Genomic DNA, 57,671 nt, shown 5'->3' with positions numbered 1-57,671 from the left:
ATACACATTATAAGATTCAGCATTTTCATGTTCATCCCAGTGAATGGTCATTGTGTTGCCGGTGATTTCTCCGAACGTGACGATACGGTTATGGAGTGTATCAATGTATTCGTATGTCTGTGGTGCTCTCGACTGCAGTTTATCACGCTCTTCCCCGCCCAGGTAATACATCGCAAACACTTCTGCAAAGTATTCACTCGGGACATCAAAATACTCCGACACCTGATGATCTCCGAACAATGCATTTTTCTCACTTGCCATCAGCCCATTGAACTCTGATGTTGAACTGAATGTGAAGCCTGCTGTATAGGAGTCCACTGCATGGGCATATTCATGCAGTTCCAGGTTGATGGTCGAATGACCGTTGCCAGGGTCGCTGTACCCTATTCTTGCAGCTGTTGTAAATCCGCCGGCTCCAGGTACATTATCCCATGTGCTTCCGCTCTGTTCCCAGCCTCTCGGCACAGTGCCGGAGAGATGTTGGAATTCAGGCAGTTCAGTCAAAGGCACGTCCATCAAAATAATACTTACTCCAGAGCGGTTGGTTTCATATAGAATTCTTGAATCTACATTATTTAACCTCTCTATCATCTTCTCAGCTTCAGCATTATTAGAACTATCTGTTGTCCGCACTTCAATCATATCATCCAGGTTTTGATCCTGGGCTGAAATATTTTGATTCAAACCGATGAAAATTAATAATCCGGCAATGATACCAATCATTAATTTCCCTGCATATTTGTGCATGGAACAACCTCCCCTCTGAAGTAAATTATTTATATATATTAATATCTGAGTATAGAACATTCCAAAGTGACTTTCAAAGAATAGCATGTAAACGTAAAATAAAAAGTCTATATTTGGCCGTTATATTTTTATTCCCTTAGAAGACGGTCTGTAACCTAAAAGTTTACATATCACAATAAAAATCTAATAAATATTAATTTATTTTTTTAATAGTGATATAATCTATGCTAAATAAACAAGGGGGACCAAAATATGGATGGTGAAGTGAATTCCTTGATTTCACCGGATCAGACGTGGATTTTATGGGCCTTTCTGGTCGGCTGGGCCGCTGTAAGTATCGTGCTCGAGCAAAAATATTCATGGGCTTCAAAATTATCAGGGGCGATTATTGCACTCGTCGGGGCGATGCTTCTGGCCAACCTGCAGATTATACCTGTGGAATCGCCGGTTTATGACGCTGTATGGAGCTACGTTGTACCTTTATCCATTCCACTTCTTTTATTTCAGTCGAACATCGTGAAAATATGGAAGGAAAGCGGACGTCTGCTCTTCATATTTTTAATCAGTTCAATCGGTACCGTAGCAGGTGTTATTGCAGGTTTTTACATTTTCAGGTCATTCATACCGCAGATCGACATGGTCGGGGCGATGCTGACCGGCTCATATACGGGAGGGAGCGTCAATTTTGCTGCCATGTCTGCACGCTTTGATGTGCCCGAAGGTCTTATATCTTCCACCGTCGTTGCAGATAATTTATTGATGGCATTATACTTTTTAGTTTTGATCTCAATTCCAACCATCAGTTTCTTCAGAAATAAATTCGCCACACCATATATCGATGAACTTGATAAGAATACTGATACGGGTAATCAGGCTGCATCGTATTGGCAGAGAAAAGAAATTTCCCTGAGTGATATCGCACTGGCAGTCGGTACATCATTTGCAATTGTAGCCGTATCTTTCACATTGGCAGAATTTTTTACAAATCTTATCCCTGAAGACTCCAATGTTTTCTTATCGATTTTAAGAGCCATCATCGGTGATAACTACTTGATGCTGACAACATTGACTTTACTGCTTGTCACAGCTGTACCGAAGTATTTTGAAAGCATTAACGGCGCACAGGAAATCGGTACTTTCCTAATCTATATATTCTTTGTAGTCATTGGTGTGCCTGCATCGATTCCATTGATTATACAAAATGCACCGATCATTCTCGTTTTTGCCGCAATCATGGTACTCGTCAACATGATTATTTCTTTCAGTGACGGCAGACTGTTTAAATTTAACCTGGAAGAAATCATACTCGCCAGTAATGCGAATATCGGCGGTCCGACAACAGCCGCAGCGATGGCCATCTCAAGAGGATGGGTGAAACTCGTCGGGCCGATATTGATTATCGGTACACTCGGATATATCATCGGCAACTATTTGGGCACGATGATTGGTCTGTGGCTCGGCAGCATGCTTTAAATATAGAGAAAGCCTGAAGGCGCAGAAAAAATCTGCATCTTCAGGCTTTTATTTATCAAAAACTATTCCTCCATGTTTGCAACAAGACGGCCGGTCACTTTGTTATCTTCAAGCATCTGGATGCCTTCCGGTATTTCATCGAAAGTAATCTCCGTGATTTTCGGACTGACTTTACCTTCAGCCATCAGCGCGTACATATCTTCTATATCCTCTTTCGTACCGCCGTTACTGCCGACGAGTGTCTCCTGCTTCGTTTTCATCGAAGTGACGTTGACTGTCGTTTCAAGTTTACCCATCCCGACAAGCACAACCTTACCTTGGAAAGCTACAGACTCAAGTGCTTCACGGGTTGTAATATCGAAACCTGCATAGTCAATGATTACTTGGGGTTCAAATTCTGCAATTTCCTTAACATTTTCATAGACGCCTGCAGCTCCAAGTTCCTTGGCGAGCTCTCTGGCTTGAGGGTTTGTGTCGATTGCATACACTTCAATATCCTGTCCAATTGCCGCTTCAAGTGCAATCTGTCCAAGACCGCCGATACCGATCATACCGACTTTCATTCCTTTTTTAATGCCGCCTTTGTTGAAAGCTGCATGGTAGGATGTCATGCCTGCGTCCGTTCCTGCTGCAGCAGCTGCAAATGACACACCGTCAGGAATTCTCACTAGGTCTTCAGCCGGTGCGAGTACTTTCGTGCCGAAACCTCCAACGTATGCATAACCCGGTGCAGTGCCGCTTGGCCTTGTCGGACATACAGCAACCTTATCGCCGACTTTATAATCTGTAACACCTTCGCCCACTTCACTGATGACACCTGCGACTTCGTGGCCCATAATGACAGGCAGTTCGCCGAGTAAAGCCTTCCAGCCCTCGTCTCTTAAAACCCCCACGTCCGAGTGGCAGAGCCCCGCAACTTTCATATCAATAACAACTTTTCCAGCTTCAGCCTTAGGATCTTCTTTTTCAACGAGCTCCAACGGTTTATTTGTATCAACAAATTGCCAACCTTTCATTGATACCCCTCCATATTATGTTATTTATTTCACATATTTATTACATCAATAAAACCAGTGGATAACCAATGTTTTGTTTATGCTCAAAATAAATAGGACACTGAAAATCAGTGTCCTATTTACGAAATTATAGACTCTCCAATTTTGTTTTGAACGCTTCTGCAATTTCCGAGTCTTCACCTTTAACAGGAAATTCAAACTTCTCTCCGTTAATGAATACTGTCGGTACAACTTTGACGCCGCGTTCGGCCGCTTCAGATAATATTTCCCTTGTACGGCTGCTCTGCCCTTCTTGTTCAACAAGATCCAATACTTCCAGTTTCATAAGCGTTTCTTCAAAACTGCCAGTCCATTCAGGTCTTGTTTCGAGCAGCTTCTTCATGTCTTTATATGCTTTTTCAGGCTCATCATAATTTAAATAAGTGGCTGCCACCGTACCTTTCAGCAATGCTCCATTCGTACGGTCCACATGTTTGATGACATGTTTGATCTTACCCGATTCGATATACGGTGCATAAATTTCATCGATGACTTTTATATAAGTCGAACAGAACGGACACCCTATATTGATATAGGATTCTATCGTCGTTTCAGCTTCATCCGAACCTAAAACCAAGTGTTTTACTTCATTTGACATAATCAATTCCTCCTCATTAATTCAAATTCTACCTATATACAAGGAATTATTGAAATTAAATGCTTGCCGTCTACATTTCATCGATCATTTTAGTCACTCTTAAAAACTCATCCACATCATCTGCATTATGAATATGAACGGGAGAGACTCTGACCAGTGATTTAAGACCCACGGCTTCCAAAATACGCTTTGAATAATGGCTCGATGCTTCTCTCGCAAACACCTGGATATTATTCTCTTTATATATTTCTACTGCTCTCTTGTTCGAAAGATTACTGAATGTCATCGCCAAAATCAGATCCTGATTGACCCCGTTTGCATCTTCAAAATGAATCGTCACATTGTTCAGTTCTTTCGTCCCTTTTATTGATTCAGAACCATTCAAAAGCTGGTTCAATATCGCCTGCTCCTGTAAGGTAATTCTTGTCATGCCTTCTTCAATCAAAGTTCTTCTGTCAGAACTTTCATTAAAATAAAAACCGATTTCACATATATAGTCGATGATTTTAGTAAACGACGCATAATGTGCCGGAGTCGCACTGCCGAGATCCCAATTCGTCTCATCAGTTGCAAGCAGTCTATGGTGCGGCAGACGGGCAAGCCTGTCCGATAACCAGGCAAAACCCACACCTCTTAATCCGAACATTTTATAAGGTGCGAGATTGATGCCGTCAACATGGCACCTGTCCAGATCAATCAATTCATGAGGCGCACCCTGTACAGCATCCACTATGATGATTGCTTCACTGTTTTTCTCATGAATCGCTTTTGTGTACTTTTCTAAATCATGCATGGCACCTGTGATATTCGATGTCAGTATTAAAGAGACAATCCTTGTATCATCATCAATATGTGACAGCAATTCCTCTAAAAATACACTGCCTGTACTGTGATCCGCTTCAGCCACTCTTAACTCATGGCCGTACTGCTGCGATGAAAATTCACATGCATCGTAAGAAGATGGATGTTCTATCGCAGTCGTCACGATATTGCCCTTTGGTAAATCCATCGCTGCCACTGTAATCATTTCAAAAATGATTTTTGAAGCGGTCAAAGAGATTGCGATTTCTCCACCTTCTGCGTTCAGCAGTAAACGGATATCCTCCTTGCCGTCAGTGATATCCTGATTGATCTTCTGGGCAATATCATAATCTCTGACAGGAGAATCCGGTATCATTGATATCTCTCCGTATTTTTCCAGTGTGGATTTTAACCTTAACGCACCACCCGCATTTTCAAAAAATATTCTTCTGTTTCCATTTATATCATCATTTAAATAATAGAACTGCGCTCTTAATTTATTCTGCAGCTCATCCGGGAAAAATTCGGTGTTTCTCTTCTTCATCATTCCATCCCCTAGCATTTTAATATTTATAATCTGCTCTTTATAAAAATTTTATCAATCTGTCCAAATATAGTAAAAGTCGGATATTAAATATTTATTATTAACAAAATTGATATTATAATTGAATTTCTAAATTGGTTCCCTCATCGTTCAACTGGATTTTATTTTCAGTCAAACTTTTGTAGTTCAATATATCTTTATGAATGTTTCCTGCATTTTCATTATTTTGATCATAGATCATATAACAGATTCTATACGGTTTATCCTGACTGAATCTAATGATTTGCAGATTACTTTCCTTAGTAAACTGCTTTGCCATCGAGACAGGAATGATTGCCCAATATTCCTCTGATTTTAAAAATTCATTAATCAGTATACCTGTGTGGGTTTCTACACCCAACGTTCCGCCGTATCCGAAATGCTTTTCATGCCATAAGGTAAATACGTGCCCCCAATTTATATACAGTTCTTTTGTTGTATCGAGAGAATCCAAAGTAACTGACGTTCTGCTCCCCAGCTTTCTATTTAAAACCAATACCAGTTCTTCTCTGAAAAACTCTTCTTTTATTATTGATTCAGACACTCTTTCCTGAAGAATAAAACCCATATCTACAGTATTATCTTCCACTAATGTATAAATTTCATTGGACTGGTGAGTTCTGAAAAAATAGCTGATTGATGGATGATCACCGACCATACTGCGAAATACATCGTTCAAGACAAAATTGTTGATACTATCCACTCCGGCAATAGAAATACTTTGATTATATTCTTTTTGTTTCAGCATTTTTGAATCAGTCATCAATTGCTCCCATTTCAAAGCAATCTTATAAAAATTTTCTCCTTCGTTAGTTAAGTTGATCGAAGTGATGCCTTTTGATCTTTCGATAAGTCTGACTTCAAGTTTTGTTTCCAGAGCTTTTATTCTCTGACTGATTGTAGACTGTGATATAAATAAATTTTTAGATGCTTTTGAGATATTTCCAGATCTGACGACAGCCAGAAAAGCTTCAATTTCAGATGTATTCATTCTACCTCTCCAAATAACGTGTTTTATAATAATTAATTCCATTATATCGTATTTTACATTATATAAACGGTAATGCTACTCTAGTTGTAATAACCACGAAATTATTATTAAGGAGCGTGTCACATGTCTTCAGTAGAGGATCTATTTGATAAACTGAATGCCGATTTAGCACCGGGACAGGAAAAGCGTTTGAATTTTGATGATATTGAACTTAAGGGGGGAAAACTGCCGGGTGAGCCTGTCGATTTTTCACACGGCGATGTGGATGCCTTTGAACCCGTGCCGGGCGCCCTCGAAAACTTCAACTACGGTTTCAAAGAGATCGGTGGGACTCAAGCCTACACGGTTTACCGCGGCCGTGAAGATATTCTGGAAGATGTCGCTGCAAAGCTGGCTGATTACTCTTCAACTTCAATTGACGCTGAAAATGAACTGATCATCACACCGGGCACCCAGGGCGCACTATTCCTTGCGGTCGGTGCGACAATCACCCGTGGGGACAAAGTCGCAATAATAGAACCGGATTATTATGCAAACAGAAAACTCGTTCATTTTTTCCAGGGAGAACTCTATCCTGTCCAGCTGGACTACCTGAACCAACAGGAAAAAGCAGGAATCAACCTTGAAGAACTGGAAAACAGTTTCAAAGACGGTGTATCGACTTTTATTTTCTCAAATCCGAATAATCCGAGCGGAGTCGTATACAGTAGAGAAGAGATCACGAAAATCGGCGAACTCGTTCGTGAATATGATGTGAATGTCATCGTCGATGAATTATATTCCAGACAGCTTTTTGACAACAAAACTTATACACACCTTGCAAGTCTGGATATCGTACCCAAAGAAAATATCGTGACAATCATCGGCCCTTCCAAAACAGAATCACTGAGCGGTTTCAGGCTGGGAGTCGCCTACGGTTCGAAAGCCATCATCGACAGGATGGAACAGCTGCAGGCCATCGTTTCACTGAGAGCTTCCGGCTACAGCCAGATTGTACTGAAGAACTGGTTCAGCGAGCCTGATGGCTGGATGGCAGAGCGAATCAAGGCGCATCAGGATATCAGAGATACCTTACTCACCTTGTTCAGGGATGCAGGCTTTGAAGTGAGAACAACCGAAGCAGGCAGTTATATATTCCCGAAAATCACAGATCTCTCCATCGATTGTGATAACTTCGTTAAAGTTTTAAAGAAACAGGCAAAAGTGACTGTCACTCCGGGCACGCAATTCGGCCCCCAGTTCACAGACTGCATCAGATTAAATTTTTCACAGGATAAGGAAAAAGCGGTTGATGCGGTGAAGAGAATCATTAAAGTTGCGGGGTATTATAAAAATGGAAAATAAAGTGACGCCAAACGGTAATTATAAACTGGCGACAAGATATGCAGACAAAGTCTATACATCAGGCATTACACCAAAAATTAACGGCCAGCTTGTGAAGACGGGCAAACTTGATAATCAGACAGATTTGAGTGAGTATGAATCAGTGACACAGCAGGCGATTAAAAATGCGATACAGGTCATCGACCAGGAAATATCCGACACGGAAGCAATAGACAGGATTATCATGATGACTGTCTATGTCAATGCATCTGAGGATTTTGAATCTCATTCCAAAATTGCAGATTTCGCTTCCGATTATCTGGTTGACCAGTTTGGAGAAACTATTATCGGGTCAAGGGCGGCGGTCGGTGTAAGCTCACTGCCGGACAACGCACCGCTGGAAATCTCTTTAATTGCAAATATTAAATAGAAAGTTGACCTGGGTCAATTTTTAAATTCCAATTCTCCTGTAATCTAAAGATAAGATAATTATCATATGGGAGAGGACGTAAATAAATGACAAATATAACTTTTAAAAATGTCGTGGCAGAGAATTTTCCAACGCTTAAAAAAATGACGCCTATCGTAGCACGGGTCCATGGAGCGGGACATCCGGAGCTCGCGGAAGTCAGAGATATCTTTCAGAACATAAACAAAAAAGTGCAGACTTCTGAAGCTCCGGATTTGAAAATGGATTTCGAACAGTTGAGAACCGTCACGGATAACTATGAAGTTCCTGCAGACGGCTGCGAGGCATATACTACAACTTATGAATTGCTGGAAGAAGCGGACAAGGTATATCATACTTCATAAAAAAATGACAGGATCCCCCCATATCCTGTCGTTTTCTTGATTCTATTAAATTGCCCCGACATCGTTTTCGCACCCTGTCGGGAGAGCGTCCGGATCCTACAAAAACTTATACATATCTCTTCTTCTGCTTTTAAAGATCGGGATATCTTCTCTGACCTGGGCAATGTAATCTAGGTCTATATTTGTTTCCACAACTTCCTCTTGATCTGCACTGCCCTGGCCAAGCACTTCACCGAATGGGTTGATGATGATACTGTTGCCTGCGAATGTCGTGCCGTTCGGCTGGGTGCCGAATGTGTTGGAGCCTACGATATAACACTGGTTTTCAATCGCTCTTGCCTTCAAAAGTGTCAGCCAGTGCTCCGTACGTTCTGCCGGCCATTCTGCAACGACAAAAATGACTTTCGCATCATCCAATGCAAGATCCCTGAACAGTTCCGGGAACCTGAGGTCATAGCATATGACGAGACCGGCCTTGTTGCCTAACAGTTCAAATGTGTCGGCAGATGCACCGCCGCCAGTTAAGTACTCCGGTTCATTAAGCATCGGCACCAGGTGGATTTTCGAGTACTCGTACACCAGTCCCCCGTTTTTATCCACTACAAAGGCCGTATTCAAAACATCGCTCCCTTTTTTGATATTCGGGACCGATCCTGCAACAATATTGACTTTATATTCTACAGCAAGCTTCGCCATCTCCTCTTTAACGCCGCCGAGGTTATGGAACGCCAACGCCTCAATATTTTCCAGATCATATCCACTGGTCCACATTTCAGGCAGGACGACTATGCTGTCCTCTTCCAATGTATGCTTCTGAAATAAGTGCTTTACTTTGTTCAAGTTCTTTTCATAATCGCCTTCCGTCACTTCAAACTGAAATATAACGGTCTTCATTTCATCATCTCCTGAATTTAATTCATGCAGCTCTTACTGAACATTCTCATTATACCAAACGTAATATGCATATCAAAACCGTACAACATATGCACTTTACATTTGACACCGCTTACAATCAAAGCTAAGATAATTGCAAATAAGTGAATGAAACAGGGAGGTGCCTTTATTGATATCATTGAATCTGACCGCCGAAACGAATATTTCATTGAATAACTATATACTCAATTCAATCAGTTTGTTCAAGTATACTCCTAAGGAACTCCACAAGTATGTCATCGATAAATGTAATGAAAATCCTTTGATATACATTAAAGACGACCATCCCCTCCCCGATCATTCAGCAGTCTATGCGGGCAGTGATGTTATTGACGAAATCATCGCACATTTCAATTACACTTTAAAAAACAATGATAAAAAAATAATGGATGTCATCATCGGCTCTCTGTCACCGAAAGGTTTTCTGGATGCATCTCCCGGTGAGATCGTATCAATCACAAATGCGCCGGCCTCCAGAGTAATGCAGTTAATAGATGAATTAAAAGACTATGATTCACAAGGCATCGGATGTACGGATGCGGTGGATTTTATAAAGTTCCAGCTGATGACCAATGATACATATAACGAAACTATGTTCAGCGCTTTTAAAGATAACTTACACAATATACAATCCGGGAGCCTTAAATTTCTGACTGCACTGGACATCGATCCCGATGACTTCAGTTCCTATATCGAAAATGAGATTAAACAATGCAGCATTTATCCATTGGACGGCGATGAGCAGATCGACATACTGCCCGAAGGTTCCATTTCAGTAAATCAAGGCAGACTGCAGATTCAAATTGAGGACTACCTGGCTCACGATATCGTCTTTGAACCGCTTTACCTCACCGGTAGTGAAACTGACTTTCCCGATCAGATCAAGGCCTACCGGGAAGAGTATTCAGAACTGGTCTCGATGCTGAAAGCACGTAAAGTGTATCTTTTAAAAATTTTGAATGTGATTTGTGATATTCAGAAAGACTACATGACCGGGGATGCTGATTACCTGAATTCACTGGATCAGAGCAGACTTGCAGAACTTACAGAACTTAGTCCGGCCACGGTCAGCCGTCTGATTTCAAATAAGTATATCTCAACACCACGGGGTATTCTGCCGATACAAAGTTTTTTATCCAAAGAATGCTGCAAAGGCTTCTCGGTCAGCCAGGTGAAGTACGTTATCGGAAACATTGATGGTTACGACACACTTTCCGATAATAAAATCTCAATGATGCTGAATGAACTCGGCATTAAAATATCAAGACGCACCGTCAATAAATATAAAAATCAGATGCTGAAGCATAATTAAAGACCGGCCGTACGGCCGGTCTTATTGTCAGTCCAACTTTTCCATCAGGCTTTTCAGTTTTTCGGTTTCTTCATCCGTCAGACCGAGTCTCGGCTTTCTTGAAGGTCCCCCGTTCAGGCCTTTGAGGTCCATCGCCTTCTTGACGATCTGGACATACTTGCCGGAATCCTCAAGGAACTCACAAAGAGGCAGAAGATCTTTATTCAGAGTTCTTGCTTCTTCATATTTGCCCTCTTTCATCAGTGCATAAAGTTTTGAAGCACTTTTTGGTGCGATGTTTGCGGCAACCGATACCCAGCCGGTCGCACCCACTGCAAATGATTCGTAAGCAAGGTCGTCCGATCCGCAGAACATAACAAGGTCCGAGTTTTCTACAAGCGTTCTGACCTTTCTGATATCGCCTGTCGATTCTTTGATGTATTGTACTTTATCCAGTTCTTTGTCGATTTTATAAATCGTTTCATTTTCAAGGTCCACATTGGCAGTGAATGGGTTGTTGTACATCATGATCGGTTTTGTCACGACATCATTCACATCTTTGAACTGGTGGAATGCTTCCTCTTCTGTCGGTGTCTGATAAAATGAGTTGATCAGAAGGTGGCCGTCCGCCCCTTTTTCTTCAACGAACTTCGCATACTCGATGATTTTGTCGGTTCTTTCATCTGCGATACCGACAAGCAGCTTAGTTTCACTGCCTTTCACCTGCTCACTCACCTGCGTGATGATTTTTTCTTTCTCCTCATCATCAAGAGATGCAAACTCTCCGGTACTTCCGACGATGATGATACCTGCGACTTTCAAGTCTAGATAATACTGTACGTTTTCTTTTAATCCTTCATAATTTACGCTGTAATCCTCATTCATCGGTGTGATTAATACTGGGTATACCCCTTCAAATTTGTTCATTTTAATTTCTCCTTTAATTTTTATTTATTCATTATTTCTGGTAACCATGTAGCTAAAATAGGGAATAATATAATTAAAGTAACCGCTATTAGTTGAATAATTATAAATGGTAGTGTAGCTTTATATATTTTCCCTATACTAACTTTGTTTCCAACTGCACTTTTTAAATAAAATATTGCAAATCCAAACGGTGGAGTTAAGAATGCCATCTGTAAGACAACCATGAATAGGATTGCCCACCATAAAGGATCAAAACCAGCCTCTACAATTATTGGAGTAATGATAGGAGAGACCAACATTATTAAAGCCATTGTTTCTAAAAACATACCTAAAATAACCACGAAAATAATTGCAAAGAATAAGACCCCCCACTCACCTCCCGGGGCGTTAGATGCTAGCTCTGAAACCATTTGGTTTCCTCCAATACCGGAAAACACTGCACTAAAAACTGCCGCTCCAATTAATATCCAAGCAACCATACCTGTCATTTTACCGGTTTCTTTAATAGCTTCTGTAGCTTTAATCCAACTTAATCTTTTAGTAACAACAGTGATTAGTATAGTCCCCACAACACCTACAGCAGCTCCCTCTGTTGGTGTTGCAATACCTGTAAATATTGAACCCAAAACAAAGAAAATCAGAAGCATAGGCAAGATTATAGCCTTTAAAGAACTGAATTTTTCTTTAACTGACACTCTCTCCTCTTTTAGTAAAGCCGGCGCATTATGGGGGTTTTTATAAGCCATGAACAATATATAAATAATAAATAAGCCTATCAAAAGTAAACCTGCACTGATGCCTCCGGCAAATAAACTAGACACGGACAGCCCCGTGATCGCTCCATAAACTACCATGTTTAAACTCGGAGGTATTAGTTGTCCCAAAGTCCCTCCGGCCATAACCGTACCCAGACTTAATTTTTCATCATATTTATATCGCATCATGTGTGGAAGTGCAATCAAACCAAGTCCAATAACTCCAGCTGCAACTACTCCAGAAATTGCTCCTATTATTGCTCCCACAATGATAACAGTTATAGCCAAACCACCTCGTAATGCACCTGACCATTTGTATACCGTATCAAATAGGTCAGAAATAATATTAGACTTCTCAAGTAACATGGACATAAATATAAATAAAGGAATAGCAATGAGCGTGTAGTTATTCATTATGTTCCAAGCACCACTTGTCAATAGAGCAGTACTGTCAAATCCCCAAAGTAACAAAGCAAAGATAACTCCTGTACCTGCAAGTGAGAAAGCTATTGGAACTCCCAAGAACAATAGTATTAAAAGTACTACAAACATCCATAGCGGGGCATAGTCAAATATTAATTCCATTGTTTCCCCTCCCTGCCGATTACCTTGTAAAGTTCAACCAAAGCTTGTAATAATAATAACAATCCAGCAAGAGGTATAAACCACTTAAACCACCATATTGGAGGGTTAAAGGATGTTTGGTGAGCAGATCGTTCTTGAATCATTGTCGATTCTAAAGATAGATCAATACCTTTCCACATCAATAACACAGCAATCACAATTATTAAACCAGTGATGAATACATTCAATACTTGAGCAGGTTTTCCCTTAATGTACTGTTGTATTATGTCAACTGAAATATGTCCTTTAGTTCTCAAGGTATCCGCGCCGCTAAGTAAAATCATAATACCGAATAAGAAAATTGTACTTTCAAATCCCCAGTCAGGATAATTTCCGAAAAACCTTCTCATTATGATGGTATAAAATACAATGAGGGTTAGAGGGATTATTAGATAATAAGCTAATTTTCCTGCAAACTCAGACATTAACTCTATTGCTTTAATGATTTTATTCATCATATCTCTTCCCACCTCACTCTGTATAACCGAGTTTTTCGGCTTCTTCTGCATAACCTAGTTCATTTAATACTTTTGCATATTCTTCTATGTACTCTTTACTTAATTCACTTTCCTCTTTTTGCTCTAACAAGTATTCAAATCCAATTTCTCTCATTTCCTCAACGTCTTCTTCTGGTAACTGAATAAATTCGATGTCAGGATTATTTCTCCACTCAGTCTCTTGTCTTTTACTTTCTACCCCATAAGCAATTGCGGATTCATATCTTACCTTGTCTCTCGCAACGTATACTGCTGCCTTTATTTCTTCAGGCAATTCCTCCCAGGCACTTTCATTAACAATTAATTCTTTATCAGTACTTGGACCAACGTGTATTGCAGGCTCTATTACATAATTGGTAACTTCATCCAGACCCATCTCACCATTGACTAAATAATCATTAAATTCTGCAGCATCAACTGTCCCTAACTGAAGACCTGTATATATTTCTGGAGCTGAAAGTGAGATTGACGATGCCCCTAATTTACTATAGAAGCTGGAAGCAACACCTGCTGATCGTATATTTTTACCTTCAAAATCCTCAATTCCCTCGATAGGAACTCTAGACATTAGCATTTCTTCCGGTGCATAGTCAAAAGCCCCAAGATTTGTGATTCCAAATTGTTCATATGCTTTGGTTGTAATTGGTTCCAACCTTTCCGATCTATAGAAATGCTCCTCAAAACCATTTAACGGATCGCCTGGTATTGTCCCCCCTGCTAAGTTGAACACTGGATCCTTTCCTGTCCAAAACCCTGTATATATAGCTGCCATTTCAACAACACCATTTTGTACCATTTCGAACGTATCATTATTTGGAAATAGTGTGTCAGCTCCGTATGGTTCAATAATTAGTTGTCCATTTGTTGTTTCCTCAACTGCCTCGACAAAAGGCTTAATAGTGCCATCATACCTTGACGTTCCTTCTATTTGATGAGTGACAATTCGCCATTCATAAACTTTTTTCTCCCCTTCTGGTACGGTCTGTACAGGAGCACAGCCTGCAATGATTATTACGATGATTAATGAACAACTTAAAAAGAATCTTTTCATACTTTTACCCCCTTGTTTAGTTTATTATTGAATCTTCTGACATCTCAACTATATTTCACTATGAGTGAAAAGTCAATAAAATTTTCACTCACAGTGAAATATAGCCGACTTCTTTGAAAGTCGGCTAAGCTATTAAATACTTATGAGAATCTGTATATTTTTTTATATTATCGACTGTAATCCTCATTCATCGGTGTGATTAATACTGGGTATACCCCTTCAAATTTGTTCTGCATGTTCTTTATCCCTCTCAATTTCATATTTGTCTTTCTTCATAATAAATAATCCTGCATAACTATAAATAATATTGATAATAATAACTAAAAATCCGTACCAGAAAAATGGCAGATATGCGAGTGTCGCCACGCCGAGTGTTGCAGCCATAAACACACCGCCGTCAGACCATGGCACCATCGGTGTTGTGACGGTGCCGCCCGCTTCTACGTTACGTGATAATAAAGTCCGGCTGACATTTTTACGATCATAGTTTTCTTCTGTGATTTTCGTCCCTGTCAGCAATGAAACGTATGCCGCACCGCCGAAGAATACACCGAAGAATGATGCAAGCATTGTAGTCACAGTCATATTACCTGTGTTAGTCGCCAATTTGGCAAACATATCTCCAATGACTCTGAAAGCACCGATTGACTGTAATAACCCGCCGACGCCAAGTGCCAGAATGATGAGTAATATCACTTCAAGCATAAAGGTAATACCGCCGCGGTCCAGCAGGGTATCGATAAATGAGATGCCTGTCGAGATGCCACTGCCGGAATACATGGTCTGAATCGCTTCTATAAAGCCGTAACCCTGGAAAAATGTGGCCCACAAACTGCCCAGCAATGCACCGAAAACTATTACAGGTACGGAAGGCATCTTTAAAGCCAGCAGTACAATGACAATAGCCGCCGGTATCAGCATTACCCAGGAAATATTGAACGTTTCTTCCAGACTGGTCATCGTCTCCTGTGCAATCGTCAAATCTCCGCTGCCGCTCTGCAGCGATGCACCGACAATCCAGTAAAGAATTGCAGCAATGACAAATGCCGGTATGGACACGAATGACATAGATTTAATATGTCTGAAAAGGTCAACTTTTGATAAGTACGCCGTCATTACCGTCGTGTCTGATAAAGGTGACATCTTATCACCAACATAACAACCGGAAATCACTGCACCTGCCACTAAATATACAGGCAGGCCAAAACTTTCACCGATTCCCATCATCGCAATGCCTGCTGTCCCCGCTGAACCGAATGAAGTACCTGTTGCCAGCGAAGTGATTGCACAGATGATCATTGCAGCCATTAGAAATATGCTCGGACTGATAATATTCAATCCATAGTAAATCATCGTCGGAACAACGCCGCCTGCAATCCATGAACCGATCAGTGCACCCACTGCGATTAAAATGAGCGTGGCGCCCATACCTTCATGGATACCTTTCAGCAAGCCTTTTTCCATTTCATGATAAGTATATTTCAAATAAACACCGAACCCAATAATGACAAACCATACGGTCAGAAGTGCCAGCTGAATCGGCAATTCCAAAATGACTATGAAACTGAACATTATTATTACAAATAAAACCAGGATCGCTATCAGCATCGGTACACTTGGTAATTTCCCCTTACTTTTCATATACTGTCCCCCATCTTCATTTAATTATAAAACCCTTTGAGTAAATATCTGAGCCTTCGATGTAAAACTGTGAATTGGATATCAGATAATGTTCGAATGAGTATTGGCCGCTGACGATTTCCACTTCTGCAGTATTCAATGCAATGATTTTTTCCTTCTTATAAATACAGTTCAAGACAGAAACCACTTCACTGACCGGATAGGCAAGAACCACCTTTTCTTCATTGACAGTGATATGTCCGTCGCCGTTCATCAGCACGAGATACCCCTTAAAAACCTTATAAGCATCTATATAGTTTTTTATCTCCGTAATATTTTCAATGGTCAGTTCAAAGTCCACCGCTTCAACCAATACATTCTTACCGTTTACAACATACACACCGTCCACACCTTCGACTTCATAAATCTTTTCAGTTCCAAGATTTTCATGCGTGTAAGTGTATGTATCTTCCTTTTCTTTAATTACATAACTGTCATCTTGGTTGATGGTGCCGCGTTCAAGCAGCGAACGTATGAAACTTTTCAACAGAATGTCTTTATTGTCCAAAACCGAGTTCGAATAAATTTCAACATCAATTACTGACTTCTCAGCCTTATATATAATCAGATTGACATACTTGCTGCCTCTCGGCTCATTCAGCAGCAGGTCAATATTATTAAACCCTTCCACACTGCCTGCGAGCTCATCTTTTTGTACGATTCTGAGCTGCTGGCCTTCCACATGGAGGTCATGGCTGTTGATCACTTTTCTTATCACCTGCCCACCTCCTTATATTTCGGGTATCAGCAGATACCCCTCATTGAGCGGATCATCCTCATTAAAATAAAAATCATGACGCCCCATGATCCATGCGGAACCTGTAAGAGAAATCCTGTTGTATGATATGCCTTCCTCTTCACGTGTACTGAGGAGACGCGCCTTGAACTGCGAACCGGTAATACTTTCATGGATGAACTCTTCATTCAGACCAAGCGCCCCTTCTTTATGCAGCGTCGAGACTTTTGCACATGTCCCCGTGCCGCACGGTGACCGGTCGATGCCGCCCGGCGGTACAATGACGGCATTTTTAGTGACATCTCCAGGCGTATAAATCTCCATATGCGTCAATTTATTGATGAACGGGAACTCCGGGTGCTGAATTTCATGCTGAGCGTTGATTGAATCCCGGATCTCCATCGCTGTCGCAACGATTTTTTCAGAATCACTGACGTCAAGCGCGAGGCCGAGGTCTTCCGCTTTAATGATGCCGTAAAAATTACCGCCGTATGCGATATCACATTTGATATTTTTCTTATCTTTGTAATCGACATGCACCGTTTTTAAATGAAAGGCATCCGTACTGACGAATGTCACTTCCTCAACTTTGCCGTCAGTCACTTTACATTTTGCTTCAACCACGCCGGCCGGAGTATCCAATACGACCGTCGTGTAAGGCTCAACCGTTTCCACATAGCCGAGTTCGACAAGAGCCGTGCATGTGCCTATGGTGTCATGCCCGCACATTGGCAGATAACCGCCGGTTTCTGCGAAAATTACGCTGAAATCCGCTTCATCCTTCAATGGCGGTAGCACAATCGTGCTGCTCATCACATCATGCCCTCTCGGCGGATAGACAAGGAATTTCCTGATATGATCATGATTTTCTTTCATATCCAGCATCTTTTCCTGTATCGTCTCCCCGTTCAGCTCCGGCATGCCTGTCAGCACTGTTCTGGTCGGGTTGCCGCCCGTATGTGTGTCAATCGTCAAAAATTGTCTCGTATTTATGTTCATACAGCCGCCTCCTTAAACCTCGATAAACTGAGCGGGGTGATGTCATCAATGAGTGAATCGGTGATCATTTCACTCATCCACTTGCCTGTAATGGCACAAAGTCCGATGCCGTCACCTTCGTGGCCTGCCGCAACATAATAATTTTTAATCCCGGTATCGGAGATGATTGGCAGATGGTCCGGCGTCCATGGCCTGAGCCCCGCATAGGACCGTATAATATTCAAATCCTTCATCTTTGGAAAATACTCTATCGCCCGTTCTGCAATAAGGCGGATGATACCTGCATCCACCTTCGTATCGAAACCGGTAAACTCCCGGCTGCTGCCCATAAGGAAGTTCTGGCTTTCAGTCGCTTCATGGACCAGTGCGATGCCGTAATCATTCATCGCCTTAGGAGCAATTCGTTCTTTGCCGAACTTCGTCATCAAATATCCGAACTCCTGAATTTTACGTGTGCCCATCAGTTCCGTACGGGATGCGACGAGTATGTGTCCTTTACGCGGATGGATCGGCAGATCAATCTCCAGCATTCTGCTGATTTCCGGTGCATATATGCCGCCGGCGTTAATCACTTTATTCGCCGTAAAGGTACTTCCACAGGAATATACTTTAAATGTTTCCGCATCCGTTTTTTTAATATCATCCACAGGTGAATGTTCATATAAGGTGAAGTCGTACTTCTTCGCTTCATTAATCAGCGAAAAGGTCAGCATATACGGATTGACGGTCGAATCATTCGTACATTCAAGACCCCCGGTCAGATGATCGGAAAAATATTTCGAATCATTTTTCAAATCTTCCTTTGTCAGTTTTTTAAAGAACCGGTCATCCCCGTTTGCTTCATTATGACGGTCGACCCAGACATATGCCTGTTCCAGTTCCTCATCATTTGCGCAAAGAAATATACTGCCCGGATGCCTGAACTCAAACGGTATTTCAAGTTCAGCGGATAACTCTTTAATCAGTGCCTGGCTTTTAATCGCCATCCGGCTGTCGAAGCCGGGCTCTTTATCTATCAGCAGGACATTGCCGTCGCACTTTGAAGTCGTTCCCGATGCGACTGTATTCTTTTCAATCAGTCCCACATTCAAACCTTTTTTCGACGAGTAGTAGGCAATGCTCGCGCCTATAATTCCACCGCCTATGATCATTACATCAAAGTGATTACTCAATAATCTCTCACCCTCCTCTCTTACTTACACATAAGAAATAAATGTGCCAGCTCTACTGCCCGGAATCATATTATTGTTTGTAATAAAGTGTAAAGAAAAATATAATGATTATATAAAAGTTTACAAAAGGAGATATTATGATTGAGAAAAAGTTAATTGAAATACTGATCAATTTTTATAATCACTCTTTTACGATTATCGACAAAAATGAGAAAGTCATCTATTGGAGCAAGCGTGCGTCAGAAATATTCAATTTGAAAAATGAAGAGGTAGTTGGAAAAGACATCAAAGATATTTTTTCGGAAGGTCAGCTGCTCATCCTCGATTCCCTCCGAAAAAATCAATCATTTGAAAAGAAGCGTCATCAGGCGACGCCGGATATTTATGTGGATATCAAAGCGGAACCGATCCATTATGATGGGAAAGTGCTCGGGGCCGTCGTTTCAGAAATCGATGTGACCGCTCAGATCAAAAGGGAAAAAGAACTGGAAGACCTTAAAAATAAAGTGAGCATTTTGAGTGACAACGTCAAACACCTGTATAATGATAATCATTTTAAAAATATCATTTACAAAAGTTCCATCATGGAGAATTTAAAAAATCAGGTTGAAAAAGCTGCAAAAACGAATGCCAATATTTTAATTACCGGTGAGACCGGTGTCGGCAAAGAACTGTTCGCCCAGGCCATCCATAATATAAACAAACCCGATGGTGACTTCATCCCGCTCAACTGCGCTGCCATCCCGAACGAGTTATTCGAGTCGGAATTGTTCGGTTATGACGGCGGTGCTTTTACCGGTGCGAACAAGGAAGGCAATCAGGGAAAGATTGAACTTGCGGAAAACGGGACTTTATTCCTCGATGAAATCGGAGAGATGCCGCTTGAGATGCAGGTCAAATTTTTACGCATTCTGCAGGAAAGAAAATACTTTAAATTGGGTGGGAAAAAGGAGCAGACGACAAACTTCAGGCTCGTTTCCGCTACGAATAAAGTCATTACCGAACTGCTGACATCGGATGATTTCCGTTCGGATCTGCTGTACCGGATCAATGTCATCAATATACATATCCCGCCCCTTCGCGAGCGTCCGGATGATATTGAATCATTGTTCTACTACTACCTGTTCCAGCTGTCAAAAAAGTATCAGACCGACCTGTTGTATGCCGACCAGCAGCTCCTCCGGCAGATCAGGCAGTACGAGTGGCCGGGCAATGCGCGGGAGCTCATCAACGTGGTTGAGCGACTCGTTATTTTCTCAAGCGGCAGCAGTCTCGACAATAATATCTTCCATCAATATTTGGAGGAAGTCGGACAAAGCCAGAACTTCAGCAATTATAATCTTCCGCCGAATGATCTGGAATTAAAGGATTACGTTGACCAGATAGAAGCCGATTATATCCGCCAGGTGATCGAATCCAATGACAACAACATCGAAAAATCCAGCCAGATTCTCGGCATCAGCCGCCCGACTCTGTATGCGAAGATTAAAAAATTCAATTTGTAATTGGCACAGTTATTTCTTATCTCAAGTTAGGATAATTATTTGGGGTGATCATTATGATGAACAGCGAAGATTTTACGGTATGCAGATGTGAAAACGTCACATACTCGGAAATACTGAAAGAGATTGACAAAGGCGTTAATAATTCAAGGGAAATGAAATTAAAAACAAGAGCAGGCATGGGATTCTGCAACGGCAGAACATGCGGGCATCTGATCAATAAAATTACAGAGGATACCGAGAATGAGTCACCGGTCTTTATTCACCTGAGGGCCCAGCCCCCGATACGCACAGTTTCATTTGAAGAACTTTCAGGAGGGCTGCTTGATGACGAGAAGAATATTAAACCATAAAGTGCTCGGTCCGAAGAAACATCATATTGTGCCGTTTGTATGGAACGGCGAGACTTACTACGGCGTTGAAGGAGAAAGCATAACGGCCGCACTGCTTGCGAATGATATACGGACACTCCGCTACCATGAAAGTGACGGCGCACCGAGAGGGCTCTACTGTAATATCGGCCACTGCTCTGAATGCCGGGTGACCGTCGACGGCAGGCAGAATGTCCGTGCATGTCTGACACCGCTTCAAAAGAATATGCATGTAGACAGACAGAGCGCTCTGCCTCATCTCGTGAAAGGAGGCGACGGAAATGACCCAATATGATGTAATCATTATCGGTGCAGGCCCTGCAGGGCTGAGTGCCGCCAATATATTGAAAGACGAGAAAAATGTTCTGATTGTCGATGAGTATTATCATTATGGCGGCAGACTGCTCGGCCAGCTGTATGAAGAATCGAAAGACAGCTGGTGGAACGGCATGGATGTCGCCCGCCGGCTCCATGATGAACTGGATGAAAAAATAACACTGCAGCTTGAGACGTCGGTATATAATACTGACAAGGAAGATGAGATATTTACTGTCTATACGAATAAAGGGAATTTTACATCTGATTACCTGATCGTTGCGACAGGCGCGAAGGAAAACTCTTATCCGCTTCCGGGCTGGGAGCTGCCTGGCGTCATGACCGTCGGTGCCGCCCAGGTGCTGACCAACTTCCAGCGAGTTGCTCCGGGGGAAGCTGGTGTCATTATCGGAATCAATCCACTATCGATGGTCATCGGCATGGAACTCGGCTATGCGGATATAGAAGTGAGGAAAATTTGTTTACCGGCAGAGAATAAATTTAATCTGATCACGCCGAAAGATGCACTTGGGACACTGATGGGGCTGGGTCAGTCCGCACCGTCAAAACTCTTATCCATTTCGGCAGCTTTAGGCAGCAGAATGTCAATGCTGCACGGACTCGCTCTGAAACTCTTTCCCTCGAAAGGTGTCAAAGCACTCGGCCTGCCAATTTCTTTCAAGGAAAGAGTCGTCAGTATTAATGGGACAGATAAGGTTGAATCGGTCACGATTGCGAAAACAAGAGCTGACGGCAGTGTCATCAAAGGATCGGAACAGGACATAAAATGCGATTTCGTCTGTATTTCAGACGGGCTTTCGCCGGTCAGTGAGATCACATCATTATTTAATTTGAAACACGTCTATCTCGAATCCCTCGGCGGATACGTCCCCGTTCACAGTGAGCAGATGGAAACCGATGTCGACAAACTGTATGTTGCGGGTAATATCACCGGCATTGAAAATGCCAAAGTTGCCATACTCCAGGGCGAAATGGCTGCACATCATCTGCTTGGAAATGAAAAAGACATCAAAAATACTTTGAAGCACATCAAAGAAGAACGTGAAAATGCCACAGTAAAATTCCATAAAGACCTTGACCAGGGCCGGGACAAGCTTCAGCTGTACTGGCTCGCAAAATAAACCGCACTGCATATGCAGTGCGGTTTTTTTAATGGATTCCCTGATTTCATTTTGTGCCATGACGGGATAAATATTATTTCAGCAAAAAGACCGAAGACACAATTAAATGTCATCGGTCTGAATGTTTCATCTCATTTTAAACAGAGTTGGATGATACGAGCAGTATTTTTGTCGGTTCTTCAGTATCATTATACCATTCATGTTCCACTTTTGAGTCAATATGAATGGACTCGCCGGTTACAAATGTTTTTTGTTCACCGCTTATGATGACCTCCAATGAACCGGAAAGAACATAGATGAATTCCTGTCCTCTGTGAGTATACGGTGAGTGCTGCGTCTCCCCTGCTTTTAGTTCTACAACTGCCGGGGCGAATATTGGATTTTCAATATCCCCGGATAGATCTTTATACGAAAAATTGCCATTCAGTGAAGACGCATCGACCGGGGCAGTCTCATTATCATCAAAGAAGAAGTTCACATTCACATCCAGTGCTTCAGAAATCTTTTTCAACGAAGTGAACGTCAATGTTTTCAAATCACGTTCAATCTGTGAAATGAAACTGATGGATAAGCCGCTTTTTTCACTCAGCTCTTTCAATGTCATTTTTTTATCTTTACGTAATTTTTTTAATTCTTCACCCAGCATCCCGCTCATATCATTACCCGCTCTCTTATGATCTGTCCATGTTAACGAACACACTCTTCACTTCGATATAGTTTGCAATACCGTAGTCTCCCCCCATATCGCGACCGATGCCGGATTGTTTATATCCGCCGAACGGCATTGTTTCGAGTTCAAGACCGAAGTCGTTGATCCATACCGTGCCCGCTTCAAGTTTAGATGCGATATAATGACCGTCTTTAATATTCTCAGTCCACACACTGGCAGCAAGACCGTAGTTGCTGTCATTCGCTCTCCCGATCACTTCTTCAATATCGTCAAACGGCAGAACGGACATTACCGGACCGAAAATCTCTTCTCTTGCAATCGTCATATCATCCGTAACATCGGTGAAGATTGTCGGCTCAACGAAAAATCCTTTGTCGCCGATACGCTTTCCGCCTGTAATCAGTTTCGCACCTTCTTCTTTGCCTTTCTCGATATAGCCGAGGACGGTGTCCAGCTGTTTCCTGGATACTAATGGTCCGATATCCGTTTTTTCATCCAAACCGTCACCAACAGTGATTTCCTCGGCTTTCTTCTTCAGTGCATCAACCACTTCATCATAGATGTTTCTCTGGACGTAAACCCTTGTCGTCGCACTGCAGTTCTGGCCTGAGTTATACATTGTTCCATCTAAAATGCCTTCTAGTCCTGCATCAAGATCCGCATCTTTCAATACGACAGCCGGTGATTTTCCGCCGAGCTCCAAAGTGATTGATTTGATATCTTCAGCAGCTTCTTTCATAATGTTGCGGCCTGTATTTGTTGAACCGGTGAAAGCAATTTTCGCGACGTCTTTATGAGTGACAAGTGCATGACCCGCTTTATCACCAAAGCCCGGCACAAAGTTGACCACGCCGTCAGGAAAACCTGCTTCTTTGAACAGTTTGGCAGTATACAGTATTGATAGCGGCGTATCTTCCGCTGGCTTCAGTACGATTGTACAGCCTGCCGCAAGCGCTGCCCCCATTTTCCAGGCCGCCATAAGAAGCGGATAGTTCCACGGAACGATTTGAGCCACAACACCCATCGGCTCATGCACAGTGTAAGTGACGTAATTCGGATCTATGTTTGTTGTCTTGCCGAAAATCTTTGTTGCCCACCCTGCATAATATCTGAAATGCTCTACTGTACCATCGACATCGTCTTCGAGTGCCTGCTGATACTTTTTACCGTTATCCAGTGCTTCAAGCTGGGCCAGTTCTTCACGGTTCTCTTCCAGCAATTCTGCAAATTTGTAAATCAGACGGGCACGCGTCGCGGCATCCATCTTCGTCCACTCTCCATTATCGAAAGCCTCTTTTGCTGCTGCGACTGCTTTATCGACATCTTTTTCTGATGCTTCACTGACTTTCGCAATAACCTCTTCCGTCGATGGGTTCTTCACTTCAAACGTCTTGCCGCTTTCAGAAGGCACATACTCCCCATCAATATATAGGCCTTTGTCCCCTTCTAAAAATTCCTTAACTTTTGGTTTCAATTCAATTGATGACATCCAATCCCACTCCCCATTATTTTATGTGAAATATTCATGTCTAAATATTCCGTTAACTGAATTATATGTGATAATAAATAAAAAATCAATCAAAATTTCACTGTCAGTAAAATTTTGATTGATTGAATATCAACTGTTATTCACTTTGAAGTCTGGAAAGTACGACTTCTCCCAGTACTTTTGCACTGATCAATAATGACTTTTCATTAATATCAAATTTCGGGTGATGGTTAATATAAGCATTTTCCACGCTTTCGGGTTTCGCACCGACATTGATGAAGGTACCCGGTGTTTTCTGTAAATAATATGAGAAATCCTCCGAGCCGCTTGAAGGGTCATGATGAGCGATATTTGTAATATAGCCGCCTTCACTTTCGGATAATATTTCTTCAACTTTCTGCGTTTTGTCCGGGTCATTGTATAATACCGGAGAGTCATAAATATAATCCAGATCACACGTCACACCGAATGCTGTTTCCAGTCCATTTAAAATTTTCACCATTTCATCATGGATGGGTACTTTATTTTCCTCTTCCATATAACGGACCGTCCCGCGCAATGTCACTTTGTCCTGAATGACATTTTGTCCGCCCGGCGCTTCAAAAGCTGTCACCGATACGACGGTCGTATGTTTCGGGTTCATTCTTCTTGAGACAATCGACTGCACCTGCGTAACGAAATGCGATCCTGCAACAATAGGGTCTATCGTCGTTTCCGGCATCGCACCATGGCCGCCGCTTCCCTGAATATGCAGGTTGAAATTTGACCGGCCGGCCATCGCATTGCCTTTGACCAACCCAACTTCACCCGTTTCATACATCGGGAATAAATGGATGCCGTAAACTTCATCCAGGTCATCCAGTATTCCGGAAGCGACAATGCTTTTCGCACCGCCCGGCGGCACTTCTTCAGCATGCTGATGAATCAGTTTGATTGTACCGTTCCACTCGTCTTTAAGTTCAATCAATGATTCACCGAGTGTCAGCAGGTATGCTGTATGTCCGTCGTGACCGCAAGCATGCATCACGCCGTCATTTTTAGATTTGAATGGCACATCCGTTTCCTCTGTAATCGGCAGCGCATCAAAGTCTGCCCGGAGACCGATTGTTCTGCCCGGGTTCTTACCATTTATCTCAACGACGATACCGTTCTCTCCTTCGATACCTGTTGTCACCTTTACATCTCTATCTTTATAGAAATCTGCAATATACTGAGCTGTTTTTTCTTCCTTGAACGACAGCTCCGGATTTTCATGAAGATAACGTCTTATTTCGATCATCCGGTCTTCTTTTTCTTCCAGTCTGCTGAACAGCTTCTCTGTAATTGACATGACTATCCCTCCATTTACTGATAATTTAATTGTATACCTCTGTAATAATAAGTTCAATTAATATGTTACTTAATTCACATATTAAGCGGTGCCACGGTACAAATTTTTGTGATAAGATTGTAGTTATATAAAATTTAACAACTTAGGGGTAGCTAAAATGACTGTCTATAAAAAACCGATGAGCTTTTCCAAATCCATTAAATCGACACAGGTTTTTCCTGAGCATACCAATCATTTGAACACCATGTTTGGCGGAAAAATATTGGCGAACATTGACGAAATTGCTGCGATTGCTGCGATGAAACATGCTGAAACAGACTGTGTGACTGCTTCCATCGACTCTGTCAACTTTTTAAAGCCGATACGTGCCGGTGAAATCGTGACTTATGAAGCATATATTTCGCATGTCGGCTCTTCTTCGCTCGAAGTATGTGTACAGATTAAAGTGGACAATCCTTACACACATAAAAGTGACCTGGCAGTGCTCAGTTTCCTGACATTTGTTGCTGTGGACGAATCCGGTAAGAAAGTTGAAGTTCCAAAAGTCTATCCGACAAACCAGCACGAGGAATGGCTGTTCAAAACGGCGGAGGACCGTATCCAGAAACGTCAGGATCAGCGGATGAAAAGTAAAGAAACAATCGAATTTTTAAAGAGTATCGAAGAATAAATAAGGCGGCGGCAAATTGCCGGCGCCTTATTTGTTTGGACCGAAAACTCTCGGTTCTATATTCTCTGGTATACCATCCAAGCGTTTCTGCAAAGATTTCTGCCAGCTTTCAGCTAAAAGTTCGACATCCCTTAAGCTTGCAGTGAGCCCATAATTTTCTTCCTGGTTGTACATCACTTCGTTACACGCATCTATCGTCCATTCGGGATGCGGCCTTTCCAACAGACGGAAACCGTCCCCTGCCCGCACTTCGCCTTCTTTAACTACCCTGAAGTACCAGCCCGTTCTTCCCGAGCTTTCAATCTTTAAGGCTAAATCGATGATGCGGTGTTTTCTTGCAGGCCGCCAGCAAGGTCTGCGGGGCTGGGATACTTGTATTTCTGTTTTTCCCAATTGAAAAATATCACCGATGCAGACATTTGATTCATCAAGACCGACTACAGCCAGGTTTTCACCAAAAGCGCCTGCCTCCATGCCTTGTCCAAGTTCGTTAGTCCATTCTTCATAATGGTCGATATTATAGCAGAACACTGCTTTTTCTGGTCCGCCATGATTACGTTTGTCCCCGACTTCATCATTTTGAAAGCCTGTCTTTGTCAAATATACACTTTCGTCCGTTTTTCCACGATAAATTGCAGTCGTCCATTCCTGATCCATCTTTTTTTGCGCATTATTATCTCCATATGTCTTTGCTTTACCCACAAATAAATATTTCAGTTTTCCCAATTCCATGGCAAACGACCCCCAATGAATATCTTTCATATTCATTATACAACTTTAAATTCATCTGTTAACCAGAATACTTTCTCATCATTATGAAACCTGAAAGCTTTTACAATACGGTATGCCCCCGGGTCCGGATTTAAAGAATAGTCCGTCGGATCGATTTTAATCACTTTGGTTTCATCAGGAGATATCACTTTGCCATAGTTGTCAAAGGCTGAAAAATCATTGAAGACTGCATCATCCAAAGCAAGCATATACCACTTTCCGTCCACCTTTTTCTCAACATAGAAAAATTCTCCGTAACCGAACATGGAATCACCGGCGTTTTCAATGCTCAATTCAATTGTTAATCCCGAGCGTTCCTGTACCGGGTTTGTGACAATCATTTCGAGACCTTTATTCGACCCCGGCAGTTCCTGCCTTGGACTTGGGTCTTCAAGCAGCTCGGGCGTAACCGGGCTGATTACAACATTTAAAATAAATGGAGTGAGAAATAATGCGATGAATATTGAAAATTTTTTCATTTTCAATCACCTTCTTCACTCCAATTATAATATACAGACAAAAAAAGACGAAGAGACCTTCGTCTTATTTATCCACTAATTTTGGATCTTCATCATTAAATTCCGTGAGTGCATGCTGCCTCGAAAATAACCGTTTAAGATGCCGGTTGATGGCACTTTTAGGATACCTTATTTTATAATTCGACAACCTTGCAAACTCTGCGGTTTCTTTATATTTTGGATTGTCCTTATCCTGTAAAATCATGTGAAGTCTGTCAAATTCCTCGATGCCTTCCGACTGCTCAATCGGACTTGGACCACCATAATCCACGATTTCGGGATAAACATCTTCATCCTTTGAAATAAACTCCACCAGCTCCACTTTGTGATGCCACTTTGCTTTGTAATTGTAAACGTAACTGACAGTGCCTAATTCTGATAAAAAAGCATCCACCTGGGTGTAGCTGGAAAGTAGGACCCGCTTCTTTTTCGGCTCTCCCGTCCTATCTTCAGAATACACACGGATAACGTAATTATCATTTAAAAATTCAGCATAAAACTTTTTGCTCCAGCCAAAAGCGATTTGAATGATCAAGTGCATCTCGTAGAAATTCAGCCGGGTCGGAATAATCATTTCCCGGAAAATAATATCATTGCCGCCGACTAAAGAAATCCGGATCTTATACGCATTATAAGAGGACTGGTTTTCTTTATTTCTCAAAATATTATTTTTATAACGCTGATTTTCCACTTTTTTTAAATTGGTTTTCCTGATTGTTTTCAATACTTCAGGATGGGATATCCCATAATCATTTTCCATGACGATAATCAGGCCGTAGCTGACGAGCTCCTGATAATCCTGAATATTATTGTAAAAAGGATAATCATTTTCTGCATGTTTTCTTATGACTTCAAATGCTTCATCAGATAAGGACAGCAGAATTTCTCTGATTTTCGCCTTATCAGTCAGCAGACTCTTCAAATCATTGACATACACTTCTTTTTGAAGAGATGCAGGCGAGTGTGAAAGCGCTTTCGAAATTTCTTTCAGCTGAGTGATTGTTATCCCCATCAACAACTCTTCCAGATGCATTTCAGAATATGACATCAGGATGGTTTTCTTAAGCGGGCTGAGATTATTCAGCCAGATCATATCTTTATCATTTTTGTTGAGCTCTTCAATCAGACTGCGAAGCGTCTCTTCATGCACTGCGCCCTGGCTGTCATTGAAAGGTACTAAGAGATATTGTTCAATTAAAAATGGATACTCGTCATCCGACAGCTCAATTGTATAATATCCATCCTTCGCTTTAGAAGACTTTAAGGTATTTATGAGTTTAAGCTCCTGTGCACTCAACTGCTCTGCCACCCAGCTGATATGATATGGATTCGTAATTTCCCGGTACCGGTAAACCACAAACTCATCAATCGATTGATATGCCCTCTTCCGCGTCTTGCTCAGCTCCTGCAAAGCATCTTCTGTTATGAATTGTCTGTAAAATTCTTGAATCCCCATAATTTGGCCCCCTTTGTTGCATCTAACGTCCCCTTTACAATCACTTAATATAAATGTATCACAAATTGTAATGATACACTACTGATTTTTGTCTATTATCTGTTAATTCTGATTATTCATTGAGGTTGGCAGGTGGAGATGTTGTTATGCAATGATTTATGAGGCGGTTGTGCCGTCGTTTCAGAGCCATGGCACGGCAGACCACATTTCGTGCCGTCGTTTCAGAGCCATGGCACGCCAGACCACATCTCGTGCCGTCGTTTCAGAGCCATGGCACGGCAGAGCACATCCCGTGCCGTCGTTTCAGAGCCATGGCACACCAGACCACATCCCGTGCCGTCGTTTCAGAGCCATGGCACGGCAGAACACATCTTGTGCCGTCGTTTCAGAGCCATGGCACGGGATGACTCATATAGAAGTATTTCGATGATAACGTGATGCTTTAGGTCCATTTTTAACTGCATCATCGTAATCATAATACTTAAATTTATAATAGGTTTTAGAGCTGTTGGAGATTTTCTCACAATATTTATTCATCATTCTTATAAGCGTTCTTTTGCTCACCTGCTCTCCCAGCAGCATTTGCAGTTTCTGTCTGGTCATTTTGTCATGACGGAATAGTGCCTGGAAATCACTGAGGCCACGGATGATATGGCTTTCTTTTGATTCACGGCACTTACATTTCCTGCAATATGCATAATATTTTTGAACATCCAGGTCGAAGCTGGCGCATGAACTGCAGTACAGCCCGCGCCTCAGGCCATCAATATCTGCCCTCTTATCAAAATATGGATTGCCGATGATTTTCTTATATATTACCCGGGCAATTTCCTTCGACTGTTCTGAAATTCCGCCGGCCCGGAAACTTTTCAAATATTCCTTAAGCTGATTTCTCATTACAACCATCGCTCTCGCCCGTTCATCATCACAGTCAAACTGCAGATCAAGATTCGGAAATATGATCTTCCCCCGTACATCAAAATTCATCCTGGCTTCATACCTTATCTTTTTAATTTTTCCCATCGCCCGCTTCAACTGGCTGATGGCATCTTCTGTCACTTCAAACTTCCCGCTGAACCACTGCCCGTCCATATAAGAATAAAAGCCGCTGTAGTTTTTTATTTCATTGACCGTTACGGAATTGCCGTCAATGATAATCGAGTCAAACTGGGCAACAGCATCACCTGCTTTTACATAAATGTCCCGAAAAACAATCAGGGCTTCATGGCCTGCTGCCTCCAGCACTGTGTCATAATGCAGCTCACCTTCGTACCCGCCTTCCAACACGGATAACAACCTTACATCTTTTGAATCCATTTCAGCTCTTCTGCTGAAGGCACGCATATACATCAATTCGAACGGTACTCTTCTCTCTGTTAAAATCATACCTTTCCTCCTTTAAATAAAGTTCCTCTCACTATATATATGCCAGAAAAGTACGGTTTTGATTTTTTCTCACTTAATATTACAGTTTTTCTATTTCTGCAGCAGTAATTCAACTGTATAGGAATTAATTTACTAAATATGCCAGTTACGAAAAATAGGACGGATGATATAATGAAGGATAAATCAGATGATAGGAAAGGACGTTTTTCATATGGAGCAAGGTTATACTTCGGAAATAGAAGTTCAGGTGATGTACGCAGATACAGATATGATGGGCGTTATTTACCATGGAAATTATCCGAAATGGTTTGAGATGGGCCGGATGCAACTGATCACTGATATCGGTTATGATTATCTCGCAATGGAACGTGAAGGATATTATGCACCGGTTTATAATCTGGATATCACTTATGTAAAGGCGTTGAAATACGGCGACCGCGCCTTCGTCAGAACGTGGGTTAAAAAGAACACAGGAATGAGAACAGATTACGGCGTCGAAATCGTTAACGGCAATGGTGAACTGTGCACTTACGGCACGACAACACATGTCGTGGTGAAAAAAGTGGATGGCGAATTCAAACCGGTGCCGTTTAAACGCGTCTTTCCTGAATGGTTTCAAATATACGAAAAAATTAAAGTGGACGAGTAAAATCTCATCAATTATATACCGGCGCCTTTATACACCGGTATATAATTATACTCACTTTTACTTGTGCAAGCCTCCCTCTATGTGTAATTGAAAATAAAGGGAGGTTTTGATATGTCTGATCCAAATAACGAACTGTTCGAACACGATACTAAAAAAGGATTTCCAGAATCAATCACTCAATTCACTGCCTCTGCATTAATGTGTTTATCATAATTTCTGTCCCTGGACATTATGGACACCCTCCGTAAATTGATATCTTCCCATTTTCTAGTCTAACTTCATCCATGTTCATATGATACCTTCTTAATGATTGTGAGTTGGACTGGATGATTCAACCCTATGATAAGGGTTTTTTATGCCTTTTAACCCTGAGTCGGCGGCAGCGTGTCAAAATTACCGGATAATTTATCGGATATCTATTGATATTTTTAAAATAATTTTATCCAATGCCAGTGAATTTATATGAAATATGAAAGTATATTTTCTTGACAGGAGTCTGCGCCTGTATTCTAATAAACGTACAACAAAAAGTGAAAATCGGGGGGATGGCTGTGGTTAAAGTAGGACAAGGTAAAAAATTGATTACGATTTTGATTCCTGCTTATAACGAAGAAGAAGTTTTAGATCAACTGATCAATCGTTTAGAAAATGTTAAAGATGCAAATACACGTTACAATTTTGAGTTTTTATTTGTTAATGATGGAAGCGAAGATCATACACTTCAAATTTTGAAGAAATATAATGTCACTAATCAATATATACGATATGTAGATTTGTCCAGAAACTTTGGCAAGGAAATTGCAATGCTTGCGGGTTTTGATTATTCAAGAGGAGACGCAGTGGTTATTATTGACGCTGATTTACAACAACCGCCCGAACTTATTAGTGAAATGATAGAATGCTGGGAAAGAGGATATGAAGATGTTTATGCTGTTCGTGAAAAAAGAGAAGGCGAAGGGCGCCTGAAAAAATGGACCTCAAAATTATATTATACATTGCTGCAAAGAATGTCGAGTGAAAATGTATATCCTTTTGCAGGTGATTTTCGATTGCTTGATAAAAAATGTATTGAAGCATTACAAGAGTTAAGAGAATCGGAACGCTATACAAAAGGCATGTATGGGTGGATTGGTTTTAAGAAAAAAGAATTGAGTTACATTGCGGATGGCCGTGCAGCGGGTGTTGCTAAGTGGAGTTGGCTACAGCTGTTTAAGTTAGCGATTAATGGGATTACGTCTTACAGCACCGTTCCACTGAGGGTGTGGTCTTATATCGGGTTTATCATATCATTTTTAGCATTTTTTACTTTAACATATGAAATAGTTAAAACAATTATTTTCGGATCAGATGTGGCCGGCTACCCGACATTGATTGCTTCCGTTCTGTTTCTAGGGGGACTTCAATTAATTTCTTTGGGGATTATTGGAGAATATTTAGGAAGAGTTTTTGTTGAAACGAAAGGCAGGCCCCCTTATTTTGTCAGAGAAAAGTCTGCCGAAACGATAAATTTAAAGGACTAGTTTTCATGAATTGGTTTAAAAAAATATTTATAAAGGATCAAGAAATATTTAAATATATCCTCTTTGGTGTTTTGACGACAGTTGTTAATATAGCTGTCTTCTTTCTTTTTGATACTGTATTGAATTTTTCTTATATTATAGCAAATGCCATTTCAATTATTGCTGCTATTCTATTTGCTTTTTTTACAAATAAAAAATATGTTTTCAAAGCCAAATCCCAGTCATTCAAACTTGCTTTTAAAGAGTTTTATTTGTTTGTAGGTTTAAGGTCGGTTTCAGGTTTATTTGATATGTTAAGCATGTGGATGCTCGTTGATTTCATGAATTTAGAAACCAATCTCTCTAAAATTCTCACACAATTTATAATTGTTGTTTTAAATTATATATTTAGTAAGTTATATATTTTCAGATGAAAAGGAGGGTATACAATCTCTTTTGATAAGCAATTATTAAATAAACCTGTTTCAAAAATAACATTTGGCTATTACACACTATTCTTCTTTATTATGTGTATTGTTATTTATAGTTGGTATTTCATATCGGGCGGATCTTTTATATGGGAAAGCGATGGTTTCACACAACATTTTCTGTTATTTCATGAATATGTGAAAATTTTGCAAGGTGTGCTGAGAGGAGAAGGTTTCCCAGAATGGGATTGGTCAATTGGAGCAGGCGCGGATACGATTACTTCGTACGGCTATTATGTAATAGGAGACCCGTTCGTTTATCTGGGAGTGTTTTTCCCGGAAAGTTTAAGTGAATTTTCCTTTCATTTAATAATGTTTGTGAGAATGTGGTGTGTTGGACTCAGTTATCTCATTTTTGCGAAGAAATTTAAAGTTTCACATGGTGCTGCTTTACTGGGTGCGTTGATGTATACATTCAGTTTTTTTGTGATTTATAATACAGGTCGGCACCCCTTTTTTATCTTGCCGTTAATTTGGTACCCTCTGCTTTGTCTGGGAGTAGAAAAAATATTGAGAAGAGAATCAGGCTTACTGTTCAGTATAATGGTAGCAGTCAGTGCAATCGTTAATTTTTATTTTTTTTACAAGCTGACCATATTAGTCTTTATATATGGAATTATACGTTACGGAATGCTTTATAGATTCAAAGACTTGAAACAATTAGGGTATTCTTTTGGCCGTTGTTCGTTACATTACACTGTTGGTGTGTTGATGGGAGCAGTACTCTTTTTGCCAATGGTTGATGGCTTTTTAAATGCATCCAGAAGTACAGATGGAACAGCAGTTGATCTCTTTCTTTATCATGGCAGTTACTATTTATCGTTAATACATAATCTCTTTGTCCCTGACATATACTTATGGACTGCCGGTGGATTTTCTATTTTCACTTTATTTACTGTTATCTTTTTATTCAAAACTAAAAAGAACAAAAAATTTTCAAGCCTGATGCTTCTGATTTTAGGTGTTTTTCTATTGTTTCCTTTCTTTGGATCATTTATGAATGGCATGGCTGGACCGTATAATCGTTTTAGTTTTGCCATCCCTCTGTTTATCGCTTTTGCAAGCGGTCAACTTTTGGAAGAACGGGATAAGTTGCAAGTAAAAGATTTGCGAATCGTTGGATATATTTTGATAGGTTTCACTTTTATTTATGGAAAGGCAGCAATTGCGGAAAACATGTACTTGTATTATGCTTTCCCAGTGATTTCAGGATGGTTCATCTGGTTCATATTGATGTATGAGAAAGTAAAGAAAAAAAGAGCAAATAAAATTTCTGTCATTATAGTGGGATTAGTTATATTAAATTTGATGACTAACGCAACGAATTTTTATTACCCATATGGCAATAATTCAATATCCAGAATGGTTGAATTAAACACTTCAGCAGATCGTTATGAGAATTTATTCGGCGGTGTTCAAAACCTTCTGCCTGAAGATGATTTGTATCGGGTAGGCGTCACATCACAGGACAATCATGTGCGTAATCAATTTATCTATCATGATTTAAAGGGTTTAAGTTCTTATCTCTCCATCACCAATGGTTCTCTAGCTGAATTTGCTGAGGAGATGGAGCTCTCCTCCTACCAAATCATTCAACCGCTTCGAAATGGTATGGATAACCGTCGAATAGCGAATCATTTTTTTAACATTGAATATATCCTGACGGAGGAAGACAACGCATCATATCTTCCATATGGCTACGAAATTGTGCACCGGTCAAATGATAATCCAGCTTTTATTCTTGCAAAAACAGAAGCTGCTTTCCCATTTGCATATGTTGAAGATAGAATCATCACAAGAGAAAACTTTTCGAAGTTAAATCCGCTTGAAAAAGAAACTTTTCTGACACAAGGTGTTGTATTAGAAAACAATCAAAATGTTGAAGGAAGAGAAATTGAGAAAGCAACAAATGAACACATCAAAGAAGTTGAATACCAAATCGAGTATACCGACCCCGGTCTTTCAACACTAGATAAAAATCTAATAGAGGTTACAGAGAATGAAGCACGTTTAAAAATTAACCTTGAAAACGCAGATGAACTTGCAGGTCACGATATATTTATTTATCTGCAAGGGTTAGAGTATGAAACTGCCGACGTCCCTTTTTATATGGCTGATGATACAAGTTATGATATTCGTTTTTCATATGAAGACCGTGAAAAGTCTTTACGTCAATCTGATAAATATTCATTCAGTACATATTTTCACAGGGAAAATATGTTTGTTAACCTTGGACATACTGATTCGGGAACCGATGAGATGTCTATTCAATTTGAGGACACTGGAAGATATAATATCAATGACATTACGATGTATGCATTGCCTGCAGATAAAAAAGTTGATCGGCAAATTGCTGAAGAAAAACGGGAAAATGAATTAAATATTAAAGTTTTTGAAAATGAACGTATTGAAGGGACTGTTCAAAGAGAAGAACCAGGGGTCTTAGTTACAACAATTCCATATGAAAAAGGATGGAATGTAACGGTGAATGGAGAAGAAAGAGATACAGTTCAAGCCAATATCGGATTTATCGGTGTCCCTTTAGATTCAGGAAATTCTGAAATCGTATTTTCATATCAAAGTCCGTACTTGAAATTAGGAGGTATACTCAGCTTAATTGGTATCTTTTTATTAGGGTTAATTCAAGTAATTCGTAAGAAAAATAATTCATCCTAATTGATATTCATTATTATGTTATATTCTCATTATAGGTATCTTCACTATAATGAAAAAATTAAAATAGACAGTTAAAAAACGGTCCAAAATACACCGGTTCATTTATACACCGGTGTATTTTTATACTCGTTTTAGCTTGTGCAAGCGCTCTCGCTATGTATAATTGAATAGAAAAGGGGGATTTTACATGTCAAATGATGAATTATTTGAACACAAAACAAAAAAAGAATTTAACTTTTTTCTGGCAGTGATTCCACTCATTGTTATGGTCATATCAATGCTCTATGCAATAGTGGTCCTTGAAACCGACCCGCACCTGCCGTTGATCATCGGCACCGCAACCGGAATGATTGTTGCGATAACAGTCGGTTTCAAATGGGATGACTTGGAGGAAATGATGTATAAGGGGATACGTCTTGCATTGCCTGCTGTAGTCATCATTATGCTCGTCGGTCTGATCATCGGTTCGTGGATCGGCGGCGGCGTTGTCGCTACGATGATCTATTACGGCCTCATGATCATCAGTCCGCAATATTTCCTGGTGACAATACTTATAATCTGTGCGATTGTTTCACTTGCGATCGGAAGCTCATGGTCCACGATGGCAACCATCGGTGTTGCTGGAATGGGGATCGGAATGAGTATGGGCATCAATCCGGCAATGATTGCCGGCGCTGTCATTTCCGGCGCTTATTTTGGAGATAAAATGTCGCCGCTGTCTGATACGACCAACCTGGCATCCGGTCTGACGAACACTGATCTATTCGTACATATCAGACATATGCTGTACACGACAGTCCCCGGCCTGATTGTTTCACTGATTGTCTTCTTCATCATAGGAATAAATGTCATCGGCACCGGCACTGCTTCACCTGAAGATATTCAGGCAATGATGACAAGCATGAATGAGAACTTCGTAATCAGCCCATGGCTTTTATTAGTTCCTGCATTAGTTATAGTATGTATTATTTTTAAAGTTCAAGCCGTGCCTGCTCTGGTTATTGGGGTTGTACTCGGGTTTATATGTAATATCTTTATCCAGGGAGATGCATTTGCCGACGCTGCATCAATTTTGATGAATGGCTATGTATTGGAATCCAATAACGAAATGGTCGACACGCTGTTCAACCGCGGCGGACTGATGGATATGATGTACACAGTTTCACTGACTATTGTCGCCATGACTTTTGCCGGGGTGCTTGAATATACGGGCATGCTCAAAGCAATCATGCAGCAGATTCTAAAAGTGGCTAAAGGTACTTTTGGTATCATTACTGCAACAATCGCGTCTTGTTTCGCGACAAACGTGACATGTTCAGAACAGTATATTTCAATAGTTGTGCCTTCAAGAATGTACTTACGAACTTTTATAGAACATAACCTGCATTCTAAAAACTTATCACGTTCCCTTGAAGACGGCGGAACATTAACTTCAGTGTTCATACCATGGAACACATGCGGAGTGTTCATATACGGTACACTCGGCGTTGCAGCTTGGGAGTATGCGCCGTTTGCGATTCTTAACTTCACAGTGCCTGTAGTGGCAATCATCTTGGCTGCAACAGGATTTGGTATCACTAAAATTTCAGACAAAGAACGTGATGCTTATCTTGCGAAACATTATCCAGAAGAACATAAAACTGCAGAAGCATAAAATTAAGTCCCGGCAATTTGCCGGGACTTTTGTCATCTGTTTCTATTAGTCATCCTGCTCCACTTTGATCACTTTTCCGGTTGTCGCATGAATTTCAACTTCGTATTCTGAACCGTTGTAATCAATTTCCACATCAAATTCTTTATCTTCTTTATCCAGATCCCATTCATCCACGGTACCGCCGCCGACAGCCTCAAGAGCAATGTTCAGCGCTTCCTCGGATGACATGTAATCTCCATCGAATTCGACGTTGTTCGTATACTCGCCGCCGGATGTATTCTCCTGGTCGACATCTGTCACTTCACCTGTCGTTGCATTGATTTCGACATCATATTCAGAGCCGTCATAAGCCAGTTCAATTTCATAATCGTTGTCATCTCTGTCGAATTCTTTGCCAGTGACCTCTCCGCCGCCGACTTTATCTTTAGCAGTTTCCACTGCTTTGTCCATACCGATGGCGTCCGCGTCAGCAGCTGATGCTGCCTGCTCATCAGAATCATTTGAGCTCACTTCCTCGTCTGACTCATCATCCTGATCGAAGTCTTTTATTTCACCTGTAGTTGCGTTGATTTCAACATCGTATTCAGAACCGTTATGCACCAGTTCAATTTCGTAGTCATTGTCTTCTCTGTCGAATTCCTTATCAGTGACTTCTCCGCCGCCGACTTCGTCTTTCGCGATTTGTACTGCTTTATCCATGCCGATGAAGTCTGCGTCAGTTTCTGTCGTGTTTTCTGACTGGTTCTCTTTCGTCTCTTCCCTGTCGTCATCTTCACGGTCAATTTCTTCTTCTGAGATACTCAGATCATCAGCGTTGATTTTCACTTCATACTCATCTTCGCCGTCTTCCATTTCAATATCATAATAATAAACGCCGTCATCTTCATCGAGTTCCACTTCTTTCGCAACACCTTCAAAACGTTCGCTTGCTGTGTCAACCGCTTCCTGAACGGAATATTTGAACTCATTTGTTTCTTCAGTCTGGACATTCGCAACACCTGTGTTATCCTCATCCGACCATTCCAGCTTTTCATCCGCACTTGCCGTTGAACATGCGCCAAGCACCAACGCTGAAGCCAGAGTACCCGCCATTAAAGTATATTTATTTAGTTTCATTTTCTAACTCCTCCTTGTTATCTTACTTATATAATAACCAGCCAAAACTAAAGGCCATTTAAAGTAAAATTAAAGAATGATTAAAAAATGAAAATATCATTTTAATTCGGATGATATCTGCTTACTTTTAAGTCTTATCGCAAGTGTAACCAGCACGAAACAGAGCACCGCCGCCACAAGATTTACAAAGACGACCCCGGGCCAGTAATGGCTCGCCCAGAACAACCCCGCAAATGTCCCGAGGAGCGAGGCACCGACATAATAGAAGAACAAATATAACGAAGAGGCCTGGGCTTTATTTTCCTCAGCATTCCTGCCGACAAGCCCGCTCACTACAGAATGACTTGCAAAAAAACCGTACGTGAACAGCGAGAGCCCCAATATGATTGTAAATACGCTTGGTATGAATAATATCAATATACCGGCCGTAAGTATCGACAACCCCAGGTAAAGCACCTTCTCCTGTCCGAGACGGGCGACCAGACTGCCATTTACGGTCGAGCTCACTGTGCCGATCAGCAAGATGAGGAAAACCCAGCTGACAATCGACTGGTTGATGCTGAAAGGATCACCGAGCAGCACAAACGTCACATAGCTGAACAGGGCAATATTCATTCCCATCAATAAAAACCCGACGCCGAACAAACTGACCAGCACAGGATTTTTCATGTGACCGATGAGTGTCCCGAGCAGAGACCCTGCAGACAATTTTTGTGCCCTGAAATTTTGTGATGGATTCAGCAATTTCCAAAAGATGATTGTTGCGATGACGCTGATCAGACCGATGCTTAAAAAAGCGATCTGCCAATTGAACACATCCCCCATCAAACCTGAGAATACGCGTCCGAACACAGCACCGAGTGAGTTTCCGCTGATATAGAGTCCCATCATAAGCGGCATACTGCGCGGATGGATTTCCTCATTGATATATGCCATGGCGATGGAAGGCACTCCGGCGAGGACGACGCCCTGCAGTGTTCTTAAAATGAGCAGCATCGTGGAACTTTCGCCGCTTAACGGCGTGAGTACACAAAGCAATGATGCCGCAAACATGGACCCCACCATTATTTGCTTACGGCCGACCGCTTCTGAAATCGAGCCGAAAATAATCATGCTGACGGCTAAAGCAAGCGTCGTCAATGTCAGGGAAAGACTCGAAGTTGCAGGCGTGACGTTAAATGATTCACTGAATTCAGGCATGAGCGGCTGTGCAGTGTACAAAATTGCAAAAGTATTAAAACCGGCGGCAAAAAAAGCGATCGACACCTTGTTGAATGCCGGCGTCCCCTTTTCTATAAAACCCATTAGCAGCATCTCCAATAGTATTCTGTTAATTATCATGCTACCACTACACAGTTTTATAGTAAATTACAGTTGCTCACAGCAGGCATCCGGCATCGTTTTTACGCCATGTCGGGAAGCTTAAAGTTAATTTAAAAAACCGGCAATCTCTTATATAATCTGCCGGTCTTTGTATAATTCAGTCGTCATGATCAATATCCAATACTGCCCCGTTCAATGCACTGATTTCCATTTCAACTTCCTGGCCGTTTGAGTTCAATTCAATTTCATATTCCAGGTCTTCCTCATCATATTCCCATTCGATGACGATGCCTCCGACTTGGTTCAGTGCTATATTGATTGCAGCTTCCGCTGTCAATATTCCATTTTGATAATCGGAAGTCTCCGCAGTTTCGTCTGACTTCTGTGTCTGATCTGCAGACTGACCGGCGCTCTCTTCTTCAGGTTCAGCCACCTCTTTCTCGACAGTCTCCTTTGTCTCCTTCTGTTCAGTCTTCTCCTGCTTCTCTGCACCATCTTTGTTGCCGGCCGGTTCTGACTTTTCTTTCTCTTCAGCGTCTTTGGCGTCCTGCTGACCGGTCTTTTCTGATTTGCTGTCTTTATTCTTCAACTGCTCTTCAGGTTTTTTATTCCGGGCCTTCTTATCATCCGATTCTTTTTCACCTTTGCTGCCGGAACCGTCGATTTTATCTTTCTTTTTCTCATCCTTTTGAACTGTCTTATCCAAAATGTCTGCCGTTAAAGCATCGATTTCGATTTTAATCAATTCATCGTCCGCTTCGATAAGTATTTCATATTCATCGTCCTCAAGTTCCCAGCCGGTGATTTCCCCGTCCACTTCGTCATCTGCAATGTCCAGTGCCGCTTCCGGCGTGATTCTTTTAACACTGTTCAGCGGATCATCACTGTCCGCATCACCTTTTTCCAGTTTGAGCACTTCCAAATTGTCAGCACCCACTTTACTGTCGTACCTTATGTCGCCGTTCACTATTTCTATTTCATAATAATAAACGCCGTCATCTCCGTCGAGTTCCACTTCCACCACGGTGCCTTCATACAGCGAATTGATCTTATCCACCGCTTCCTGCGGTGTATGATCCAAGTTGTTGATTTCCTCTGCAACATGGTTTTTAGCTTCACCCTGGTTGTTATTATGTGTCCACTCCAAATCCGTATCGGCATTGGCCGTCGTACAGGCTGAAAACAGCAGTCCCGCTCCAAAAGTGATGACTCTCAGGCAGTTTTTCATATTATTACTGACCTCCCCAATTATTCTCCATTCACTTCACTATACCTCACATGTCCTAAGGGATACTTAACGACTTATTAAAACTTGATTAAAATGATCAAGAATTTTGACTTTTCTAAATATTATCTTTATATTTATTTCGGTTTATGAGATAATTGACAGTAAGTGGATCAAACGTTTATGAATTACAGCAGGTGATAGGAAAGGAGGAACATGATGAGTCGTGTTTCCTGGGGGATGCTAGTTTTCCTGGTCACCATCATTCTTACAGGCTGTAGCAGTGATGATGACTTCAGCGGTCGTACGTTTACGATCGTTGATAATTCAACTCTTCTCGAAACAGAGGAACAGGCGAATTTACAGGAAGATACTAGAAGAGTATTATTGTCACTCACATTCGATTCAGGAGAAGTCACCATTAATTCACACCAGAATTTAACAGGAGAGTATAAAATAGTTGATGACCGGCTGGAAGTCACTTTAAGGGATGACAAAGGGGATATCACTTTAGTATTTTCTGATCTGGCATCAAGTGTTGAGGAGAACGTCAAGTATACAGCGGAAATTTCAGATATAGATTATTCTTTAAGCGAAGCAGACGCTCTTGCTCAATTGGAATTCATGGCTTCGGATAATACTGAAGGCATGATGGTTTCTTTTGAAGAGAACACCGAATGACAATAAAAAACGACCTCCCGCGAGGTCGTTTTTAACGTCAGGGCAGAGGCGGCACTTTCATTTTTCCATCTTCCAATTCAATTTGAACCGGACATTCAATACAGTCCCTGAATCTACAAATGTAATCGCACTCTGACTTTTCCCGGCCATATAATGGTTCAGGATATTTTCACATCGTTTTATCGTGCTGTCCTCTATTTTGCCGTCCGAAGCCGAATTGCTCCCGAGTTCCAACGGTTTGAATATATAAGGAGACTCTTCATATTCGTAGAGATCCATATTATCCGAATTCCAGGAACAGTCCAGATAGAACGTCTGATGATCTGCACAAATCAGATCTTCATACAGTTGTTCCGAAATCTCAATTTTACGGTATGACTTTATGCCATCCTCTTCATTGCATAAAGTCACAAAAAATTTGTCATTATCTATTTCTATGGATGATGATTTCAAATTTTTTATCTCTGAGTAGCCATCACCTCTAATACCTTCGAGCAATGCTCTGTAAATTGCGATATCAGAATCATTTTCGACTGTTAATACGAAGTTATTAAAATCATCTAAATGATACATATAACTTTTATTCATCAAAATTCTGATCCTCCGTAACATTTTTATTTTTACCACCATATATTATATATTATTCCACAATATATTTATACAGATATACATGGATTTCATCGATTTATCAAAATAAAACACCATCAGCCGTAACAGCTGATGGCGATTCATAATAATAACCATACTATTTGTGCAATATAATCTGATCTAACTCTTTTGGAAATTTATTGAAATTATGCGTTTGTTCTCCGATATAAAGAGCATCTTCGATTCTTACACCGCCGAAGCCCGGCTGATAAATTCCCGGCTCCACTGTTACGACATGACCAATTTTAAGTTCTTCTTTGTTGTCACTGTCGAGGGATGGCTGTTCGTGCAGACCGTAACCCAGTCCGTGTCCGATTCTGTGCGTGAAAAACTCGCCGTATCCGGAGTCGTTAATCACATCTCTCGCATGTTTATCCACGATATTCATCGCGGTGCCATGGACCGCCGCCTTGATGCCTGCAAGATTTGCTTCATATACCGTATTGTAAATATCTTTTTGTTCGTCCGTCGGTTCTCCGATGATGAATGTGCGCGTCATGTCAGAAACATAACGGGATTCTGAAATGATGCCGAAATCGATCAGCAGATAATCACCCTGCTGCACTTCGGTGTCCCCTGATGAACCGTGGGGCAGTGCGGAATTTTCGCCAGTCAATACGAGAGGCCCGAAGGACACATCCATTGCTCCGTATGCCTTTAATTTTCCGACAAGATAATCAGCGATTTCCTTTTCAGTCTTCCCGATAACACCATCTTCCGTTAAATCAAACAGTGCTTTCTCTGTAATATCCACCGCTTCCTGAAGGTGCGCCTTATCCTCCTCATTTTTAATGCCGCGCAACGCATTGACCGCCGCATCCACCGGACGGATATTATCAGCAGTATATTCTTCGCGCAGTTTCATATAACGGTCATATATAAGGTGCCCGCCTTCAATACCTATTGATTTGTCCTGACCCTGCCCGATCTGTTCAAATAACATCTTGAATGGATCTTCACCATCACGGTGCGGCAGATGATTGACAACAGTTGCCGTCTCATTGACGATTTCCTGATCCAGTGCAGGATACATCATTGTCGTTTCTTCTGATTCCGCATCTATAATCAGAGCGAGCAATCTTTCATGTGGATCTATAAAGCATCCTGTGAAATAAAAAATATTAGTCGGATCCGTAAGTATGACTGTATCAATGTTTACACCTTTGACCAGCTTCGAGACTCTCTCTTTAAAAATTGACATTAGATTTTTCATCCTTTACTTCATCATTTTGATCAGTGCTTCTTATTTATATATATAACTTTTTCATGGTATCATTGTAAATAATGTGACAAATGAACGGTGGTAATAAATGAAACGTTTTTATCGAACATTAAATAATCTGCATTTCAAAATAAACGACAGTTTTAAGCTTCCATTTTTGTTCTCATTCTCACTCTTGACAGGTTATATTCTAATCGTCGGTTTCAGCAGCTATTTAATCGGCTACGATCTGATCAGTGACAGCCACACTTCTGTCACTGACGATTTCTTTATATTATTTCTGAGAATGATATTGATCATTTTATTTATAAACTTTAATATATTATTCCTATATTTTTTAATAAGGTGGTTCAGGCATAAGAGGCTGCCGCTCAGAGTGATCTACTCCTATTATGCCATCTTCAGCACCTTCTTATTTTTAATATCCATCATACTGTTTATCAGTATTTTATTTTCATACTATATTCTCGGGATACAGACCGATCACCTGGTATTGTTCTTCGGACTGACCATACTCATCCTGCTTACTTCAGCAAACCTTTACCCTGCATACTTCCTGGTGACCGCTTTAAAAGATGAACCGGTGGATATCTTCTGGGCCATCATCCTGTGTATACTCGGAATTCACACTTTCAGCTTCATTATGTTCAGAATCTGGAACAGTATCCACATATTCCAGTTATGGCTGTAAATCTGACTGCCAGAAGAGATTTATCGCGCCTTGTCTTCCAGATACTTATCAAACCATGATGTGAGATGCTCGAGCCTTTCCACTCGCAAGCTCGGCTTGCCCGTCCTCGATAAATTATGATCTGCTGCAGGAAACCTGACAAACCGGGTTTCCTTTTTCTTATACTTCAGGGCGATGAATAACTGCTCGCCCTGCTCCACCGGACAGCGGTAATCATGTTCGCTGTGGAGTATCAGCAGCGGTGTGTTCATCTGATCCACATACTTGATCGGGGAATGATGCCACATCGTCTCTATATCATTGAAATCCGCCTTGATCTGCCAGTCGCTGAAATAATACCCGATATCCGAAACCCCTCTGAAACTGACCCAGTTGGAAATGCTGCGCTGAGTGACGGCTGCTTTGAACCTGTCCGTATGACCGACAATCCAGTTTGTCATAAAACCGCCGTAGGAGCCGCCCGTCACACCCAGATTATCCGTATCAATCCAGTCATGCTGTGCCGTGATGTGGTCGACACCCGCCATAATATCCTTAAAATCACCATTACCATAGTCGCCTCTTACAGCATCGACAAACTTCTGCGAGTAACTGTGAGACCCTCGTGGATTTACATAGAGAACAGCATACCCTTTCGCTGCAAGCACCTGCATTTCATGAAAGTAGGTATTCGCATAAAATGCATGCGGTCCCCCATGAATATTCGTCACCATCGGATATTTCGCACCTTCTTCATAACCCGCAGGTTTCATAAACCAGCCATGCACCGTCGTGTCATCAAAGCTCTTGTATTCAACCGCTTCCGGCACTACGAGCGCTTTCTCTTTCACAAACTCAGCGTTGACAGCAGTCACCGGTTTCAGCTCTTCATTTTGTAAATCGAACTGATAAAGTTCGCCCGGATGATCCGGTGTTGAAATCGTTAAATATGCATAATCCTTACCGGCATCCATGCCGTATATATGATGCGCTCTTTGCAGCAGCGGCCTGATTTCTCCGTTCACATTGCCGGTGTACAGGTTTACACTGCCATTTTCAGACACAAGGAAAAGAAAATCTGTATTTGAAATCCACACCGTCGGATTCATTTCGACGGACTGCTGGGTATCGCCTGCCACATAATCCCCGACCGGCTTATCCAACCTGCCGGTAAGCGGTTCAGACGTTCCCTCCTCTAAATCGTAAAGTATCATTTCCGCATGTGTCGCATTTTCGAATTCACGGCCGAGGTGCGTCATCAACATATGCCTGCCGTCCGGGCTGACATCGGTTTTTATTACATAACCCTCACCTTTAATGATTTCCTCACTGTTTCCGCTGCCTTTTTTAATGAACAGCTTCTGAGAAAAGTTGAAATCCCTGTCCTCGCTTTCATCTGATGAAAAGATCACCGTGTCCCCGCCGGCACTCGCATGGAGAGTATAGTTCTCCTCTCCGGAAAAAAGTGTAATGACCTCTTTTGTTTCCAGGTCCAGCGATCTCACCGACTGGTATTTCTCTTTTAAAAGCCCGACACTGTCCGCCTTATACTTCATGCGGTCGATGACGACAGGCTCAGGAAACTTATCCTTATCATCCTGTTCCCCCGCCTTCTCCTGCTCACTCAGCTCATTTTCCGTCAGCGGTTCACTGGACACATGATAATAAATTTTTCCGCCATCCTTTGAGAACAAAGCACTGTTTACGCCCTCTTTTTCGCGCGTCAGCTGCTCCCTTTCTCCGCCGTTCAGGCCGATGAGGAAAATTTGCGGTTTATCATGTTCCCCTTTTGCTATAAATAAAGACCGTCCGCCATTTGGCGGGTGCACCACATTGGAAATACGTTCTTTACTATAACTGATCTGCGTGCTCTTTTTCCCGTCGAACTTGAATAGGTTCGTCACATAATCATTGGATGCCTCATCCAGATAAGTCACTGAGTATGTAGCACCTTCACCGTCCGGAATCACCGTAGGCGCAGAGACTGATTTTATTTCGAAAATATCTTTTATTTCAACCTTAGACACAAAAATCCCCCTTATCTGTTTTATCCATTTTAACATTAATAAGGGGGATATTTGAGCGATAAGGCAGTCAGCGGCTCAGGCATGCTGAAATCTCAGCAAGCCCCTCTGTAATTCTCGGCCCCGGCCTTGTGATGATATCCGGGTCCACCGCACACTGTCTGTCTTCAGATTCTATTGTCATATTTTCAATTCCCGGGAACTCTTTCACTTCATCATTTAAACCGGCCGTATCCACGCCGCTGACTGATATGATGTAATCCGGATCCCTTTCTATTACCGTTTCGATGCTGACACTTGGAAAGCCTGTCAGATCGTCAAATGCATTATTTACGCCCACTTTTTTAAGGGCATCATTTAAAAAAGTATTCCTGCCCGTTGTATAAAATTCAGGGCTTCTGCCGATTTGGATGACTGCATCGTAGGACACGTCTGTGTGTGCATTTTGAGCAGTGGCTTCAATGTCATTTTCTAGGGACTCGGCCGCTTCATCCGCTTTTTCATCTGCGCCGAGAAATCCGCCGATTTCCTTAATAGTCTCAGGGATTCCGTCGACCGTCTCCGCGTCTTCCACGTAAAGCACTTCTGCATCCGTTTCATCTGCGATCTGTCCCAGTACACCTTCATGCATGGCCCTTGAGGATTCGTGGGAGAGTATGTGTGTCGGTTTTAAAGCCAGCAGCTGTTCAATATCAAACTCGAATGCATCGAGCGTGTCTACATCCGGATCTTCTGTCAGCGTTTCAGGATATGTATCCATCGTTGTAATACCGACGATGTCGTCATTCATATCCAATGCATCCAATATTTCCGTATTGCTCGGAATCAGTGACACAATCCGCTTATTATCAGAAAAAGACCCTGAACTGTTTAGCTCAGAGCCTGCGTCGCTGCTTAGATCCGAATCAGAGGATGTCGGCTCCTGCTGCTCGGAAAAATCATTTTTATCTTGCTGCTGTTGCTGCATCATCATCATACCGCAGCCGGACAGGTTCATGATCAGAAATATCATGACCAGCGGCTTTAAAACTTTTTTCACATTAACACTCCTAAGATACTACATTTTTTCCGGTGCCGTAACACCGACCAGCTTAAGCGCGTTTTGCAATGTTTGTCTGACTGCTTCTATCATTAATAAATATGCTTTTGTTTTCACTTCATCATCGCTGAGTACTTTTTCCGCATTATAAAACTTGTGGAAAGTACTTGCAAGCTCCTGAATATACGTCGCAATTCTGTGGGTCGCACGGTGATGCGCAGAGCCTTTCACGACATTCGGGAATGCAGCCATCTTCTTGATCAGATCCAGCGCCTGTTCATTTTTGATGACCGAGACGTCTGCATTTTCATCGACTTCATGACTGGATTCTTTGGCCTGTCTTAAAATACTGCAGATCCTTGCATGAGCATACTGTGCATAATATACAGGGTTGTCGCTTGATTCCGACTTGGCCAGATCCATATCGAAGTCAAGATGGGAGTCTGAACTTCTCATCGCCAGGAAGTAGCGGCAGGCATCGACACCGATTGTATCGATCAATTCACGGAGCGTCACAGCCTTGCCCGTACGCTTGCTCATCTTGACCTCTTCGCCGTTTTCAATCAGGCGGACCATCTGCATAATTTTAATTTCAAGCATTTCCGGATCTTTGCCGAGTGCACCGAGAGAGCCTTTCAAACGATGGATATACCCATGGTGGTCTGCACCGAAAATGTTGATCAGTTTATCGAAGTCTCTTTCAACCTTATCATAGTGATAGGCAACATCCGGCATTAAATAAGTGTACGTGCCGTCACTTTTACGTAATACACGGTCTTTATCATCACCGAAATCCGTCGTACGGAGCCACAGGGCGCCGTCCGCTTCAAATGTATAACCGTTCTCAGTCATTACATCAAGTGCAGCATTCACCTCTTTTGTTTCATAAAGCGAAGTTTCGCTGAACCAGTTGTCGAAGCTGACATTGAAATCATCGAGATCTTTTTTCAGCTTCTCCATTTCATAGTCCACGCCGAGCTTTCTGAACATCTGGATACGGTCCTGTTTTGTCGTATCGACAAGTTCCGGAGATGCTTCAGCGAGTTTCTGTCCGATACTCTGAATATCTTTGCCCATATAGCCGTCATCCGGCATGACCAGTTCCTGCCCGAGCGCTTCAAGGTAACGGGCGTCAATTGATAAAGCCAGGTTATCAATCTGGTTCCCTGCATCGTTGATGTAGTATTCACGTTCAACATCATGTCCTGCAAAATCCATGATATTGGCCAGTGTATCTCCGACACTCGCGTTTCTCGCGTGGCCAATATGGAGATCCCCGGTCGGATTCGCACTGACGAATTCAATGAGTACCTTTTCTTTTACTTCCGGCGTCGAACGGCCGAAGTTTTCCCCCTGCGCCATCACCTGCGGAATCACCTGTGTCACTGATGATTCATCCATGAAGAAGTTTATAAATCCGGGGCCTGCAATCTCGACGGATTTAATGCTGGCTGCTGATTCGTCCAGATGTTCAATGATTGATGCTGCTATATCCCTCGGATTCTTCTTCGCCTGCTTAGTCAATGTCATTGCAACATTCGAGGAAAAATCTCCATTTGCTTTATCTTTTGGTGTTTCAATTTTAATATCGGGTACTTCCGACACTATCCCGGACTTTTTCACTGCATTTTCCAATGCTTCTGACAACCCAGCTTTTAAATTCATCATTGACCCTCTCTCTCTAATTTATATTGGTAGCTTCCTAATAAGTGACCGTGTTCAAATAATTCATAGTCAATAATAATCTGATTCTCCAAAGCTATAATCTGCTTTGTATATATTGTGAAGTGATGCCTTCCGGCGGGCGATTCATAAAATGTATCCGTCTCTTCGCCTTCGACAAAGTGGAATTTCATATTGACCACGCCGCTTCTGTTAATCTTGATGAATTCATCATTGATTCTCAGGACTACATCTAATTTATGTTCGTCCATCTCCTCCTGATATTTCAAATAACGGTCACGTTTAATAATATCCGTCACTTCAACCTCCTGTGAGAAAGACTGCTTTTCATCGTGCATATCAACTTTTTGAGTAAGTGAAAAACTCAATTTTTTATCTTTCATATAATCACCTGCAAGTAAGGTAAATTATAACATATTCATAGTTATAAAGAGATTATAAATGCAAAAAAGACAGGGAGTTACCCTGTCTAAGTGTCCTAGTTATATTTTATATAACTATATAGTATTTTATAGTCGTTTGACGAAATCTGCAAGTCTCATTTAGAAAAGTCTTATTTTAGACAAATTCATGCTGTGATTTTAATCGTCTTTCATGACTTCTTTCAACTTATCGGAGTTATCCCACATCTCACGGTTATGCTCCATTAAGAATTTCTTCAATGAGCTTCTGCTCTCTTGATCCATATCGTCTATGATGATGTGCCCTTTCATGGATCGATCCATCTGATTGACGTGTTCATGCATCATCTTATAACCGCGTTTTTTTGTCTTATTGATCAGCTCGTAACATGAAGTGACACCTTCATAGACCGGGCCGTCCTGAGTTCTTTCAACTGTGACCCAGACCAGCCAGAATTCTCTTTGGCCTTCACCTTTCGGTTCCTCTATGTCATTGACCCACTTCACACGTCTTTCCACGTCCGCACGCCCATGCAGTCCCCCGACATCGATGAAAGTTTCCTGGGTATCGATATCGATATAGACAGGCGCGACGTTTTCCACACTGATTGAGCCGAAGTTCTGGCCTTTATGACCGGTCAACGGGTCGTCCTTAATAATATTAAACTGAAAACCTGGTTTCTTTTTGCTGGAATCATTCGACATTTTATCCTGCTCCTATGCTAATTGATTCAAAATATTTATTATTTCACCTTTAATTTCAAGGTCTTCTATCGCCAATATCTTCTCTTTTGGATAATATAACTTCGACTCCATACGGTGGACACCTGTAATGGAGTGGATGATTGCAGACTGACTGCTTATCTCCCGCAGTTCACCGTTACTTTTTTGAAGGTGGATCGGCTTCCGGTTATTGTTTGTGCCCGGACGGTCGTAATCATATGGCAAATCTGAAAATGAATCACTGAAAAAGTAATAGTCCGGATCAATCCCTGCTTTTTTAAACAGGTCTTCCAGCTCACTTTTTGTAATATAAGAACCGTCAAAAGGCAAGTATTTGAACAACTCCCGGTTAACAAAACGGTTTGCGAGATCTGATAAGATTTCATCATCTTCATGTATCCATTCCTGAAGATAGAAATTGACCACCATTTCATCCAGCCGCAAATAATCATGGACCGAAACATCTTCTTCAAAGAAAGGGATGAAATACTTTGGTGCCTGTTTAAATATGTGGCCTTTTTCGTGTAAATACTTAGCCCGTCTCAAAGCGAGGTTCAACAGTACTTCCCCGCCTCTTGATACAGGATGGAAATATACCTGCCAGTACATCTGATAACGGCTCATCAAATAGTCTTCCACCGCATGCATGCCGCTTTCCTTTATGATGACTTCTTCTTTTGTCGGACGCATGACACGCAGTATTCTTTCCATATCAAATTGACCGTAGCTGACACCTGTATAGTAGGAATCCCGCTGAAGGTAATCCATCCGGTCCGCATCAATCTGGCTTGAAATCATGCTGATGACCAGCTTATTCTCATGTGTCTGATCAATCACCTTTGCCACCTGCAGAGGGAAGTCAGGGCTGACACGTTTCAATACCGCATTGACATCGGTGTCCCCCAATATGATTTTACCCGTATACGCCTCATGATCCGTATGGAATATTTTCTCGAAACAATGGGAAAACGGTCCATGGCCGAGGTCATGCAGCAGAGCAGAAGCAAGCGCAAGCAGCCGGTCCTCTTCCTCCCACTCATCATATTCCTTGAAGTTTTCTGTCATGCGCCTGACAATTTCATATACTCCAAGGGAATGGTTGAAACGTGTATGTTCTGCGGAATGAAAGGCCAAATACAATGTACCCAGCTGTTTTATCCTGCGGAGGCGCTGGAATTCTCTTGTTTTTATCAAATCCCATATCAACTGGTCCCGTACATGGACATACCGATGCACAGGGTCTTTAAAAACCTTTTCTTCCACAAGCTGTTTTTTCGAATATGGTAATTCTGCCAACATAATTCATGCCTCCTCCACTCTCAATTCCATATTATCATAAGTCATATTATTAAGTACAAATCACCGGCCTGTATCACAATCTTACACAAAAATATACGGCAGATGAATCCATCATCTGCCGTATATTTTATCCATTTATTCATTGGACGTCTTTTTATCGCTTTTTTGTTTTCTCACTTCTTCTTCACGCTCAAAATCTTTTTTCACTTCTTCATTCGGCGGCTGATCAGGCGGCACCTGTTCTTTAAATTCATCTTCCTGGACTTTCTTTTTCTTGTTCAATTCTTTTTCCTCTTCACGGGTTGTCATTCGTCTATGCTCATCGTTTCTATTATCCATGCATCATAACCCCCTCTTTATGGTATCAATTCCCACTTCACACAGGGGGTTAAACTAAATTTCCGATTTTTCTTCATGTCTGCCGTAAACAAAATGATAGATCAGCATGGCAGTAAATATCGATATTACCAGCAGCTGGTACAATCCGCTGTACCCGACGGAAGGGACGAGCATGCCTAAGAAAAACGGTCCGAATCCAAGACCGATTTCCAGCATGATGAAAAATGTCGATGTTGCAAGCCCCACATTTTCTTTCTTAGCAATATTTACACAGACCGCCTGGGCGACAGACTGGAAATTACCGAATCCGAGTCCGATTAAAAATCCCGCAGACAGCAGGACAATTCCCACTGTCGCCTGCCCCATTACGAAAAATCCCGCAGCCATTATAATAAACGCCGGATACTGAATAACGTTGGCGCCGAAGCGGTCCAGTATCTTTCCGGTGACAGGGCGCGTCAGAAGAATCGCTGCAGAGTACACGAGAAAAAACATACTCGCAGCTGTAACCAGGTTTATCTCTATCGCATACAGATTCAGAAACGATAATATTGCAGAATAGGCAATACCCATAAACAGGACGACCGTGCCCATCGGCAGAACTTCCCTGTCAATCATGACAAACTTCGCTTTCGCTGACCCGGCAGGTCTGACCGTGTTGTTTATTTTAATGAAGGGCAGCATAAAGGAAATTCCAAGAACGATAATACCGATATAGATTAACATCGTATTAAAACTGATATATTCCAACAACAGGAATGACAGGAACGGTCCGACGGCAGAACCCAGCACCATACTTAGACTGAAGTGGCTGATGCCTTCCCCGCGCCTCTCGGGCGGTACGGATATTGTTGCCAAAGTGTTGAGCGATGTACTGATGATTCCTGTTGCGAGTCCGTTCAATAATCGGACGGCGATTAAAAAATAAAGTCCGCCGTCTATGAAATACAGAATATAAGTCGCAAAAAACAGCAGTGTGCCGATATACATTATTTTTTGTGCACCCATATTATTGATCTGATAACCCGAAAGCGCTCTGCCGATCAGCACCCCGACGATAAAGATGCTCGCCACAAAGCCCGCAATGCTTGTTGCGGCATCATACTTTTCAATAGAGACGTTACCGACTGTCACAAGCGTCGAATACATTGAAAACATGACTATAAAATGAAATATGAATATGACTGTAAATTCGCGTGTCCATATCCTGCCTTTATGCCTGCTTTTGGACAAAACACCCTCTCCTTTCAAAACCAATTATAAAAACCAGTGACGCTCAGTCACTGGCTGTTATGTGAAAATATTTCCCGGTCTTTATTTCCACGGACCTTTTCATTGCGTTTAATCATACGATGAATATATTGTTCGTACCTGTCACCATATTCAGCAGGCACCTTATAAGTATTATCTGAATCGACATTTAATACACTCAGAAATTTACCGAGCATATCTTCAACCGTCCAATTTTCATCCAATAATTCGTTCAATGATGCCATCACCTGAGGTCGAATCAATGGATATTCAAACTTCGTCTCTGCATCTTTTTTCGCATGACGGTAAAATTCCTTCATTATTTCTCCACGGGCTGCGCCTGAACCGGATACCGACAGATAAATCTGTACGGCCACCCCGTTTTTTATGCGTCTCTGGGAAATACCGGCAAACTTTTTACCTTCAATACTCAAGTCATAGCTTCCTGGACAGTAACTGCCTTTAATTTCATACGCTTTGACGTCTGCATTTTCGAGTACGGCGCCGACCAGGTCGAGCATCAGATCATATCCTTCATCAATCATGGGTGCTTTTTCCTTTTCCATAATCAAAGAGATGTTTAAAATGCCGTCATCCAATACGACTCCGAGCCCGCCGCTGTTTCTGACAATATAGTCATAGCCGACAGAAGATAAATACGAAAGACCATCTTCCAGATGCGGCAGCCTTGCGTCATGCAGCCCCAATATGACAAATGGATCATGTACCCAGGCACGAAACTTGAGCGACTTCTCCTCGCCCGCAATCTCCTGAAGGACATCATCTATCGCAAATGAATGATAAGGATGAGCTGTCTCTGATGCCGGTATATAATCCCATTGTTCGTTGAATAATTTATTCATTTCCGTTTTTGATGGCGAGTGCCTGCGTGGCTGTAAATAATGCCAGATTATATACTTCGTCCGACGTACAGCCGCGTGAAAGGTCATTTACCGGCTGGTTGAGCCCCTGGAGAATGGGTCCGTAAGCTTCAAAACCGCCGAGTCTCTGAGCAATTTTATAGCCGATATTCCCCGCTTCCAAAGTCGGGAAAATAAAGACATTCGCATTTCCTTTTATTTCTGAATCCGGTGCTTTTTTCTCTGCAACACTTGGAACAAACGCCGCGTCGAATTGGAATTCTCCGTCTATCGGCACTTCAGGCAATTTATCTTTGGCATATTGTGCCGCTGTCCTGACGCGTTCTGTCTCTTCAGTTTTAGCAGAGCCGTGTGTTGAGAAGCTGAGGAGCGCAACAACAGGGTCTACATTGAAACTTTGAGCTGTTTTTGCAGTTTCCACTGCGACTTCAGCAAGTTCTTCTGCATTCAATACGGGGTTGATTGCACAGTCGCCCATTACATACAATTCGTCTTCACGCAGCATGAAGAAGATTCCGCTTGTACGGGATACACCGGGCTTTGTTTTAATGATCTGCAATGCGGGGCGGACCGTGTTCGGTGTGGAATGCATCGCACCTGAAACCAGGCCGTCTGCTTTATTGGTATAGACAAGCATTGTGCCAAAGTAATTCACATCGTTTAAGATTTCTTCAGCCTGCTCTTTTGTCACTTTTCCATTTCTTCTCTCAACAAAAGCATCTACCAGCTCTTCTTTGTCACTGCAGTCTACAGGATTTATAATTTCCAGATTCTCTATATCCAATGACTCTTTTTCAGCCAGTTTTATAATTTCATTTTCATTTCCTAATACAATAGGATGAACGTAAGATGTCTTGTTCAATTCAATGGCAGCTGTCAAAATTCGAAGGTCAATACCTTCAGGAAAAACTACTCTTACATTTTTTCCATCTAAGTTCGCTTTTAGTTCATCTAAAAATTGACTCATAGTTTCCTCCTTGAAATGCCTATGTACGAAATAATTATACCTTTTCTGTCACATGATTTCATCCCTAAATCCTTTTAAAACGTTTTCAGATAGAGTAATATAGATATGATAACAATTAAAAAGAGAGGTTTTTAAAGATGAGCGAAGCTGTTTCAACGTTAGATGGATGGTGGAGTTTGCATTTATTATATAATGTTGACTGGACATCTCTGAGATTACTTGAAGATTCGGAGAAAGATGAATTGATTGGTGAATTACAATCATTCCTGGACCGTCAGGAAGAGGTTCATAAAAATAAAGAAGGCAGCTATTCATTTTATAATGTTACCGGACAAAAAGCAGATCTGATTCTTTGGATGCTGCGTCCGACAGTTGACGAATTGAACAAGCTGGAACTTGAATTTAATAAACTCGGCATCAGTGATTTCCTGATCCCATCCTACTCATATGTCTCTGTAGTGGAAATGAGCAGTTATCTGGCGAAAGATTCCGACGAAGATCCATACGAGAATCCTTATATAAAAGGCCGTCTGTACCCGGAAGTGCCTAAATCAAAATACATCTGTTTCTATCCGATGGATAAAAAACGTGACCTGGATGATAACTGGTACATGCTTCCAATGGAAGACAGACAGCGTCTGATGAGAGATCACGGAATGATTGGCCGTCAGTACGCGGGCAAAGTAAAACAGTTCATCACCGGTTCACAGGGACTGGATGAATACGAATGGGCAGTCACTTTATTCTCAGATGATATGCTTCAATTCAAAAAGATTATCTATGAGATGAGATTTGACGAGACGTCTGCACGTTACGGCGTATTCGGCGACTTTTTCGTAGGTGTACATCTTCCTACTCCGGAATTACCGGAATTTTTCAAGTAAAGTAAGAAGAACACATGTTTAAACACCATCTGAATCGGCTATAATATAATGTTCGATTAAACTAAGTGAAAGGGTGTTTATATGGGGAGATTAATTAGAAGACTCGCTATAATTATTGCGCCTATAATCATTAAAAAGATATTCAATAAGAATAAGTCTGATAAACGACGTTAATTTAAAAGCTTGCTGCGTTATGATATAAAGTAACCGGCAAGCTTTTTATAATTTGTTTGACACCCCTTAATGTGGGCTATAACTTATTAATATACTAATTTTTAGGGGGACTTCATATGTCTAGAATCATCCGCAGACTCGCATGGATTTTAATTCCGATGGTGATACGAAAAGTCACACGCGGCAAAGGCAAAAAATAGCGGAAAGCCGAGAACCGCCTGTTAATAGAACTTTATTTTTGTTAACATTAATAAAAATCGTAAACGGGGAAAGTATATGTTGACTGGAAACAAACAGAAAAGACTCATACTCATCTTTACAGGATCAGTCACTTCTCTTGTAGCAATCGCTTTATTAGCAGTCGGATTCATCTTTTTAATTTCTGAAGGTGAAATGTTCGGATTGGCAATTATATTATTCGGGCTGGTTTCAATTTGGTTTGCACTGAGGGAATTTAAAGAGTATCATCAGTTGAAGAGAGAAGCAGAAGAAGCGCAGAGTCAGAGTGATATTACACAAAAAAAGTCAGACTAAATGAGTATTTTAGCTGAGTACCCAGAAATGGTTTGAATTTTTTTAAATATTCACTTACTATTCAATTATAACCTAAATTAAAGTTGACGAATCCATATATATTGAAGGAGGTAATTCTAATGGCATTTGTAATCACTCAACCGTGCATTGGCGAGAAATCTGGTGACTGTGTTGATGTATGTCCTGTAGATTGTATAGAAGAAGGTAAAGAAATGTTCTATATCGACCCGGATATCTGCATCGACTGCGGCGCATGCGTAACAGTTTGCCCGGTAGACGCAATCATTGAAGAATACGATATGACTCCAGAGGACGAACCGTTCCTGGAAAAGGCAAAAGAATTCTACGGTTTAAAATAGAATAAAGTAATACTTATAACCAAACCCCGCGCGGGTTTGGTTTTTTTGTTTATCGGGGGATGTGGACCGCTGCCTTTCCTGCCCCGGAAGACGGAGGTTCTGCCAAAGAAAAAGCCACGTCCGGTGCCTTTCGGCAACAGATGTGGCTTTAAACAAATTTATACTTTCACTATCCCGATAATCACCATTACCCAGGCTGCTAAAAACAGGACGCCCCCGATCGGTGTCACTGCACCGAGTATTGAAATTCCGGAGACTGCAAGCACATACAGCGATCCGCTGAAAAATATGATACCTGCAAACATCAGCCAGCCGGCAACATTCATCGGTATATCTGTCATGCCGATTAAAATACCAATCGCTATCAGACCCATTGCATGAAACATCTGGTATTGCACTGCGGTTTCCCAAACGGCTAAATAGTGATCGGATATTTTACCTTCCAGTCCGTGTGCGCCGAATGCGCCCAGCGCCACTGATATAAATGCGTTGACCGCACCTAAAATTACAAACAACTTCATCATCAATTACTCCTTTTATTAAAAATCAAAAATCGAATCGTTTTTATCGTCATCCGCCGGACCGCTTCCTTT

At 41.6% G+C, this 57,671-nt stretch carries 58 protein-coding genes (2 of these 58 only partly in view); 20 read left to right on the top strand and 38 right to left on the bottom strand.

The genetic code is table 11. The features are described 5' to 3' along the window. On the bottom strand, nt 1-747 hold the 5' portion of the coding sequence (locus BO48_RS05020) for an anthrax toxin lethal factor-related metalloendopeptidase (protein ID WP_496366318.1). The gene continues 747 nt to the left of window position 1, outside the view; 747 of the gene's 1,494 nt are visible here — the first part of the coding sequence; it begins with the start codon at nt 745-747; its stop codon lies beyond the left edge, outside the window. A 252-nt stretch (nt 748-999) separates the two neighbouring features. On the opposite strand from BO48_RS05020, the gene BO48_RS05015 reads away from it, so the two are divergent. Then, the gene (locus tag BO48_RS05015; RefSeq protein WP_496366317.1) at nt 1,000-2,220 is read left to right on the top strand and encodes a DUF819 family protein; all 1,221 of its coding nucleotides are present in this window, start codon (nt 1,000-1,002) and stop codon (nt 2,218-2,220) included. A gap of 62 nt (nt 2,221-2,282) precedes the next feature. On the opposite strand, the gene BO48_RS05010 is transcribed toward BO48_RS05015, so the two are convergent. From BO48_RS05010 to BO48_RS04995, 4 genes are all read right to left on the bottom strand, one after another. Beyond that, the gene (locus BO48_RS05010; protein WP_496366316.1) at nt 2,283-3,236 is read right to left on the bottom strand and encodes a zinc-binding dehydrogenase; all 954 of its coding nucleotides are present in this window, start codon (nt 3,234-3,236) and stop codon (nt 2,283-2,285) included. A 127-nt stretch (nt 3,237-3,363) separates the two neighbouring features. Then, nucleotides 3,364-3,873 (bottom strand): thioredoxin domain-containing protein, encoded by a 510-nt coding sequence (locus tag BO48_RS05005; RefSeq protein WP_496366315.1) that lies wholly within the window; start codon nt 3,871-3,873, stop codon nt 3,364-3,366. 70 nt (nt 3,874-3,943) lie between these two features. After that, nucleotides 3,944-5,218: an aminotransferase class V-fold PLP-dependent enzyme gene (locus BO48_RS05000; protein WP_496366314.1), complete on the bottom strand. Its 1,275-nt coding sequence runs from the start codon at nt 5,216-5,218 to the stop codon at nt 3,944-3,946. A 115-nt stretch (nt 5,219-5,333) separates the two neighbouring features. Beyond that, entirely contained in the window at nt 5,334-6,248 is a 915-nt protein-coding gene (locus BO48_RS04995) for a LysR family transcriptional regulator (protein WP_496366313.1), read from the bottom strand. Nucleotides 6,249-6,371: 123 nt separating this feature from the next. Between BO48_RS04995 and BO48_RS04990 the strand changes: the two genes are divergently transcribed. From BO48_RS04990 to BO48_RS04980, 3 genes are all read left to right on the top strand, one after another. Then, nucleotides 6,372-7,592 carry a pyridoxal phosphate-dependent aminotransferase gene (locus tag BO48_RS04990; RefSeq protein WP_496366312.1) on the top strand — a complete coding sequence of 407 codons (1,221 nt, stop codon included), beginning with the start codon at nt 6,372-6,374 and terminating at the stop codon, nt 7,590-7,592. Then, nucleotides 7,582-8,001 (top strand): RidA family protein, encoded by a 420-nt coding sequence (locus BO48_RS04985; protein WP_496366311.1) that lies wholly within the window; start codon nt 7,582-7,584, stop codon nt 7,999-8,001. The genes BO48_RS04990 and BO48_RS04985 overlap by 11 nt, the downstream gene beginning before the upstream one ends. 86 nt (nt 8,002-8,087) lie before the next feature. After that, nucleotides 8,088-8,384 carry an iron-sulfur cluster repair di-iron protein, ric gene (locus BO48_RS04980; protein ID WP_218118658.1) on the top strand — a complete coding sequence of 99 codons (297 nt, stop codon included), beginning with the start codon at nt 8,088-8,090 and terminating at the stop codon, nt 8,382-8,384. Between the two features lie 96 nt (nt 8,385-8,480). Here the strand turns inward: BO48_RS04980 and BO48_RS04975 are convergent, their stop codons facing one another. Continuing rightward, on the bottom strand, nt 8,481-9,278 hold the full coding sequence (locus tag BO48_RS04975; RefSeq protein ID WP_496366310.1) for a carbon-nitrogen family hydrolase: 798 nt from the start codon (nt 9,276-9,278) through the stop codon (nt 8,481-8,483). Between the two features lie 169 nt (nt 9,279-9,447). Between BO48_RS04975 and BO48_RS04970 the strand changes: the two genes are divergently transcribed. Continuing rightward, a complete protein-coding gene (locus BO48_RS04970) occupies nt 9,448-10,629 on the top strand; it encodes an RNA polymerase factor sigma-54 (protein ID WP_496366309.1) in 1,182 nt (393 codons plus the stop codon). Between the two features lie 27 nt (nt 10,630-10,656). Here BO48_RS04970 and dapA read toward each other — a convergent pair whose 3' ends face one another. The 8 genes from dapA to BO48_RS04930 all read right to left on the bottom strand — a co-directional run bounded on the left by dapA (nt 10,657) and on the right by BO48_RS04930 (nt 19,049). Continuing rightward, a complete protein-coding gene (gene dapA, locus BO48_RS04965) occupies nt 10,657-11,535 on the bottom strand; it encodes a 4-hydroxy-tetrahydrodipicolinate synthase (RefSeq protein WP_496366308.1) in 879 nt (292 codons plus the stop codon). A 20-nt stretch (nt 11,536-11,555) separates the two neighbouring features. Next, entirely contained in the window at nt 11,556-12,875 is a 1,320-nt protein-coding gene (locus tag BO48_RS04960) for a TRAP transporter large permease (RefSeq protein ID WP_496366307.1), read from the bottom strand. After that, nucleotides 12,866-13,372, bottom strand: coding sequence for a TRAP transporter small permease subunit (locus BO48_RS04955; protein ID WP_496366306.1), 507 nt, complete (start codon nt 13,370-13,372; stop codon nt 12,866-12,868). The genes BO48_RS04960 and BO48_RS04955 overlap by 10 nt, the downstream gene beginning before the upstream one ends. Before the next feature lie 13 nt (nt 13,373-13,385). Then, the gene (gene dctP, locus BO48_RS04950; protein ID WP_496366305.1) at nt 13,386-14,462 is read right to left on the bottom strand and encodes a TRAP transporter substrate-binding protein DctP; all 1,077 of its coding nucleotides are present in this window, start codon (nt 14,460-14,462) and stop codon (nt 13,386-13,388) included. Nucleotides 14,463-14,681: 219 nt separating this feature from the next. Further along, nucleotides 14,682-16,103 (bottom strand): Na+/H+ antiporter NhaC, encoded by a 1,422-nt coding sequence (gene nhaC, locus BO48_RS04945; RefSeq protein WP_496366304.1) that lies wholly within the window; start codon nt 16,101-16,103, stop codon nt 14,682-14,684. 16 nt (nt 16,104-16,119) lie between these two features. Next, nucleotides 16,120-16,860: a hypothetical protein gene (locus BO48_RS04940; RefSeq protein WP_496366303.1), complete on the bottom strand. Its 741-nt coding sequence runs from the start codon at nt 16,858-16,860 to the stop codon at nt 16,120-16,122. Between the two features lie 12 nt (nt 16,861-16,872). Continuing rightward, on the bottom strand, nt 16,873-17,877 hold the full coding sequence (locus BO48_RS04935) for a proline racemase family protein (protein WP_496366302.1): 1,005 nt from the start codon (nt 17,875-17,877) through the stop codon (nt 16,873-16,875). Further along, on the bottom strand, nt 17,874-19,049 hold the full coding sequence (locus BO48_RS04930) for an NAD(P)/FAD-dependent oxidoreductase (RefSeq protein WP_496366301.1): 1,176 nt from the start codon (nt 19,047-19,049) through the stop codon (nt 17,874-17,876). The genes BO48_RS04935 and BO48_RS04930 overlap by 4 nt, the downstream gene beginning before the upstream one ends. Nucleotides 19,050-19,186: 137 nt before the next feature. On the opposite strand from BO48_RS04930, the gene BO48_RS04925 reads away from it, so the two are divergent. Genes BO48_RS04925 through BO48_RS04910 form a run of 4 tightly spaced genes read left to right on the top strand, consistent with a single transcriptional unit; the run spans nt 19,187 to nt 22,379 of the window. Further along, entirely contained in the window at nt 19,187-20,554 is a 1,368-nt protein-coding gene (locus BO48_RS04925) for a sigma-54 interaction domain-containing protein (protein WP_496366300.1), read from the top strand. 53 nt (nt 20,555-20,607) lie between these two features. Further along, entirely contained in the window at nt 20,608-20,904 is a 297-nt protein-coding gene (locus tag BO48_RS04920; protein ID WP_496366299.1) for a (2Fe-2S)-binding protein, read from the top strand. Further along, complete coding sequence (locus BO48_RS04915; protein ID WP_496366298.1) at nt 20,879-21,217, top strand: (2Fe-2S)-binding protein; 339 nt, start codon at nt 20,879-20,881, stop codon at nt 21,215-21,217. Before BO48_RS04920 ends, BO48_RS04915 begins: the two co-directional genes overlap by 26 nt. Further along, a complete protein-coding gene (locus BO48_RS04910; protein ID WP_496366297.1) occupies nt 21,204-22,379 on the top strand; it encodes an NAD(P)/FAD-dependent oxidoreductase in 1,176 nt (391 codons plus the stop codon). The genes BO48_RS04915 and BO48_RS04910 overlap by 14 nt, the downstream gene beginning before the upstream one ends. Before the next feature lie 136 nt (nt 22,380-22,515). On the opposite strand, the gene BO48_RS04905 is transcribed toward BO48_RS04910, so the two are convergent. From BO48_RS04905 to BO48_RS04895, 3 genes are all read right to left on the bottom strand, one after another. Continuing rightward, a complete protein-coding gene (locus BO48_RS04905; protein WP_496366296.1) occupies nt 22,516-23,034 on the bottom strand; it encodes a helix-turn-helix domain-containing protein in 519 nt (172 codons plus the stop codon). A 16-nt stretch (nt 23,035-23,050) separates the two neighbouring features. Further along, on the bottom strand, nt 23,051-24,538 hold the full coding sequence (locus BO48_RS04900; RefSeq protein ID WP_496366295.1) for an aldehyde dehydrogenase family protein: 1,488 nt from the start codon (nt 24,536-24,538) through the stop codon (nt 23,051-23,053). 136 nt (nt 24,539-24,674) lie between these two features. Then, entirely contained in the window at nt 24,675-25,868 is a 1,194-nt protein-coding gene (locus BO48_RS04895) for an amidohydrolase (protein ID WP_496366294.1), read from the bottom strand. Between the two features lie 157 nt (nt 25,869-26,025). Here BO48_RS04895 and BO48_RS04890 point away from each other — a divergent pair, with 157 nt between their 5' ends. Further along, nucleotides 26,026-26,538 (top strand): acyl-CoA thioesterase, encoded by a 513-nt coding sequence (locus tag BO48_RS04890; RefSeq protein WP_496366293.1) that lies wholly within the window; start codon nt 26,026-26,028, stop codon nt 26,536-26,538. Nucleotides 26,539-26,565: 27 nt separating this feature from the next. Here BO48_RS04890 and BO48_RS04885 read toward each other — a convergent pair whose 3' ends face one another. The 4 genes from BO48_RS04885 to BO48_RS04870 form a co-directional block, all read right to left on the bottom strand. After that, entirely contained in the window at nt 26,566-27,270 is a 705-nt protein-coding gene (locus BO48_RS04885) for an MOSC domain-containing protein (protein ID WP_496366292.1), read from the bottom strand. 35 nt (nt 27,271-27,305) lie between these two features. Further along, nucleotides 27,306-27,788, bottom strand: a complete 483-nt coding sequence (locus tag BO48_RS04880) for an immunoglobulin-like domain-containing protein (RefSeq protein ID WP_496366291.1) — start codon at nt 27,786-27,788, stop codon at nt 27,306-27,308. 64 nt (nt 27,789-27,852) lie between these two features. Next, nucleotides 27,853-29,283 carry an IS1096 element passenger TnpR family protein gene (locus BO48_RS04875; RefSeq protein ID WP_496366290.1) on the bottom strand — a complete coding sequence of 477 codons (1,431 nt, stop codon included), beginning with the start codon at nt 29,281-29,283 and terminating at the stop codon, nt 27,853-27,855. A 408-nt stretch (nt 29,284-29,691) separates the two neighbouring features. Continuing rightward, nucleotides 29,692-30,669 (bottom strand): nuclease-related domain-containing protein, encoded by a 978-nt coding sequence (locus BO48_RS04870; protein WP_496366289.1) that lies wholly within the window; start codon nt 30,667-30,669, stop codon nt 29,692-29,694. A 211-nt stretch (nt 30,670-30,880) separates the two neighbouring features. Here BO48_RS04870 and BO48_RS04865 point away from each other — a divergent pair, with 211 nt between their 5' ends. From BO48_RS04865 to nhaC (BO48_RS04845), 5 genes are all read left to right on the top strand, one after another. Continuing rightward, complete coding sequence (locus BO48_RS04865) at nt 30,881-31,318, top strand: acyl-CoA thioesterase (RefSeq protein WP_496366288.1); 438 nt, start codon at nt 30,881-30,883, stop codon at nt 31,316-31,318. Between the two features lie 551 nt (nt 31,319-31,869). Next, entirely contained in the window at nt 31,870-32,838 is a 969-nt protein-coding gene (locus BO48_RS04860; RefSeq protein ID WP_496366287.1) for a glycosyltransferase family 2 protein, read from the top strand. 5 nt (nt 32,839-32,843) lie between these two features. Next, nucleotides 32,844-33,251 carry a GtrA family protein gene (locus tag BO48_RS04855; protein ID WP_496366286.1) on the top strand — a complete coding sequence of 136 codons (408 nt, stop codon included), beginning with the start codon at nt 32,844-32,846 and terminating at the stop codon, nt 33,249-33,251. A 93-nt stretch (nt 33,252-33,344) separates the two neighbouring features. Beyond that, nucleotides 33,345-35,981 carry a YfhO family protein gene (locus BO48_RS04850; protein ID WP_496366285.1) on the top strand — a complete coding sequence of 879 codons (2,637 nt, stop codon included), beginning with the start codon at nt 33,345-33,347 and terminating at the stop codon, nt 35,979-35,981. Between the two features lie 187 nt (nt 35,982-36,168). Further along, nucleotides 36,169-37,635, top strand: a complete 1,467-nt coding sequence (gene nhaC / locus BO48_RS04845; protein WP_496366284.1) for a Na+/H+ antiporter NhaC — start codon at nt 36,169-36,171, stop codon at nt 37,633-37,635. Nucleotides 37,636-37,680: 45 nt separating this feature from the next. Here the strand turns inward: nhaC (BO48_RS04845) and BO48_RS04840 are convergent, their stop codons facing one another. The 3 genes from BO48_RS04840 to BO48_RS04830 all read right to left on the bottom strand — a co-directional run bounded on the left by BO48_RS04840 (nt 37,681) and on the right by BO48_RS04830 (nt 41,302). After that, nucleotides 37,681-38,751, bottom strand: coding sequence for a PepSY domain-containing protein (locus BO48_RS04840; RefSeq protein ID WP_496366283.1), 1,071 nt, complete (start codon nt 38,749-38,751; stop codon nt 37,681-37,683). Between the two features lie 96 nt (nt 38,752-38,847). Then, nucleotides 38,848-40,056, bottom strand: coding sequence for an MFS transporter (locus tag BO48_RS04835; RefSeq protein ID WP_496366282.1), 1,209 nt, complete (start codon nt 40,054-40,056; stop codon nt 38,848-38,850). A gap of 175 nt (nt 40,057-40,231) precedes the next feature. Beyond that, nucleotides 40,232-41,302, bottom strand: coding sequence for a PepSY domain-containing protein (locus BO48_RS04830; protein WP_496366281.1), 1,071 nt, complete (start codon nt 41,300-41,302; stop codon nt 40,232-40,234). Nucleotides 41,303-41,518: 216 nt separating this feature from the next. Between BO48_RS04830 and BO48_RS04825 the strand changes: the two genes are divergently transcribed. Beyond that, the gene (locus BO48_RS04825) at nt 41,519-41,980 is read left to right on the top strand and encodes a hypothetical protein (protein WP_496366280.1); all 462 of its coding nucleotides are present in this window, start codon (nt 41,519-41,521) and stop codon (nt 41,978-41,980) included. A gap of 57 nt (nt 41,981-42,037) precedes the next feature. On the opposite strand, the gene BO48_RS04820 is transcribed toward BO48_RS04825, so the two are convergent. Beyond that, nucleotides 42,038-42,568 (bottom strand): phage lytic cycle repressor MrpR family protein, encoded by a 531-nt coding sequence (locus tag BO48_RS04820; RefSeq protein WP_496366279.1) that lies wholly within the window; start codon nt 42,566-42,568, stop codon nt 42,038-42,040. A 157-nt stretch (nt 42,569-42,725) separates the two neighbouring features. Next, the gene (locus BO48_RS04815; RefSeq protein WP_496366278.1) at nt 42,726-43,829 is read right to left on the bottom strand and encodes a M24 family metallopeptidase; all 1,104 of its coding nucleotides are present in this window, start codon (nt 43,827-43,829) and stop codon (nt 42,726-42,728) included. 109 nt (nt 43,830-43,938) lie between these two features. On the opposite strand from BO48_RS04815, the gene BO48_RS04810 reads away from it, so the two are divergent. Further along, nucleotides 43,939-44,541: a hypothetical protein gene (locus BO48_RS04810; RefSeq protein WP_496366277.1), complete on the top strand. Its 603-nt coding sequence runs from the start codon at nt 43,939-43,941 to the stop codon at nt 44,539-44,541. Nucleotides 44,542-44,561: 20 nt separating this feature from the next. Here the strand turns inward: BO48_RS04810 and BO48_RS04805 are convergent, their stop codons facing one another. The 10 genes from BO48_RS04805 to pta all read right to left on the bottom strand — a co-directional run bounded on the left by BO48_RS04805 (nt 44,562) and on the right by pta (nt 55,127). After that, entirely contained in the window at nt 44,562-46,547 is a 1,986-nt protein-coding gene (locus BO48_RS04805) for an alpha/beta hydrolase family protein (protein WP_496366276.1), read from the bottom strand. Nucleotides 46,548-46,614: 67 nt separating this feature from the next. Next, nucleotides 46,615-47,583: an ABC transporter substrate-binding protein gene (locus tag BO48_RS04800; protein ID WP_496366275.1), complete on the bottom strand. Its 969-nt coding sequence runs from the start codon at nt 47,581-47,583 to the stop codon at nt 46,615-46,617. 18 nt (nt 47,584-47,601) lie between these two features. After that, complete coding sequence (gene argS, locus BO48_RS04795; protein WP_496366273.1) at nt 47,602-49,251, bottom strand: arginine--tRNA ligase; 1,650 nt, start codon at nt 49,249-49,251, stop codon at nt 47,602-47,604. Then, complete coding sequence (locus tag BO48_RS04790; RefSeq protein WP_496366272.1) at nt 49,248-49,649, bottom strand: YwiB family protein; 402 nt, start codon at nt 49,647-49,649, stop codon at nt 49,248-49,250. Before BO48_RS04790 ends, argS begins: the two co-directional genes overlap by 4 nt. Nucleotides 49,650-49,847: 198 nt before the next feature. Continuing rightward, nucleotides 49,848-50,372 carry a YwhD family protein gene (locus BO48_RS04785; protein ID WP_496366271.1) on the bottom strand — a complete coding sequence of 175 codons (525 nt, stop codon included), beginning with the start codon at nt 50,370-50,372 and terminating at the stop codon, nt 49,848-49,850. A 12-nt stretch (nt 50,373-50,384) separates the two neighbouring features. Continuing rightward, complete coding sequence (locus BO48_RS04780) at nt 50,385-51,689, bottom strand: HD domain-containing protein (RefSeq protein WP_496366270.1); 1,305 nt, start codon at nt 51,687-51,689, stop codon at nt 50,385-50,387. 135 nt (nt 51,690-51,824) lie between these two features. Then, nucleotides 51,825-52,028: a hypothetical protein gene (locus BO48_RS04775; protein ID WP_496366269.1), complete on the bottom strand. Its 204-nt coding sequence runs from the start codon at nt 52,026-52,028 to the stop codon at nt 51,825-51,827. 54 nt (nt 52,029-52,082) lie between these two features. Next, nucleotides 52,083-53,261, bottom strand: coding sequence for an MFS transporter (locus BO48_RS04770; protein ID WP_496366268.1), 1,179 nt, complete (start codon nt 53,259-53,261; stop codon nt 52,083-52,085). A gap of 47 nt (nt 53,262-53,308) precedes the next feature. Beyond that, a complete protein-coding gene (locus tag BO48_RS04765) occupies nt 53,309-54,142 on the bottom strand; it encodes a lipoate--protein ligase family protein (RefSeq protein WP_496366267.1) in 834 nt (277 codons plus the stop codon). Next, nucleotides 54,135-55,127: a phosphate acetyltransferase gene (pta, locus tag BO48_RS04760; protein ID WP_496366266.1), complete on the bottom strand. Its 993-nt coding sequence runs from the start codon at nt 55,125-55,127 to the stop codon at nt 54,135-54,137. The genes BO48_RS04765 and pta overlap by 8 nt, the downstream gene beginning before the upstream one ends. Before the next feature lie 137 nt (nt 55,128-55,264). Between pta and hemQ the strand changes: the two genes are divergently transcribed. The 3 genes from hemQ to fdxA all read left to right on the top strand — a co-directional run bounded on the left by hemQ (nt 55,265) and on the right by fdxA (nt 57,078). Next, nucleotides 55,265-56,011 (top strand): hydrogen peroxide-dependent heme synthase, encoded by a 747-nt coding sequence (hemQ, locus tag BO48_RS04755; RefSeq protein WP_496366265.1) that lies wholly within the window; start codon nt 55,265-55,267, stop codon nt 56,009-56,011. Nucleotides 56,012-56,461: 450 nt separating this feature from the next. Next, nucleotides 56,462-56,719 carry a hypothetical protein gene (locus tag BO48_RS04750; RefSeq protein WP_496366264.1) on the top strand — a complete coding sequence of 86 codons (258 nt, stop codon included), beginning with the start codon at nt 56,462-56,464 and terminating at the stop codon, nt 56,717-56,719. 119 nt (nt 56,720-56,838) lie between these two features. Next, on the top strand, nt 56,839-57,078 hold the full coding sequence (gene fdxA, locus BO48_RS04745) for a 4Fe-4S ferredoxin (RefSeq protein ID WP_092985153.1): 240 nt from the start codon (nt 56,839-56,841) through the stop codon (nt 57,076-57,078). Between the two features lie 158 nt (nt 57,079-57,236). Here the strand turns inward: fdxA and BO48_RS04740 are convergent, their stop codons facing one another. Both BO48_RS04740 and BO48_RS04735 read right to left on the bottom strand, forming a co-directional pair. Continuing rightward, nucleotides 57,237-57,599 carry a DUF423 domain-containing protein gene (locus BO48_RS04740; RefSeq protein WP_092985151.1) on the bottom strand — a complete coding sequence of 121 codons (363 nt, stop codon included), beginning with the start codon at nt 57,597-57,599 and terminating at the stop codon, nt 57,237-57,239. 18 nt (nt 57,600-57,617) lie between these two features. Beyond that, nucleotides 57,618-57,671, bottom strand: the 3' portion of a protein-coding gene (locus BO48_RS04735) for a DUF5327 family protein (protein ID WP_496366263.1). Its footprint extends 228 nt past the window's final position; 54 of the gene's 282 nt are visible here — the last part of the coding sequence; its start codon lies off the right edge, out of view; it ends in the stop codon at nt 57,618-57,620.

Source organism: Lacicoccus kunmingensis DSM 17847 (genome assembly GCF_059568765.1).
The sequence above is the reverse complement of the archived record's forward strand: the minus strand, read 5'-3'. Positions and strand labels throughout refer to the sequence as shown.

What these genes read in the sequence shown, in the direction of transcription:
- BO48_RS04870 (WP_496366289.1), bottom strand. Translation starts at nt 30,669, where the DNA reads ATGATTTTAACAGAGAGAAGAGTACCGTTCGAATTGATGTATATGCGT.
- BO48_RS04955 (WP_496366306.1), bottom strand. Translation starts at nt 13,372, where the DNA reads ATGATGAATAAAATCATTAAAGCAATAGAGTTAATGTCTGAGTTTGCA.
- BO48_RS04900 (WP_496366295.1), bottom strand. Translation starts at nt 24,538, where the DNA reads ATGTCATCAATTGAATTGAAACCAAAAGTTAAGGAATTTTTAGAAGGG.
- dapA (WP_496366308.1), bottom strand. Translation starts at nt 11,535, where the DNA reads ATGAACAAATTTGAAGGGGTATACCCAGTATTAATCACACCGATGAAT.
- dctP (WP_496366305.1), bottom strand. Translation starts at nt 14,462, where the DNA reads ATGAAAAGATTCTTTTTAAGTTGTTCATTAATCATCGTAATAATCATT.
- BO48_RS04885 (WP_496366292.1), bottom strand. Translation starts at nt 27,270, where the DNA reads ATGGAATTGGGAAAACTGAAATATTTATTTGTGGGTAAAGCAAAGACA.
- BO48_RS04840 (WP_496366283.1), bottom strand. Translation starts at nt 38,751, where the DNA reads ATGAAACTAAATAAATATACTTTAATGGCGGGTACTCTGGCTTCAGCG.
- BO48_RS04765 (WP_496366267.1), bottom strand. Translation starts at nt 54,142, where the DNA reads ATGAATAAATTATTCAACGAACAATGGGATTATATACCGGCATCAGAG.
- pta (WP_496366266.1), bottom strand. Translation starts at nt 55,127, where the DNA reads ATGAGTCAATTTTTAGATGAACTAAAAGCGAACTTAGATGGAAAAAAT.
- argS (WP_496366273.1), bottom strand. Translation starts at nt 49,251, where the DNA reads ATGATGAATTTAAAAGCTGGGTTGTCAGAAGCATTGGAAAATGCAGTG.
- BO48_RS04790 (WP_496366272.1), bottom strand. Translation starts at nt 49,649, where the DNA reads ATGAAAGATAAAAAATTGAGTTTTTCACTTACTCAAAAAGTTGATATG.
- BO48_RS04980 (WP_218118658.1), top strand. Translation starts at nt 8,088, where the DNA reads ATGACAAATATAACTTTTAAAAATGTCGTGGCAGAGAATTTTCCAACG.
- hemQ (WP_496366265.1), top strand. Translation starts at nt 55,265, where the DNA reads ATGAGCGAAGCTGTTTCAACGTTAGATGGATGGTGGAGTTTGCATTTA.
- BO48_RS04865 (WP_496366288.1), top strand. Translation starts at nt 30,881, where the DNA reads ATGGAGCAAGGTTATACTTCGGAAATAGAAGTTCAGGTGATGTACGCA.
- BO48_RS04825 (WP_496366280.1), top strand. Translation starts at nt 41,519, where the DNA reads ATGAGTCGTGTTTCCTGGGGGATGCTAGTTTTCCTGGTCACCATCATT.
- BO48_RS05005 (WP_496366315.1), bottom strand. Translation starts at nt 3,873, where the DNA reads ATGTCAAATGAAGTAAAACACTTGGTTTTAGGTTCGGATGAAGCTGAA.
- BO48_RS04915 (WP_496366298.1), top strand. Translation starts at nt 20,879, where the DNA reads ATGACGAGAAGAATATTAAACCATAAAGTGCTCGGTCCGAAGAAACAT.
- BO48_RS04780 (WP_496366270.1), bottom strand. Translation starts at nt 51,689, where the DNA reads ATGTTGGCAGAATTACCATATTCGAAAAAACAGCTTGTGGAAGAAAAG.
- BO48_RS04905 (WP_496366296.1), bottom strand. Translation starts at nt 23,034, where the DNA reads ATGAGCGGGATGCTGGGTGAAGAATTAAAAAAATTACGTAAAGATAAA.
- nhaC (WP_496366304.1), bottom strand. Translation starts at nt 16,103, where the DNA reads ATGAAAAGTAAGGGGAAATTACCAAGTGTACCGATGCTGATAGCGATC.
- BO48_RS04875 (WP_496366290.1), bottom strand. Translation starts at nt 29,283, where the DNA reads ATGGGGATTCAAGAATTTTACAGACAATTCATAACAGAAGATGCTTTG.
- BO48_RS04960 (WP_496366307.1), bottom strand. Translation starts at nt 12,875, where the DNA reads ATGGAATTAATATTTGACTATGCCCCGCTATGGATGTTTGTAGTACTT.
- BO48_RS04890 (WP_496366293.1), top strand. Translation starts at nt 26,026, where the DNA reads ATGACTGTCTATAAAAAACCGATGAGCTTTTCCAAATCCATTAAATCG.
- BO48_RS04855 (WP_496366286.1), top strand. Translation starts at nt 32,844, where the DNA reads ATGAATTGGTTTAAAAAAATATTTATAAAGGATCAAGAAATATTTAAA.
- BO48_RS05015 (WP_496366317.1), top strand. Translation starts at nt 1,000, where the DNA reads ATGGATGGTGAAGTGAATTCCTTGATTTCACCGGATCAGACGTGGATT.
- BO48_RS05000 (WP_496366314.1), bottom strand. Translation starts at nt 5,218, where the DNA reads ATGAAGAAGAGAAACACCGAATTTTTCCCGGATGAGCTGCAGAATAAA.
- BO48_RS04990 (WP_496366312.1), top strand. Translation starts at nt 6,372, where the DNA reads ATGTCTTCAGTAGAGGATCTATTTGATAAACTGAATGCCGATTTAGCA.
- BO48_RS04740 (WP_092985151.1), bottom strand. Translation starts at nt 57,599, where the DNA reads ATGAAGTTGTTTGTAATTTTAGGTGCGGTCAACGCATTTATATCAGTG.
- BO48_RS04835 (WP_496366282.1), bottom strand. Translation starts at nt 40,056, where the DNA reads ATGGGTTTTATAGAAAAGGGGACGCCGGCATTCAACAAGGTGTCGATC.
- BO48_RS04935 (WP_496366302.1), bottom strand. Translation starts at nt 17,877, where the DNA reads ATGAACATAAATACGAGACAATTTTTGACGATTGACACACATACGGGC.
- BO48_RS04895 (WP_496366294.1), bottom strand. Translation starts at nt 25,868, where the DNA reads ATGTCAATTACAGAGAAGCTGTTCAGCAGACTGGAAGAAAAAGAAGAC.
- fdxA (WP_092985153.1), top strand. Translation starts at nt 56,839, where the DNA reads ATGGCATTTGTAATCACTCAACCGTGCATTGGCGAGAAATCTGGTGAC.
- BO48_RS04785 (WP_496366271.1), bottom strand. Translation starts at nt 50,372, where the DNA reads ATGTCGAATGATTCCAGCAAAAAGAAACCAGGTTTTCAGTTTAATATT.
- BO48_RS04910 (WP_496366297.1), top strand. Translation starts at nt 21,204, where the DNA reads ATGACCCAATATGATGTAATCATTATCGGTGCAGGCCCTGCAGGGCTG.
- BO48_RS04750 (WP_496366264.1), top strand. Translation starts at nt 56,462, where the DNA reads ATGTTGACTGGAAACAAACAGAAAAGACTCATACTCATCTTTACAGGA.
- BO48_RS04975 (WP_496366310.1), bottom strand. Translation starts at nt 9,278, where the DNA reads ATGAAGACCGTTATATTTCAGTTTGAAGTGACGGAAGGCGATTATGAA.
- nhaC (WP_496366284.1), top strand. Translation starts at nt 36,169, where the DNA reads ATGTCAAATGATGAATTATTTGAACACAAAACAAAAAAAGAATTTAAC.
- BO48_RS04985 (WP_496366311.1), top strand. Translation starts at nt 7,582, where the DNA reads ATGGAAAATAAAGTGACGCCAAACGGTAATTATAAACTGGCGACAAGA.
- BO48_RS04880 (WP_496366291.1), bottom strand. Translation starts at nt 27,788, where the DNA reads ATGAAAAAATTTTCAATATTCATCGCATTATTTCTCACTCCATTTATT.
- BO48_RS04815 (WP_496366278.1), bottom strand. Translation starts at nt 43,829, where the DNA reads ATGTCAATTTTTAAAGAGAGAGTCTCGAAGCTGGTCAAAGGTGTAAAC.
- BO48_RS04830 (WP_496366281.1), bottom strand. Translation starts at nt 41,302, where the DNA reads ATGAAAAACTGCCTGAGAGTCATCACTTTTGGAGCGGGACTGCTGTTT.
- BO48_RS04995 (WP_496366313.1), bottom strand. Translation starts at nt 6,248, where the DNA reads ATGAATACATCTGAAATTGAAGCTTTTCTGGCTGTCGTCAGATCTGGA.
- BO48_RS04820 (WP_496366279.1), bottom strand. Translation starts at nt 42,568, where the DNA reads ATGAATAAAAGTTATATGTATCATTTAGATGATTTTAATAACTTCGTA.
- BO48_RS05010 (WP_496366316.1), bottom strand. Translation starts at nt 3,236, where the DNA reads ATGAAAGGTTGGCAATTTGTTGATACAAATAAACCGTTGGAGCTCGTT.
- BO48_RS04850 (WP_496366285.1), top strand. Translation starts at nt 33,345, where the DNA reads ATGTGTATTGTTATTTATAGTTGGTATTTCATATCGGGCGGATCTTTT.
- BO48_RS04920 (WP_496366299.1), top strand. Translation starts at nt 20,608, where the DNA reads ATGATGAACAGCGAAGATTTTACGGTATGCAGATGTGAAAACGTCACA.
- BO48_RS04775 (WP_496366269.1), bottom strand. Translation starts at nt 52,028, where the DNA reads ATGGATAATAGAAACGATGAGCATAGACGAATGACAACCCGTGAAGAG.
- BO48_RS04810 (WP_496366277.1), top strand. Translation starts at nt 43,939, where the DNA reads ATGAAACGTTTTTATCGAACATTAAATAATCTGCATTTCAAAATAAAC.
- BO48_RS04925 (WP_496366300.1), top strand. Translation starts at nt 19,187, where the DNA reads ATGATTGAGAAAAAGTTAATTGAAATACTGATCAATTTTTATAATCAC.